This window comes from Ruegeria sp. AD11(2025), assembly GCF_056542405.1.
This window is the reverse complement of the sequence record NZ_JBQFZU010000003.1, coordinates 54,286-109,398: the sequence shown is the minus strand read 5'-3', so window position 1 is coordinate 109,398 and position 55,113 is coordinate 54,286. Positions and strand designations below refer to the sequence as shown.

56 protein-coding genes, 1 other RNA gene and 1 pseudogene (2 of these 58 cut by a window edge) are annotated in these 55,113 nt (G+C 59.3%); 35 read left to right on the top strand and 23 right to left on the bottom strand.

Annotated elements, in window-relative coordinates; genetic code table 11:
- The 5 genes from ACR1XY_RS03975 to ACR1XY_RS03955 all read right to left on the bottom strand — a co-directional run.
- On the bottom strand, positions 1 to 837 hold the 5' portion of the coding sequence (locus ACR1XY_RS03975; protein WP_480590095.1) for an SPFH domain-containing protein. 312 nt of this gene lie to the left of the window's left edge; the window shows 837 of its 1,149 coding nt (coding positions 1–837); the start codon lies at positions 835 to 837; its stop codon lies beyond the left edge, outside the window.
- Between the two features lie 22 nt (positions 838 to 859).
- The gene (locus ACR1XY_RS03970) at positions 860 to 1,615 is read right to left on the bottom strand and encodes a DUF2927 domain-containing protein (protein WP_480590093.1); all 756 of its coding nucleotides are present in this window, start codon (positions 1,613 to 1,615) and stop codon (positions 860 to 862) included.
- Between the two features lie 214 nt (positions 1,616 to 1,829).
- Positions 1,830 to 3,020 (bottom strand): toxic anion resistance protein, encoded by a 1,191-nt coding sequence (locus ACR1XY_RS03965; RefSeq protein WP_480590091.1) that lies wholly within the window; start codon positions 3,018 to 3,020, stop codon positions 1,830 to 1,832.
- Between the two features lie 30 nt (positions 3,021 to 3,050).
- Complete coding sequence (locus tag ACR1XY_RS03960) at positions 3,051 to 3,965, bottom strand: 5-bromo-4-chloroindolyl phosphate hydrolysis family protein (protein ID WP_480590090.1); 915 nt, start codon at positions 3,963 to 3,965, stop codon at positions 3,051 to 3,053.
- Between the two features lie 174 nt (positions 3,966 to 4,139).
- A complete protein-coding gene (locus ACR1XY_RS03955; protein ID WP_480590088.1) occupies positions 4,140 to 4,949 on the bottom strand; it encodes a pseudouridine synthase in 810 nt (269 codons plus the stop codon).
- 61 nt (positions 4,950 to 5,010) lie between these two features.
- On the opposite strand from ACR1XY_RS03955, the gene ACR1XY_RS03950 reads away from it, so the two are divergent.
- The gene (locus ACR1XY_RS03950; RefSeq protein ID WP_480590087.1) at positions 5,011 to 5,472 is read left to right on the top strand and encodes a nucleoside deaminase; all 462 of its coding nucleotides are present in this window, start codon (positions 5,011 to 5,013) and stop codon (positions 5,470 to 5,472) included.
- On the opposite strand, the gene ACR1XY_RS03945 is transcribed toward ACR1XY_RS03950, so the two are convergent.
- The gene (locus ACR1XY_RS03945) at positions 5,462 to 6,154 is read right to left on the bottom strand and encodes a metal-dependent hydrolase (protein WP_480590085.1); all 693 of its coding nucleotides are present in this window, start codon (positions 6,152 to 6,154) and stop codon (positions 5,462 to 5,464) included. The genes ACR1XY_RS03950 and ACR1XY_RS03945 overlap by 11 nt on opposite strands.
- A gap of 60 nt (positions 6,155 to 6,214) precedes the next feature.
- On the opposite strand from ACR1XY_RS03945, the gene ACR1XY_RS03940 reads away from it, so the two are divergent.
- Positions 6,215 to 6,871: a ceramidase domain-containing protein gene (locus ACR1XY_RS03940; protein WP_480590083.1), complete on the top strand. Its 657-nt coding sequence runs from the start codon at positions 6,215 to 6,217 to the stop codon at positions 6,869 to 6,871.
- On the opposite strand, the gene ACR1XY_RS03935 is transcribed toward ACR1XY_RS03940, so the two are convergent.
- Positions 6,862 to 7,425, bottom strand: coding sequence for a DUF4202 domain-containing protein (locus ACR1XY_RS03935; protein ID WP_480590081.1), 564 nt, complete (start codon positions 7,423 to 7,425; stop codon positions 6,862 to 6,864). The two genes, ACR1XY_RS03940 and ACR1XY_RS03935, sit on opposite strands and share 10 nt — an antisense overlap.
- Positions 7,426 to 7,569: 144 nt before the next feature.
- Positions 7,570 to 7,728 (bottom strand): hypothetical protein, encoded by a 159-nt coding sequence (locus ACR1XY_RS03930; protein ID WP_480590079.1) that lies wholly within the window; start codon positions 7,726 to 7,728, stop codon positions 7,570 to 7,572.
- A 227-nt stretch (positions 7,729 to 7,955) separates the two neighbouring features.
- On the opposite strand from ACR1XY_RS03930, the gene gatC reads away from it, so the two are divergent.
- The 5 genes from gatC to rnpB all read left to right on the top strand — a co-directional run bounded on the left by gatC (position 7,956) and on the right by rnpB (position 11,633).
- A complete protein-coding gene (gene gatC / locus ACR1XY_RS03925; RefSeq protein ID WP_170325838.1) occupies positions 7,956 to 8,243 on the top strand; it encodes an Asp-tRNA(Asn)/Glu-tRNA(Gln) amidotransferase subunit GatC in 288 nt (95 codons plus the stop codon).
- A 3-nt stretch (positions 8,244 to 8,246) separates the two neighbouring features.
- Positions 8,247 to 9,734, top strand: a complete 1,488-nt coding sequence (gatA, locus tag ACR1XY_RS03920) for an Asp-tRNA(Asn)/Glu-tRNA(Gln) amidotransferase subunit GatA (protein ID WP_480590077.1) — start codon at positions 8,247 to 8,249, stop codon at positions 9,732 to 9,734.
- Between the two features lie 40 nt (positions 9,735 to 9,774).
- Complete coding sequence (locus tag ACR1XY_RS03915; RefSeq protein ID WP_480590075.1) at positions 9,775 to 10,482, top strand: hypothetical protein; 708 nt, start codon at positions 9,775 to 9,777, stop codon at positions 10,480 to 10,482.
- Complete coding sequence (locus ACR1XY_RS03910) at positions 10,466 to 11,137, top strand: N-acetylmuramoyl-L-alanine amidase (RefSeq protein ID WP_480590073.1); 672 nt, start codon at positions 10,466 to 10,468, stop codon at positions 11,135 to 11,137. The genes ACR1XY_RS03915 and ACR1XY_RS03910 overlap by 17 nt, the downstream gene beginning before the upstream one ends.
- Positions 11,138 to 11,217: 80 nt before the next feature.
- An RNA gene (gene rnpB, locus ACR1XY_RS03905) (RNase P RNA component class A) lies at positions 11,218 to 11,633 on the top strand.
- Positions 11,634 to 11,641: 8 nt separating this feature from the next.
- Here rnpB and ACR1XY_RS03900 read toward each other — a convergent pair.
- Positions 11,642 to 11,974: a GYD domain-containing protein gene (locus tag ACR1XY_RS03900; protein WP_480590071.1), complete on the bottom strand. Its 333-nt coding sequence runs from the start codon at positions 11,972 to 11,974 to the stop codon at positions 11,642 to 11,644.
- Between the two features lie 649 nt (positions 11,975 to 12,623).
- Here ACR1XY_RS03900 and rpmG point away from each other — a divergent pair.
- Together rpmG and ACR1XY_RS03890 are read left to right on the top strand one after the other, a co-directional pair.
- Positions 12,624 to 12,791: a 50S ribosomal protein L33 gene (gene rpmG, locus ACR1XY_RS03895; RefSeq protein ID WP_005630270.1), complete on the top strand. Its 168-nt coding sequence runs from the start codon at positions 12,624 to 12,626 to the stop codon at positions 12,789 to 12,791.
- Between the two features lie 206 nt (positions 12,792 to 12,997).
- Positions 12,998 to 13,504 (top strand): hypothetical protein, encoded by a 507-nt coding sequence (locus tag ACR1XY_RS03890; protein ID WP_480590070.1) that lies wholly within the window; start codon positions 12,998 to 13,000, stop codon positions 13,502 to 13,504.
- 169 nt (positions 13,505 to 13,673) lie between these two features.
- Here the strand turns inward: ACR1XY_RS03890 and ACR1XY_RS03885 are convergent, their stop codons facing one another.
- Together ACR1XY_RS03885 and ACR1XY_RS03880 are read right to left on the bottom strand one after the other, a co-directional pair.
- Positions 13,674 to 14,453, bottom strand: coding sequence for a Bax inhibitor-1/YccA family protein (locus tag ACR1XY_RS03885; protein WP_480590068.1), 780 nt, complete (start codon positions 14,451 to 14,453; stop codon positions 13,674 to 13,676).
- 183 nt (positions 14,454 to 14,636) lie between these two features.
- On the bottom strand, positions 14,637 to 14,846 hold the full coding sequence (locus ACR1XY_RS03880) for a DUF1127 domain-containing protein (protein WP_480590066.1): 210 nt from the start codon (positions 14,844 to 14,846) through the stop codon (positions 14,637 to 14,639).
- Positions 14,847 to 14,973: 127 nt separating this feature from the next.
- On the opposite strand from ACR1XY_RS03880, the gene ACR1XY_RS03875 reads away from it, so the two are divergent.
- Positions 14,974 to 15,855, top strand: coding sequence for a LysR family transcriptional regulator (locus tag ACR1XY_RS03875; RefSeq protein WP_480590064.1), 882 nt, complete (start codon positions 14,974 to 14,976; stop codon positions 15,853 to 15,855).
- On the opposite strand, the gene ACR1XY_RS03870 is transcribed toward ACR1XY_RS03875, so the two are convergent.
- Complete coding sequence (locus tag ACR1XY_RS03870) at positions 15,852 to 16,808, bottom strand: NADPH:quinone oxidoreductase family protein (protein WP_480590062.1); 957 nt, start codon at positions 16,806 to 16,808, stop codon at positions 15,852 to 15,854. The genes ACR1XY_RS03875 and ACR1XY_RS03870 overlap by 4 nt on opposite strands.
- A gap of 336 nt (positions 16,809 to 17,144) precedes the next feature.
- Between ACR1XY_RS03870 and ACR1XY_RS03865 the strand changes: the two genes are divergently transcribed.
- The 4 genes and pseudogenes from ACR1XY_RS03865 to ACR1XY_RS03850 all read left to right on the top strand — a co-directional run.
- A complete protein-coding gene (locus ACR1XY_RS03865) occupies positions 17,145 to 17,516 on the top strand; it encodes a helix-turn-helix domain-containing protein (protein WP_480590060.1) in 372 nt (123 codons plus the stop codon).
- 45 nt (positions 17,517 to 17,561) lie between these two features.
- A complete protein-coding gene (gene hisN / locus ACR1XY_RS03860) occupies positions 17,562 to 18,353 on the top strand; it encodes a histidinol-phosphatase (RefSeq protein ID WP_480590058.1) in 792 nt (263 codons plus the stop codon).
- 116 nt (positions 18,354 to 18,469) lie between these two features.
- Positions 18,470 to 19,804 carry an 8-oxoguanine deaminase gene (locus ACR1XY_RS03855; protein ID WP_480590057.1) on the top strand — a complete coding sequence of 445 codons (1,335 nt, stop codon included), beginning with the start codon at positions 18,470 to 18,472 and terminating at the stop codon, positions 19,802 to 19,804.
- Positions 19,805 to 20,039: 235 nt separating this feature from the next.
- A pseudogene (locus ACR1XY_RS03850) lies at positions 20,040 to 20,384 on the top strand (DUF995 domain-containing protein); the annotation flags it as partial.
- A gap of 126 nt (positions 20,385 to 20,510) precedes the next feature.
- On the opposite strand, the gene guaD reads toward ACR1XY_RS03850, so the two are convergent.
- Positions 20,511 to 21,800: a guanine deaminase gene (gene guaD, locus ACR1XY_RS03845; protein WP_480590055.1), complete on the bottom strand. Its 1,290-nt coding sequence runs from the start codon at positions 21,798 to 21,800 to the stop codon at positions 20,511 to 20,513.
- Positions 21,801 to 21,939: 139 nt separating this feature from the next.
- Between guaD and mgtE the strand changes: the two genes are divergently transcribed.
- Both mgtE and ACR1XY_RS03835 read left to right on the top strand, forming a co-directional pair.
- A complete protein-coding gene (gene mgtE, locus ACR1XY_RS03840; protein WP_480590053.1) occupies positions 21,940 to 23,334 on the top strand; it encodes a magnesium transporter in 1,395 nt (464 codons plus the stop codon).
- Entirely contained in the window at positions 23,331 to 23,894 is a 564-nt protein-coding gene (locus ACR1XY_RS03835; RefSeq protein ID WP_480590051.1) for a 5-formyltetrahydrofolate cyclo-ligase, read from the top strand. The genes mgtE and ACR1XY_RS03835 overlap by 4 nt, the downstream gene beginning before the upstream one ends.
- A 5-nt stretch (positions 23,895 to 23,899) precedes the next feature.
- Here the strand turns inward: ACR1XY_RS03835 and ACR1XY_RS03830 are convergent, their stop codons facing one another.
- On the bottom strand, positions 23,900 to 24,133 hold the full coding sequence (locus ACR1XY_RS03830) for a putative hemolysin (protein WP_480590049.1): 234 nt from the start codon (positions 24,131 to 24,133) through the stop codon (positions 23,900 to 23,902).
- An 87-nt stretch (positions 24,134 to 24,220) separates the two neighbouring features.
- Here ACR1XY_RS03830 and ACR1XY_RS03825 point away from each other — a divergent pair, with 87 nt between their 5' ends.
- The 3 genes from ACR1XY_RS03825 (at position 24,221) to ACR1XY_RS03815 (ending at position 27,429) form a co-directional block, all read left to right on the top strand.
- Positions 24,221 to 25,036: a TIGR00282 family metallophosphoesterase gene (locus tag ACR1XY_RS03825; protein ID WP_480590047.1), complete on the top strand. Its 816-nt coding sequence runs from the start codon at positions 24,221 to 24,223 to the stop codon at positions 25,034 to 25,036.
- Between the two features lie 80 nt (positions 25,037 to 25,116).
- Positions 25,117 to 26,895 carry an SLC13 family permease gene (locus tag ACR1XY_RS03820; RefSeq protein WP_480590045.1) on the top strand — a complete coding sequence of 593 codons (1,779 nt, stop codon included), beginning with the start codon at positions 25,117 to 25,119 and terminating at the stop codon, positions 26,893 to 26,895.
- Positions 26,896 to 26,994: 99 nt separating this feature from the next.
- Positions 26,995 to 27,429: an META domain-containing protein gene (locus ACR1XY_RS03815; RefSeq protein ID WP_480590043.1), complete on the top strand. Its 435-nt coding sequence runs from the start codon at positions 26,995 to 26,997 to the stop codon at positions 27,427 to 27,429.
- A gap of 10 nt (positions 27,430 to 27,439) precedes the next feature.
- Here the strand turns inward: ACR1XY_RS03815 and ACR1XY_RS03810 are convergent, their stop codons facing one another.
- The 4 genes from ACR1XY_RS03810 to ACR1XY_RS03795 all read right to left on the bottom strand — a co-directional run bounded on the left by ACR1XY_RS03810 (position 27,440) and on the right by ACR1XY_RS03795 (position 32,566).
- Positions 27,440 to 29,101 (bottom strand): FAD-binding dehydrogenase, encoded by a 1,662-nt coding sequence (locus tag ACR1XY_RS03810; protein WP_480590041.1) that lies wholly within the window; start codon positions 29,099 to 29,101, stop codon positions 27,440 to 27,442.
- An 11-nt stretch (positions 29,102 to 29,112) separates the two neighbouring features.
- Positions 29,113 to 29,970 carry a bile acid:sodium symporter family protein gene (locus ACR1XY_RS03805; protein ID WP_480590039.1) on the bottom strand — a complete coding sequence of 286 codons (858 nt, stop codon included), beginning with the start codon at positions 29,968 to 29,970 and terminating at the stop codon, positions 29,113 to 29,115.
- Between the two features lie 72 nt (positions 29,971 to 30,042).
- Positions 30,043 to 30,777 carry a glutamine amidotransferase gene (locus ACR1XY_RS03800; protein ID WP_480590038.1) on the bottom strand — a complete coding sequence of 245 codons (735 nt, stop codon included), beginning with the start codon at positions 30,775 to 30,777 and terminating at the stop codon, positions 30,043 to 30,045.
- A gap of 16 nt (positions 30,778 to 30,793) precedes the next feature.
- Positions 30,794 to 32,566 carry an SLC13 family permease gene (locus ACR1XY_RS03795; protein ID WP_480590036.1) on the bottom strand — a complete coding sequence of 591 codons (1,773 nt, stop codon included), beginning with the start codon at positions 32,564 to 32,566 and terminating at the stop codon, positions 30,794 to 30,796.
- A 110-nt stretch (positions 32,567 to 32,676) separates the two neighbouring features.
- Here ACR1XY_RS03795 and ACR1XY_RS03790 point away from each other — a divergent pair, with 110 nt between their 5' ends.
- Together ACR1XY_RS03790 and ACR1XY_RS03785 are read left to right on the top strand one after the other, a co-directional pair.
- Positions 32,677 to 33,417 (top strand): YebC/PmpR family DNA-binding transcriptional regulator, encoded by a 741-nt coding sequence (locus tag ACR1XY_RS03790; protein ID WP_480590034.1) that lies wholly within the window; start codon positions 32,677 to 32,679, stop codon positions 33,415 to 33,417.
- Between the two features lie 146 nt (positions 33,418 to 33,563).
- A complete protein-coding gene (locus ACR1XY_RS03785; protein ID WP_480590032.1) occupies positions 33,564 to 34,829 on the top strand; it encodes a permease in 1,266 nt (421 codons plus the stop codon).
- A 9-nt stretch (positions 34,830 to 34,838) separates the two neighbouring features.
- On the opposite strand, the gene ACR1XY_RS03780 is transcribed toward ACR1XY_RS03785, so the two are convergent.
- Entirely contained in the window at positions 34,839 to 35,729 is an 891-nt protein-coding gene (locus tag ACR1XY_RS03780) for a LysR family transcriptional regulator ArgP (RefSeq protein WP_480590030.1), read from the bottom strand.
- Positions 35,730 to 35,816: 87 nt separating this feature from the next.
- Here ACR1XY_RS03780 and ACR1XY_RS03775 point away from each other — a divergent pair, with 87 nt between their 5' ends.
- The 6 genes from ACR1XY_RS03775 to ACR1XY_RS03750 all read left to right on the top strand — a co-directional run bounded on the left by ACR1XY_RS03775 (position 35,817) and on the right by ACR1XY_RS03750 (position 41,582).
- Positions 35,817 to 36,416, top strand: a complete 600-nt coding sequence (locus ACR1XY_RS03775; RefSeq protein WP_480590028.1) for a LysE/ArgO family amino acid transporter — start codon at positions 35,817 to 35,819, stop codon at positions 36,414 to 36,416.
- A 40-nt stretch (positions 36,417 to 36,456) separates the two neighbouring features.
- Positions 36,457 to 37,365 carry a DMT family transporter gene (locus ACR1XY_RS03770; protein WP_480590026.1) on the top strand — a complete coding sequence of 303 codons (909 nt, stop codon included), beginning with the start codon at positions 36,457 to 36,459 and terminating at the stop codon, positions 37,363 to 37,365.
- 90 nt (positions 37,366 to 37,455) lie between these two features.
- The gene (gene betI / locus ACR1XY_RS03765; protein WP_480590024.1) at positions 37,456 to 38,028 is read left to right on the top strand and encodes a choline-binding transcriptional repressor BetI; all 573 of its coding nucleotides are present in this window, start codon (positions 37,456 to 37,458) and stop codon (positions 38,026 to 38,028) included.
- Positions 38,025 to 39,533: a choline-sulfatase gene (gene betC / locus ACR1XY_RS03760; protein ID WP_480590022.1), complete on the top strand. Its 1,509-nt coding sequence runs from the start codon at positions 38,025 to 38,027 to the stop codon at positions 39,531 to 39,533. Before betI ends, betC begins: the two co-directional genes overlap by 4 nt.
- 72 nt (positions 39,534 to 39,605) lie before the next feature.
- Complete coding sequence (gene betA / locus ACR1XY_RS03755) at positions 39,606 to 41,264, top strand: choline dehydrogenase (protein ID WP_480590020.1); 1,659 nt, start codon at positions 39,606 to 39,608, stop codon at positions 41,262 to 41,264.
- Between the two features lie 78 nt (positions 41,265 to 41,342).
- On the top strand, positions 41,343 to 41,582 hold the full coding sequence (locus ACR1XY_RS03750; protein ID WP_480590018.1) for an HP1242/YdcH family protein: 240 nt from the start codon (positions 41,343 to 41,345) through the stop codon (positions 41,580 to 41,582).
- A 74-nt stretch (positions 41,583 to 41,656) separates the two neighbouring features.
- On the opposite strand, the gene ACR1XY_RS03745 is transcribed toward ACR1XY_RS03750, so the two are convergent.
- Positions 41,657 to 43,054, bottom strand: a complete 1,398-nt coding sequence (locus ACR1XY_RS03745) for a helix-turn-helix domain-containing protein (protein WP_480590016.1) — start codon at positions 43,052 to 43,054, stop codon at positions 41,657 to 41,659.
- Positions 43,055 to 43,119: 65 nt separating this feature from the next.
- On the bottom strand, positions 43,120 to 44,325 hold the full coding sequence (locus tag ACR1XY_RS03740) for a multidrug effflux MFS transporter (protein WP_480590014.1): 1,206 nt from the start codon (positions 44,323 to 44,325) through the stop codon (positions 43,120 to 43,122).
- 183 nt (positions 44,326 to 44,508) lie between these two features.
- On the opposite strand from ACR1XY_RS03740, the gene ACR1XY_RS03735 reads away from it, so the two are divergent.
- The 3 genes from ACR1XY_RS03735 (at position 44,509) to ACR1XY_RS03725 (ending at position 47,111) form a co-directional block, all read left to right on the top strand.
- Positions 44,509 to 46,041: an acyl-CoA carboxylase subunit beta gene (locus ACR1XY_RS03735; protein ID WP_480590012.1), complete on the top strand. Its 1,533-nt coding sequence runs from the start codon at positions 44,509 to 44,511 to the stop codon at positions 46,039 to 46,041.
- A gap of 97 nt (positions 46,042 to 46,138) precedes the next feature.
- Positions 46,139 to 46,624 carry a DUF6497 family protein gene (locus tag ACR1XY_RS03730; protein ID WP_480590010.1) on the top strand — a complete coding sequence of 162 codons (486 nt, stop codon included), beginning with the start codon at positions 46,139 to 46,141 and terminating at the stop codon, positions 46,622 to 46,624.
- 133 nt (positions 46,625 to 46,757) lie between these two features.
- Entirely contained in the window at positions 46,758 to 47,111 is a 354-nt protein-coding gene (locus ACR1XY_RS03725) for a hypothetical protein (protein WP_480590008.1), read from the top strand.
- A gap of 87 nt (positions 47,112 to 47,198) precedes the next feature.
- On the opposite strand, the gene ACR1XY_RS03720 is transcribed toward ACR1XY_RS03725, so the two are convergent.
- Positions 47,199 to 48,350 carry a DcaP family trimeric outer membrane transporter gene (locus ACR1XY_RS03720; RefSeq protein ID WP_480590006.1) on the bottom strand — a complete coding sequence of 384 codons (1,152 nt, stop codon included), beginning with the start codon at positions 48,348 to 48,350 and terminating at the stop codon, positions 47,199 to 47,201.
- A gap of 650 nt (positions 48,351 to 49,000) precedes the next feature.
- Between ACR1XY_RS03720 and ACR1XY_RS03715 the strand changes: the two genes are divergently transcribed.
- Positions 49,001 to 49,204, top strand: coding sequence for a hypothetical protein (locus ACR1XY_RS03715; RefSeq protein ID WP_480590004.1), 204 nt, complete (start codon positions 49,001 to 49,003; stop codon positions 49,202 to 49,204).
- A gap of 114 nt (positions 49,205 to 49,318) precedes the next feature.
- Positions 49,319 to 51,364 carry an acetyl-CoA carboxylase biotin carboxylase subunit gene (locus ACR1XY_RS03710; RefSeq protein ID WP_480590002.1) on the top strand — a complete coding sequence of 682 codons (2,046 nt, stop codon included), beginning with the start codon at positions 49,319 to 49,321 and terminating at the stop codon, positions 51,362 to 51,364.
- Between the two features lie 76 nt (positions 51,365 to 51,440).
- Here ACR1XY_RS03710 and ACR1XY_RS03705 read toward each other — a convergent pair whose 3' ends face one another.
- Entirely contained in the window at positions 51,441 to 51,887 is a 447-nt protein-coding gene (locus tag ACR1XY_RS03705) for a DUF4174 domain-containing protein (protein WP_480590000.1), read from the bottom strand.
- Between the two features lie 168 nt (positions 51,888 to 52,055).
- Here ACR1XY_RS03705 and scpA point away from each other — a divergent pair, with 168 nt between their 5' ends.
- The 3 genes from scpA to ACR1XY_RS03690 all read left to right on the top strand — a co-directional run.
- On the top strand, positions 52,056 to 54,182 hold the full coding sequence (scpA, locus tag ACR1XY_RS03700) for a methylmalonyl-CoA mutase (protein WP_480589998.1): 2,127 nt from the start codon (positions 52,056 to 52,058) through the stop codon (positions 54,180 to 54,182).
- A gap of 106 nt (positions 54,183 to 54,288) precedes the next feature.
- A complete protein-coding gene (locus tag ACR1XY_RS03695) occupies positions 54,289 to 54,891 on the top strand; it encodes a VOC family protein (RefSeq protein WP_480589996.1) in 603 nt (200 codons plus the stop codon).
- A protein-coding gene (locus tag ACR1XY_RS03690) for an N-acetyltransferase family protein (RefSeq protein WP_480589994.1) crosses the window boundary here: on the top strand, positions 54,888 to 55,113 show its 5' portion. Its footprint extends 266 nt past the window's final position; the window shows 226 of its 492 coding nt (coding positions 1–226); its start codon is at positions 54,888 to 54,890; the stop codon falls past the right edge of the window. Before ACR1XY_RS03695 ends, ACR1XY_RS03690 begins: the two co-directional genes overlap by 4 nt.

The following is a 55,113-nucleotide window of genomic DNA, read 5'->3' as shown; positions in this document are numbered from 1 at the left end:
GTTGGCCATCGCCATTCCCATCCCCATACCAAGTCCGGCACCCATGCCGCCGCCTTGGCCGGGATTACTGGCGGCCGCCGTCATCGCCTCGGCTGCTGAATACTGGGTGAACTTGCCCAGATCACCCGCCAACCCCATCGAGGTCCGCTTGTCCAGCGCTGCCTCAACCGCGGGCGGCAACGAAATGTTTTCGATGTAGAATTCAGGCATCTCCAACCCATAGCCGTCCAGAACGGGTGAGACCTCGGCCGCGATCAACTTGCCCAGATCGGCGGTGTTGGCGGCCATGTCCAGAACCGGGATACCCGACCCGGCGATCACCCGGCTGAATTCCTGCACGATGATGTTGCGGATCTGAAAGCTGATCTCATCCATCGTGAATTCACCATCGGTGCCCACGATCTCAGTCAGGAATTTCGCCGCATCCTTTACACGCACGGTATAGGTGCCGAAGGCCCGAATACGCGTGGGCCCGAACTCGGGATCGCGCAGCATAATCGGGTTCTTGGTGCCCCATTTCAGGTCATTGAACCGGGTCGTATTGACGAAATAGATCTCGGACTTGAAGGGCGACTGAAAGCCGTGATCCCAGTGCTGCAAGGTCGTCATGATCGGCATATTGTTGGTCTCAAGCATATAGAGACCCGGCGTGAACACATCCGCCAACTGCCCTTCATGCACGAACACAGCGGCCTGACCTTCGCGCACCGTCAGCTTAGCGCCGTACTTGATTTCATGGCCCTCACGCTCGAACCGCCAGACCATCGTGTCTCGGGTGTCGTCGGCCCAGTGAATGACGTCGATAAATTCTCCGGTCAGAAAATCGAAAATACCCATTTGGGGTCTCCTTTCCTTGGGCTCAGAGCTGCTGGCCCATCAATTCGCGTGCTATGATCCGCACCACGGGGCGGGCGTCATCCGCCGTCACTCCGGGCTGTAGACGCGGATCGTAAAGCATGGTCAGTAGTTTTTCGTCATGGCTGGTCAGCAGCGCAAACTCATCATCATCGTTGAAAATCGACGGTCGGGCTGAGGGGCTATCATTTGGAAGGCCGAAACCCTGTGCAATTTCCTCATGGATGCAACTCAAACGCAGCAGGTTGGGCAGTTCTGCACGTATGTAAGCTACGGCACGGATTACGGTATTGGTGTCCTCTTGGCCGGAAAACGTAAAGACAAAACAATAAAACGGCCTGTCCAGCGTTCTCAGCAGGTCCAGCCTGTCGTCCGGGATACCCGGAACAAGTGATTTCAGCCTGTTCTGAGCATAGGCCACATCATCCTGACCTGCTACGAAAACAAGAAAGTTCCCGTCACCATTTACACTTCTAACGCTGTGCCCGGTCGCTTTCTGTAGCCGCTTGGCATAGTTTTGAATGGTTTGCCGATCAGCTTCACGGCTTTCCATAGAAACGCTCGGACCAAACTCAGTCCTGATGCGGATCGGGCTCTTCCAGCGATTTAACTTAATCTCGCTTGGGCCGCTAACAAATGCGGCGGATTTGCCGGAGTGTTCGTTGATGAAAGCAATTTTCCCAAAATTGCGGGCTAAATCATCAGCGTCATACGGTGTATCGGGGCCTCCTCCGTCCGTCCGCAACAACCCGCGGGTCAACAGGTCACGTTCGACCCGCTGATAGAACCGGGCCAAATCCTGACTGGCTGCAGACGGTGGCACATAGGCGTTGGGTGCAGGTGCGGGCGCCGCGGGACGCGGTTGCGGGACAACCGAAGACGTCAGAGTTTCATCGCAGTTGGCCAAAGCCAACAGAACGACAAAACCCAAAAGGGGCTTCAGATATCCCGATACCTTCACGCGCAGCCCGCCGTCAGCCCGGAACTGCCGTTCCGGCGTTGTCGCCGATACCGTCCCGGCGCGCCTTGGCCGAGGCCAGCGTGTCACGCAATTCGGCCTCCATCTTCTTCAATTCCTGCTCGGCGGCGGCGCGCTTGGCTTTGCCTTCGTCCGCGATCGCAAGACTTTCGTTGATAGTGCCGATCAGGTCGGCGTTGGCTTGTTTGACAGCTTCGATATCGAATACACCGCGTTCCATTTCCTCGCGGATCATCTTGTTCGACTGACGCAGGTTCGCCGCGTTCGAGGTCAGCAGCTCGTTCGTCAGGTCATTCGCATCGCGCACGGCCGAGGCCGCCTCGGCGCTGCGCTGGATGGTGACGGCCTGCGCCAATTGCGTCTCCCATAGGGGTACGGTGTTGACGAGGGTCGAATTGATCTTGGTCACCAGCGACTTGTCATTTTCCTGCACCAACCGGATTGAGGGCAGGGATTGCATGGTTACTTGACGGGTCAGCTTCAGGTCGTGCACGCGCCGTTCAAGATCGTCCCGCGCAGCGCGCAAGTCACGCAGCTCTTGCGCCTTCATCACTTGTTGGTCTTCGGGCGCGGCCTGAACTTCGGCTTCTTTTTCGGGGATGTTCTGGCTGTCCAGCTCGGTCAGCTTTTCTTCACCTGCTGCGATGTACAGCGCGAGTTCGTCATAAAATCCCAGCGTTTTTTCATACAGCAAGTCCAGCGACTTGATGTCTTTAAGCAGCGTGTGTTCATGGCCCAGCAAGTCGTCTGTAATCCTGTCGATCTGTCCCTGAACGTCTTCGAATTGCGCAGTGAATTTGGCGAATGGCGCGGCCTTACCAATCAGCTTTTCCCACCAGCTGCGTTCGCGGCGTACATCCAGTTCACTGACGGAAAAGCCGCGGATCGTGGTCACGATGTTGCGCAGACTGTCCCCGGCGGGACCCACATCCTTGTTACGGACATCCGCCAGCATGGCCTGGCTGATCTCTTGCAGTTCGGCCTGTGCGGAAGATCCGAAGGAGACGATCGAGTTGGTGTTTTCCATGTCGATTTCGTCCATCCGCTTGCGGATCTCGGCGCTGACGGGTTCGTCTGCTTCCTCAAGCGAGATGACCTCGGCGGTGGGGTCGGGTAGGGCAACGGCCGTGACCTCCTGCACCAGCGTTTCAGCTTCGACCGCCTTGTTCTTGATCGCATCAGACATGGGGTAATCCTTTCTCAAATAACTGTCCGGTCAGTCCAACCGGACGCCTTCGCGTTGCAGGCGTTCGCGCAACACGTCAATTTCAACCGTCAGATCGCTGCGGTCATCCAATAGCATCTTGCGAGTACGGGCCGCGAAATTCTGTTCCAGATCGTCTAGCAAGGCGGTGTAATCGGCCAGCGCCTGTGCATCGCGGGTGCGGGCAAAGACATCGGCAAACTTCACCGTCGCATCACGCGCGCCCTGCAGGTAGACGGTCAGGTATTTGCGGGCACCGGCCAGATCGCGCGGGTCTTCCTCGACCGTGCGGAACAGATCGCGGGCGGTGTCCTGAAAGCGTTCGACGCGCGCCTCGACCCGACGGTCCCCGGCGCGCTTGATGGCGTCGGTCATTTCAGACAGGTGGGTTTCGGCATCCTCGACCACCCGGGCCACACGGTCCTGCTGAAAGGTGTCGACGCCTTCCATGCCTTTATCCTTCATCGGGTCCAGCCCGAAAGACACGGAATGCAGCACCGTGGCCACCGCTCCAAACAGGATCGGAGCCAGCAAGCTCGCCTGCGCGGCGGCCTCGGCGTCCAGATACTCGGATCGATACGCGGCCAGAGCGGCACCCAGCCCAGTCAAAACGCTTGCGAAAATCTTGCGGGGAAAAGCTGGACGGCGCGCAGAGCGGCGCGCGTTATAGGCGGCTTCGGCGCGCAAACCCTCGCGCAGCAGAAAGGCGGCGCCGGTTAGCAGGCCCGCTGCGATCAGCCCGATCGTCATTCCGATTGCGCCGTCGTTCAGAGACAGAAAAACCAACGGAAAAGCGGGCAGAAACAGGATATTCACCCGCGCGCCTGCCGGTTCGACCCGCGCGCCGTGGAATTGCCCGCGCGGCTGTTGGTCGTCGTCAGACCCACCGCCTTGTGGGCTAAATTTTCCGCCATATCGCTGTGACATGCGTTACAAGCCCCCCAGCACGCCGGTGCAGACACCGAACAACAGCACCAGAAGGGCCGCGTAGGCCAGTTTTTGCACTCCGGTCCCTGACATGGCGCCCCCCAATGGCTTTCCTTTCGGAAAATTTAGGCGATACGAGGGCTTGGCGCTAGGGGGAAGGTTGCCAAACCCGCATCACTTGCGAGTTTTCTTGCCGACGGGTGCCCGTTTTCGTTGCGGTCGCGCGGGGCGTTTCGGCCGGGCTTCGGGTTCTGCGTCCAGTCCCAGCTGATCGCGCATCACGCGGCGGCGGATTTCCTCGACCTCGCCGGGCTTGAGGCTGCCCAGTTGAAACGGACCGTAGGATACACGCAACAGACGGTTCACGGCAAAACCGATGTCCTCCATCGCACGCCGAATCTCGCGGTTTTTGCCTTCGCGCAGGCCGATGGTCAGCCAGGCGTTCGCACCCTGCTGGCGATCCAGCGAGACCTCCATCGGCAGAAACCGCTCGCCGTCGATCACTAAACCCTTGCGTAGCGGCGCAAAATCTTCGTCCTTGGGGCGGCCATTCACACGCACACGGTATTTGCGCAGCCATCCTGTAGAAGGTAATTCCAGCTTGCGCTTGATGCCGCCATCGTTGGTCAGCAGCAGCAAGCCTTCCGAGTTCAGGTCCAACCGACCAACGCTCATGACGCGGGGCATGTCTTCGGGCAGGTTGTCGAATATGGTCGCGCGGCCTTTTTCGTCGCGTGTCGTCGTCACCAGACCGGGAGGCTTGTGATACAGCCACAGGCGCGAGGGTTCGGGCTCAGACACCGGTTTGCCGTCCACAGTGATCCTGTCTTTGCCGGTGACGTTCAGGGCAGGGCTGTCGATGGTCTTGCCGTTCACGGCCACGCGACCCGCTTCGATCATGCGTTCAGCTTCACGGCGCGAGGCGACACCCGCGCGAGCAAGCACTTTGGCGATCCGGTCGCCGGGAGGAGGGGTTTTAGTCATCCGCTGGCCATAGCGCATCCCGCCCGCTTGCGAAAGACAGGTTTCTGATGCAGTCAGAGGCATGGAGTTCAGATCGCATATGGATGGGGCGCTGGTTGAGGCGCGCGCTGCCGCGGATCGCGGAGAGGTTCCGGTGGGCGCGGTCATCGTCGCGCCGGATGGTCGCGTTGTGGCCGCAGCCGGAAACCGGACGCGAGAGTTGAACGATCCCACTGCTCATGCCGAGATTCTGGCCCTTCGCGCCGCCTGCGTCGAGGCCGGGTCCGAACGGCTGCCGGATCATGATCTTTATGTCACGCTGGAACCCTGTGCGATGTGCGCGGCGGCATTGGCCGCGGCGCGCATCCGGCGCATTTACTATGGCGCCGCCGATCCTAAATCCGGCGGAGTGGCCCATGGTGCGCGGGTGTTTACACACAAACAGGCGCACCATGTCCCTGAGATATACGACGGCATCGCAGGGCAGGAGGCCGCCGATCTGCTGAAGGAATTCTTCGCTGCGCGACGCGATCCTAGAGAGTGATGGGTTTCATCAGTTCGGGTTCGACTACGTCGACCCCCGGCAACCCATCGATCAGCGCATGGGCGGATTGTTCCAGAATCGGAAAGGTCTTGTAGTGGCAGGGAATCACGGTCTTGAAGTTGAAATACCTCTTGGCCGCATAGGCCGTCGCTTTCATGTCCATGGTGAAATGGCCGCCTGCCGACAGGATGCCGATATCGGGTTTGTAGTAATCCCCCATCCAGTCCATATCGGCCATGATATCTGTGTCGCCGGAGACGTAGAGCATATGCCCCTCGGACGCGATCATAAAACCTACCTCGCTGCCACCGGTGCGCAGACCGTCTGGCGTCGAGAAGGTCGAGCTGTGAGACGCCGGAACCATCGACACCATGACCCCGTTCAGGTTCACCGTGCCGCCCTTGTTGAAACCGATGGTCTCCAGCTCTTCGGCCTCGCTCCAATACCCCATCAGGTCATACTGGCCCACCACCGGCACCTTCAGGTGCTTGGCCAGTGACACAACGTCGGCCACATGATCGAAATGCGTGTGCGTCAAAAGGATATGCGTCGCACCGTCCACGGCGGCATCGTGCTGGTCTTCGGACAGCACCGGATTGCCGGTCAGCCAAGGGTCGATCAGCAGAACCTGCCCTTCGGTTTCAATACGGAAACTGCCGTGCCCCAGCCAGATGATATTCATGAAAACGTCCTCCCAAAACAAACTCTTGGCATCAACCTAGCATCGGATATGTAAAAGTTCATGGACTGGTTTCAGGAAATTGACGGATATTGCGAGCGCCTGTCGCCCGCCTATTGGGCCGAGCCGATCAACGCGGTGACAAACGCAGCATTTCTGATCGCGGCGTTCATCATGTGGCGGCGCGTGCGCGGGCAGGGGGTGCCTCTGGTGATGGGGCTGGTGGTCATCCTCGCGGTGATCGGGGTGGGTAGCTATCTGTTCCACACCCATGCGCAGGTCTGGGCCGCAATGGCCGATGTCGCGCCGATCCTGCTGTACATTCTGGTCTATATTTTTGCGATCAATCGGGATGTCTGGCACATGCGGCCAGTCTATGCCCTGATCGTCACCGTCCTGTTTGTGCCTTATGCCGCAGCCACGGTCCCTTTGTTCCAGTTCATTCCGGGGCTGGGTGGATCGTCGGCATATGCTCCGGTGCCGCTGCTGATTCTGATCTACGCATTTTTGCTGCGCAATCGCGTCCCCGAAACAGCGCGTGGCCTTGCGATCGGGGCGGGCATCCTGATCGCCTCTATCACCTTCCGGGCACTGGACGAACCCCTTTGCGCCCAGCTTCCACTGGGAACACATTTCATGTGGCACATCCTGAACGCCACAATGCTGGGCTGGATGATCGAGGTCTATCGCAGGCACATGGCCCGCGCGTCTCAGTCTTGAAACGCAGCTACCAAATGCTCCGGCAGTTCGAATTCAGACAAGACCCGCGCCCGGCCCTCGGTCGACATCTTGCGGGCGGTCTTTTCGACGATCCTCTGGATTTTTTCGGCTGAGTGTTTCTCGGCAAAGGGCGCAAAATACCATTTGAGGAAGACGAAACAGATGACGTCTTCCAGTGCCTGAACATCGTCATCTCGCTTGATGCCCTGTTTGCGCAGCATGCGCCCGGCGGCTTCGACCTCATCGTTGCTGTAACCTGCCTGTTCCATCATCGCCATAACGACCTCGGCGTGATGGACAGCTTGCGCCTTGCGCCAGGCGAGGTACCCGGCCCGGCCTTCGGGGTATTCGCTGCGTGCCAACTTCCAGCGTTCGACGTGCTGGCCCCGGGCAGCTATCTGCAACACATCTGAAGCATCTGGGAAAAGTCGGTCCAATTCGGTGCTCATGCGCTGGCCGTACAGCAACTCGACCGGTTGGCCGTCTTCAAGGTTGGGATCTTGGGTATTGGCCGCATCAATTGCGTCCAGAACTGCTTGTTTGCGCACGCTCATCTACTGCTCCGTTGGCTTGCCGAACCTGATTTTTGTTCGACGGATCACTTTGATCACCCTAGCGGTTGGACGCAATATGCGCAGCAGTCAATTGCAGCTTTCCGGGCCGGACGTCGAATGCCCGACCCGGAACGAGGGGGTATATCATTTACTCAGCTTGGTCTGATCCTGGGTGACGGGCTGCGAGACAGTCTCGGGGAAAGTCAGGTCGCGCGTCAGGGTGTTCATGGTGGGGCCAAAGGCCTGCGCCTGGGCAACAAGAACAGTGGTGGACAATACTAATGCAGTCATGAACGTTTTCATTGTCTTTCTCCGTTTGAGGCTGTGCCGTACCTCATGAAATGAACCGTTCAGTATACATTTTCAATGGCAAAAATGAACTAAACGGTTTACTTTTGCGCATAGGGGGTATGCAAAATTGAATGGCAGCTGCGGTGATCTGCACGAACGAGGCCATATCCTCCCTTCCATGCCCTTGCGACCTGAGCATCGGACAGGTAAATGCCCCTTAACGCATATGAGGTTTTCCGATGTCGATTGACCAAAGCACCGCCGCCAAGGTGGCCAAACTGGCCCGGATCAAGGTCGAGGATGACGCGCTGCCCGCGCTGGCTTCCGAGTTCAACACCATCCTCGGGTTCATCGAACAGCTGAACGAAGTGGACGTCGAAGGCGTCGAACCGATGGTCTCGGTCGAGCCGATGCGACTGAAGCGTCGTGAGGACGTGGTCACCGACGGAAACCAGCAGGACAAGGTTCTGGCCAACGCCCCCGACGCGCGCGAGGGCTTTTTCGCAGTCCCCAAAGTGGTGGAGTAAGACATGAGCGATCTGAACAAACTGGGCCTGGCCGAGGCCCGCGACGCGCTGCGCAAGGGTGACGTGACCTCGGTTGAGCTGACGGAATCCTGCCTGAAGGCCATCGACGAAGCCGACGCACTGAACGCTTTTGTCCACAAGACCCCCGAGATCGCGCTGGAACGGGCCAAGGCCGCGGATGAGCGGATCAAGGGTGGTGACGCACCTTCGATGTGTGGTTTGCCGATTGGCATCAAGGATCTGTTCTGCACAAAAGGCGTGCCCTCGCAGGCGGCCTCGAAGATTCTGGAAGGCTTCAAGCCGGAATACGAATCCACCGTGTCACAGCAGCTGGCCGACGCTGGGGCCGTGATGCTGGGCAAGCTGAACATGGACGAATTCGCCATGGGCTCGTCCAATGAAACCTCTGTTTACGGCAATGCGGTCAGCCCGTGGCGCCGTGGCAATGACGATGCACAGCTGACACCGGGCGGTTCGTCCGGCGGGTCAGCCTCGGCTGTCGCCGCCGACCTGTGTCTGGCCGCAACCGGCACTGATACCGGCGGATCGATTCGTCAGCCTGCAGCGTTCACCGGCATCACCGGCATCAAGCCGACCTATGGTCGTTGCTCGCGTTGGGGCATCGTAGCGTTTGCGTCCTCGCTGGATCAGGCCGGACCGATGACCAAGAATGTGCGTGACGCGGCGATCATGCTGGAAACGATGTGCGGTCACGACCCCAAGGACTCGACCAGCGCTGAACTGGCCGTGCCGAACTTCGAGGCGATGCTGACTGGCGACATCAAGGGCAAGAAGATCGGTATACCGAAAGAATACCGTATGGATGGTATGCCCGCCGAGATCGAAAAGCTCTGGGCTGACGGTGCCGAGATGCTGAAAGCTGCGGGTGCCGAGATCGTCGATATCTCGCTGCCGCACACCAAATACGCTCTGCCTGCGTATTACGTGATTGCCCCGGCCGAGGCGTCCTCGAACCTCGCGCGCTATGACGGTGTCCGCTATGGCCGCCGCGCGCAGCTGGCGCAGGGCGACGGCATCACCGAGATGTACGAGAAAACCCGCGCCGAGGGCTTCGGCCACGAGGTGCAGCGCCGCGTCATGATCGGCACCTATGTGCTGTCCGCAGGTTTCTACGATGCCTATTACAACCGCGCGCGTCGTGTCCGTACCCTGATCAAGAAAGACTTCGAGGATGTCTTCGCCGCAGGCGTCGACGCGATTTTGACCCCGGCCACGCCGTCCGCCGCTTTTGGTTTGGGCGAAATGACCGAAGCCGATCCGGTTCAGATGTACCTCAACGACGTCTTCACCGTGACAGTGAATCTGGCCGGTTTGCCGGGTGTATCGGTGCCTGCCGGATTGGATAAGCAAGGTCTGCCGCTTGGTCTGCAACTGATCGGGCGCCCGTGGGAAGAGGGTGATCTGCTGAACACGGCCTACGCGCTGGAGAACGCAGCCGGGTTTGTGGCCAAGCCGGGCAAATGGTGGTAAGCCTCGGGTCAGGCAAGACAACGCAAGACGGAGCAGCTGGATGCGCTTTACGCTTCTGATTCCCACAATCGGATTGGTGGCCGCCTGTGATACGGTGGCGCCGGTGGGTGGCCCGGATTTCAACACGCCGACCTATCAGGCGCAGCGTGAGGCGCAGTTGGCGGGGCAGGGATATACCGGAAACCCGCTGCTTGGCCCAGTTGAGGTGTCCGAGCAGCAGCTTGGCGCGCCCGGGGCTGGTGCTCCGTTGCCAGCCGGCGAGAATGCTGACCTTGCCTCGGCAACGGCAGCAGCTTTGGCCAGCACGTCAGGGCAAAGCACCTACGAACCGTCACCCGTTGAGGACCCCATCAACAACACCATTTCGGACGAACAGGATTTCGAGGCGGTCTCTGGCCGTCGCACCATCGAATCTGACGCAGCGCTGATCGAACAGAATCGCCAGACCTATGAGGTTGTTGCGCCGACCGCCGTTCCGGCACGGGGTTCGGATGGTCAGCCCAACATCGTGCAATACGCGCTGAACACGTCGAACCCGGTCGGAACACAACTCTATAGCCGTGCCGGGTTCAACCTGCAGGCCAAGGCGCAGCGCAATTGCGCGCGCTTCCCGTCGGCCGACCAGGCCCAGATTGAGTTCCTTGCAAATGGCGGCCCCCAGCGTGACCGCAAAGGCCTCGATCCGGATGGTGACGGTTACGCTTGCGGCTGGAACCCCAGCCCGTTCCGCAGTGCCGTTAACAACTAAGCCGCTGACGCCGATCTGGTACCCGTCCCCCAATTTCGGTGAGCGCAGAGATGGGCTTACGCCCAACTTGATCGTTCTACACTACACAGCAATGGACAGCGCCAGTGCTGCTCTGGATCGATTGTGCGATCCTGCTCATGAAGTCTCGGCACATTATCTGATCGGCTCTGACGGCACGCTCTGGCAGATGGTTCGCGAGGAAGACCGCGCCTGGCACGCAGGCGCGGGCGAATGGAACGGCCAAAGCGACATCAACTCCCGCTCAATCGGTATCGAACTAGACAATACCGGGGCACATCCGTTTTCAGAGCCTCAATTGGCAGCGCTTGAAACCCTGTTGCACCAGATACAGAAGCGGTGGTCGATCAGCCCGGATCATGTGATCGGCCATTCCGATATGGCTCCGGGTCGAAAATGCGACCCTGGCCCCCGATTCCCGTGGCAACGAATGGAGCGTTTGAATCTAGCAGGCCGCCGCGGTGAAGGTAAGGCGCCGCAAAACGCAACGATCCAATCGTTCCGGGCTTCGGCCCGCGCCGCAGGGTATTCCTCTGAGGTGGACGATGACACGCTGTTGGCTGCAGTACGGCTCAGGTATCGTCCCTGGGCCACCGGCGGTCTTCACCCCGCCGATTTCGCACCACTTGTTACGTAAGTCCTGATCCGCCTTCATCTGGTCCCTTATTGACCTAACCTCTTGACGCCACCCAGACCACAGCATACCCACCGCACTGCGCGGAGGGCCGGATGGCCGCTGGGGTGTACGCCCGAGAGGAAAGTCCGGACTCCACAAGACAACGGTGCCGGGTAATGCCCGGGCGGGGCAACCCGACGGAAAGCGCCACAGAAAACAGACCGCCGCACCTTTGTTGAGGTTCGCCTCCGGCAAAGCGCGGTAAGGGTGAAACGGTGGGGTAAGAGCCCACCGCGCCGCTGGCAACAGCGGCGGCACGGCAAGCCCCACCGGGAGCAATGCCAAATAGGGTCCCCGCGCGGGCCGGTCGGCGTCCGCCGATACCGCCGCTAAGCGCGTCTTGGCCGAGAGGGACCGGGTTGGCAGCTTGAGCCGCGCAGCAATGCACGGCCTAGAGGAATGGTCATCGAAGGGGGCAACCCCGGAACAAGATCCGGCTTACAGGCCCTCCGCGCGTCTTTCCGATCACTTGCCCGGTGGCTTATAGGCGCCGGTCAGTTTTGCGGCTTTCTTGGTCACGGTGACAAAGTCCTTCGCCCTCCAGGCGCGTACCGTTTGGACTTTCGACACCGCGCCTGATGCGGCAACGGCCATCCCAACAGCCACAGCATCCGTACCGTCCGGGGCTTCGCTGATGACCACCACGTCATTTTCACCCGTCGTCATATAGAAACCCAAAAGCTTGCCGCCGACCTTTTTCAGCAAAGCCCTGACAGGGGCCGTACGGTCCACAGGCTTTTTCAGCATCCCCTTGACGCCATCCTGCGAATAGGACGCGTATGTAATGAAAATTGGCATGTCTACCTCCTGTAAAAAGTTGATCCAGGACCTTTAATCAGGCTGGTCCTATAGCCCTCTTGCGATTGTCAGCCTGTCGCAGTCTGTTGGGTCCGCGATCAGTCAAACGTCCACAGCGTTAAATGCGGCTCCGGTGCCAGGTGCACGCCATGCTGCCCCGGTAGATTGAGGGCAGGCTGATAGCTCTGTCCGCCCGTTTCCACGCGATGGCATTCAAGCCTGTTTGGCAGGAGAAAAGGTGTCCGGTGGGGCACCACGGAGGCGATAATCTGGACCGGGCACGCCCTGTATGTTCTTCCCGGTTCCAATTCCGGCCGATCGGGGCAATCCACGACATGCCACGGCGCCATCTCGTCGGTGTCTTCACCTGTCATGCCCCCCAAGTGATCATTAAAACTCTGCTGGCAGAGCGTCTCGCCTGGACGTGGCGCCTCGGGGTGCGAGCCTGTTATCGGCTTCTTTACTGGGGTTTAATCGCGCGACCATATCACAGAACCGTGAGCCAGCCAAACAGGGGCAAACCTCAAGCGCATGATTTGTGCGCTTTACGGGCGGAATTCGGTTGACTCAGCCGCGCGACCGGGTAAAAGCGCACGCTCATAGGAATTCAACCGAAAGGCCCCTGCCTTTTCGGACGCAGGAGATAACCATGGCGAAGCCGACGACAATCAAGATCCGTCTGAACTCGACCGCGGGCACGGGCCACTTCTACGTGACCAAGAAAAACGCACGCACCATGACCGAGAAAATGACCGTTCGTAAATACGATCCGGTCGCTCGGAAGCATGTCGAGTACAAGGAAGGCAAGATTAAGTAATCTGCCGTCCAGCTTGGACGTTTTCAAAGGGTTCTGCCTTGGCAGGACCCTTTTTCATTTCGGTTCATTTTGTGGACGGTTCTTCATGGCGTCGCGCGCCGTTGCAACGAAGCATCAGCGGGCAGGGCAATCGGTTTTGCGGTGGGTTGCTTTTTGCAGGGGCTTACCCCTACGCTTCAACAAACCGTTCCAAAATGTTGGCCGTCATGAAAAAAATCTTGTTATCCACAATAACCGTTCTGGCCCTAGCGGCTTGCGAGGACCCCTATAACCGCGAAGGCGTCGGGTTTACGGGGATCGATGGTGAACCCCGCTCCATCTCGGATGTGCCGGGTGCGGCGGCCTTCCTGCCGCCTGCGACGAACGTACCGGCTGAACTGGCCGTGCTGCCTGCAGTTCCCGTGGTGACCGACCAGACCGATGCCGAGAAAGTTGCCCGTGTCGCAATCGACAACGGCGGACGCAGCGACACCGACGCGGTGGTACTGACCGGGTCTGACACCAACCTGTTCCTGAGCACGGTCAACGTGAACGGTACTCTGTTCGGCGTCCTGCGCACAGCGAACAACAGCACCCGCGTGGACAACAAGGTCGGCGCAACGTTTGGCCGCGATGCCGAGCAGTTTACCGGCTGCCTGCCGGCGGGTGACGTATACCGCAAGGGATCTTCCGAGCGCAGTTCGGGTTTTGCAGTGGCGCTGAACTGCAGCTAAGCGACTGACAAATGTTGGGTTGAGGTCCCGTTTGGACGGGGCCTTTTTTGTGCAGGCGCCTTAGCTACAGAACTCGGCGCGTTTCAGGCGGACGGATGGATGTTCGACAAAAAGAAAGGGGCGGGCCGTTGCGGGCCCGCCCCATTTGATTCTGTACTGGCGGCCAGCTTTATTCTTGCTGCCCCATGAACATCAGCAGGAACTGGAACATGTTCAGGAACGAGATGTACAGGCTCAGCGCGCCGTCAATAGCCGCTTTGTCCAGCCATTCCTGATCACCGTGGGTTGCGTGTGCAACGTAGGTGTTCTTGATGTCCTGCGTGTAGAACGCGGTCAGCCCAGCAAAGATCAGAAGGCCAATCGCCGAGATTGCCAGCATCATCGGTCCCGACTGCAGGAATAGGTTGATGACCATAGCAACCAGCAAGCCGATCACACCCATGATCAAGAAAGTACCCATGCCGCTCAGGTCACGCTTGGTGGTGTAGCCAAACAGGCTTAGGCCCGCAAATGCGATAGCCGTAACAAGAAAGGTCTGCGTGATCGAGTAGGGGGTGAAGATCATGAAGATCGAGCTCATCGACACGCCCATCACTGCGGCGAAGACGAAGAAACCCAGTTGAACCGCAGCGGCGGAGCCACGCCGCATCAGGGCGCCCCAGCCAAACAGCAAGAAACCAAGCGGCGCGAACATCACGACCCATTTGAGCGGGGTCAGAAACAGAGTCTGTCCCAAGCCGGTCAGGTAACGATCCGTGCCGATTTGAATACCGGTGGCGGTCGGGTCTGCGGTCACTGCAAGCCCGGCAATCGCCCAAGCGGCGAGTGCCGTGATCAGCATGCCCACGGACATCGTGCCGTAAACTTTGTTCATATGGGCGCGCAGGCCCTCATGGATCTGGGCAGCGCGCGCGCCGGCCGCCGTCCGGATCGTGTCAAATTGTGCCATAAAAGGGTCTCCCTTCACATCATTCTTGTCGCGGTTCGAAATTCGAACCCCGTTCCACGCAAATATCGGCAACTGCGGGTCACGTTTCAAGGGTTTAGCGCCGGAATCCAGCTAAAACACGAAACAAAAATGGCGACCTGCGGGTGCGGGTCGCCATTCATGGGGAAAAGATGAATGTCAGAGTCATTTTTGCCAGAATTCCGGCGCATTCCAAATGGGGCGGGCCGCTTCTGCTTCGGCCTGTTCGCGGGTGATTCCGATATCTTCTAGCGCCCGGGCGTCCAGCCTTGCCAGGGTGCGTCTCTGACGGCGCAGGGAAAACGCATCTCGTAGCAGGGTCAGGCCAAATCGGCGGCGGGGCGGGCAGTGTCTGTCAATTGCGATTTGGGTCATAATGTTTGTCCTTTCATCGATCCTCGATGAGTTTTCGCTGTCTCATCAAGTTCCTTGATTTATATGGCGCGTTATGACACATTTTGAAAATGAATATTTATGAAGTGATACATAAGGATTCGTGAAGATGCGAAATCTGGACATTACGACTTTACGCTCGTTCGTGGCGGTGGCGGATCAGGGCGGTGTGACGCGTGCTGCAGGTTTCCTGCACCTGACGCAATCCGCTGTTTCGATGCAGTTGAAGCGGCTTGAGGAGCTGCTGGGGCTTGAACTGTTGGATCGCAGCGGCCGGACCATCGCGTTGACCGCGTCAGGTGAGCAGCTGCTGGCCTATGCCCGCCGCATGATCGCGCTGAATGATGAGGTGATCTCAAAACTCACCGATCAGGCGTTTGAAGGTGAGGTGGTTCTGGGCGTGCCGCATGACATCGTTTACCCGGCGATTCCCCGGGTGTTGCAGCGATTCAACGCGGACTTCCCGCGAGTGCGGGTGCAGTTGGTGTCTTCGTACTCAATGCAACTGAAGGATATGCTCAAGCGCGGCGAGTGCGACTTGATTCTGACGACCGAAGCAAACAGGGGAGATGGCGCTGAAACTGTCGCGGAATTGCCGCTGCGCTGGATTGGTGCGCCCGGCGGTTCGGCCTGGCGTAAACGGCCGATCCCCATTGCGGTGGGTCGTCGCTGCATGTTCCGGCCGCAGATGATCGCGGCACTGGATGAGGCCGGCCTTCCGTGGGAGCTGTCGGTGGAAACTGAAAACGACCGCACCATCGAGGCTACCGTGTCTGCCGACCTGGCGATTCACGCCATGCTGGACGGAACAGAAGCCGCGCATCTGGTGCAAATCGACGACGGCGGCGTGCTGCCCACCCTGCCTGCGCATATGATCAACCTGTACGGAGGTGAACCCGGACGTGGCCCTGTGGTTGAGGCGCTGGCCGACCTCGTCCGGCAGAATTTCCGCATGCTAGGCAGTAGTCCTCTGAAGGCGGTTGTCGGCTAGGGCGTAATCACAACCTTGCCGGTTGCCGTGCGGTCGCGCAGCAGTTTCAGGCCTTTTTCGGCGTCCGACAGGGGCAGCACGTGGCTGATATACGGCGTGATTTTCCCCTCGACGTGCCAGCGGAACAGCGTTTCAAAGCTGTTCTGCACGATCTGAGGCCGGAAGGTCAGGTATCCACCGATATAGAAGCCAATCACCGTCAGGTTTTTGACCAGTAGGTGGTTGGCGGGAATCTGCGGAACCTCTCCGCCTGCAAAGCCGATCGGCAGCAGGCGCCCTTCGGGGTTGGTGGCGCGGAAGGCGGCTTTGAAAACATCCCCACCGATCGCATCGTATACAACGTCCGCGCCGCCAAGTTCCTTGACGCGCGTGCGCAAATCTTCGGACGCGTCGATCAGGTGATCTGCGCCGGCTGCATGCGCCACGGCCAGCTTGTCCGCGCCCCGGGCCTGAGCGATCACGGTTGCGCCCATCAGCTTGCCGATCTCGACCGCTGTCAGGCCGACACCACCCGCGGCGCCCGTAACCAGCAGGGTCTCGCCGGGTTGCAGGTGGGCGCGGTGATCCAGTGCAATGTGGCTGGTGCCATAGGCGATCTGCATGGCCGCAGCGTCCTCGAAGCTCATCGAATCGGGCAGGGGAATCGCACGCTCTGCGTCGAACACTCCGAATTCCGCCAGACCGCCCTGACCGGAATAGACAGCGATCCGGTCACCTGGTTTCAAGTGCGACACGCCGGGGCCGGTTGTATCGACCACGCCAGCGATTTCCATTCCCTGCGTAAATGGGGCGGGGGGTGTATCCTGATATGTACCTTTCTGCATCAGCAGATCGGCAAAGTTCAGTCCGCAGGCTTTGATCGCCACACGCACCTGGCCTTCCAGGGGTTGCGGGATGTCAATATCACAAAGCTGTGCGACCGCACCTTGGGACGGAATTCTGTAGGCCAGCATGAAAGCACTCCTGTGGTTTGGCGCATAGGTTCGTTCCGCTCGGGGATTGTCAATCTCTTACCCGGTAAGCCCCGCAAGAGGGTGTGGCGGCCATGTCAGGCTTTCCCAATGGCAAGGACGTGTGCCAGACAGATTTGGCACAACCTTAAATCTCTGTTCGTGGAAACAGATTCAACCTTCTTGAAAAAATACTGAAAAAGCGCAATATTGTCTGGGGTGCTGATTTGGGGGCATGTTCCTGATTAGGGAGTGGTTAAGGGCGGCTTGCTAGTGTTGCGGTAGTAAAGGCATGTCGCGCACCCGAATTGGTTGTGTGTGTATTAGAGGAGTTTACCAATGACCCATCACGTCGATGTCCATGTGGGCAAGCGCGTCCGGCATCGCCGCTGGCTGATTGGCATGACCCAGCAGCAGTTGGCGCAGCAAGTTGGTATTAAGTTTCAACAGATTCAGAAATATGAGACGGGTGCCAACCGTGTCAGCGCATCCCGTCTGTGGGACATTGCCGAGGCATTGGACGTACCTGTCAGCTTTTTCTTTGAAGGTCTTGAAGAGGCTGAAAAAGAACCAACCGGCAAGAAATCGGTTCCGGCCGATCTGATGGGGGACAAGGAAGCTCTGGATTTGGTGCGTTCCTACTATGCAATCCCTGAAAATCAACGCCGCCGCCTGTTCGAACTTGCCCGAGTGCTGAGCGACGTCGCCTGAGCAAACGGGGTTGACTCTGGCACGCGCGAACCGCACGGGTAGCGCATGCGAGAGACGACATTGAGCGATCTGGATGTTGCCGAAGAAATGGCCGACGCTGCGCGCGAGGCCATTCTTCCATTTTTCAGACAATCCAATCTTGAAACCGACAACAAACTGGCAAAGGGTTTTGACCCGGTAACGGTTGCAGACCGGAACGCCGAACAGGCCATGCGTGCGGTTCTGGCCAAACACCGACCCAATGACGGTATCTTTGGGGAAGAGTTCGGCCAGGTTCCGGGCAGCAGTGGACGGACATGGGTTCTGGATCCGATTGATGGCACCCGCGGTTTCATCAGCGGCACACCCACATGGGGCGTATTGATTGCGCTGAGCAAACAGGACGGTCCGATCATGGGCGTCATCGACCAGCCCTATATCGGAGAGCGTTTCGTGGGGGCTGCCGATATCGCGCAAGTGACCGGCCCAACCGGCACGGCACAGCTGAAAACGCGTCCGACATCCAGTCTGGATCAGGCGATCCTGTTCACTACGTTTCCCGAGGTCGGCACCCCCGAGGACCGTGCCGGGTTCGAGGCTGTGGCGCAACACGTGCGCCTGACGCGTTTTGGTATGGATTGCTATGCCTATGCCCTGCTTGCTGCGGGGCAGGTTGATCTGGTGATAGAGGCGGGGTTGAACGCCTATGACATCCAGGCGCCGATTGCGGTGATCGAAGCTGCAGGTGGTGTTGTCACCGACTGGCAGGGCGGTCCGGCGCATGAAGGCGGGCGCGTGCTGGCGGCAGCGAATACCGTGTTGCACGCGGCGGCGTTGGAGGTTTTGCGCAAGCACTGAAAGTTATTGCCGGGTCTGAACCTGTCGGGTAGGGTTTGTCGGGCTGGTTCTTGTGCCCGTTTTCCGCCAGCAAATGCTCTTCTTGCACGAAACGGGTGTATCGCAAGGGGGGCGGAATGACCGAAATCCTGATCAAGAATGCAGGCACCATCCTGACGATGGACGATTCGCGCAGTGAGCTTTCTGGCGCGGATATCCTGATCCGCGGCGGACAGATCGAACAGATCGGCCACGGCCTGCAGACCGCCGGCGACGTTCACGATGCAGCCGGGTGCGTCGTGACGCCGGGCTTGGTGAACACCCATCACCACCTTTACCAAACCTTGACGCGCGCGGTGCCCGGCGGACAGGATGCGCTTTTGTTTGGCTGGCTGAAAACGCTCTATCCCATCTGGTCCCGCTTTGGGCCGGAGGAGATGTACGTCTCGGCCCAGATCGGCCTGGCCGATCTGGCTTTATCTGGATGCACGCTCAGTTCCGACCACCTGTACCTGTACCCGAACGGAACGCGGCTGGACGACACGATTGCCGCCGCCGCCGAGATTGGCCTGCGCTTTCACCCCACACGCGGTGCCATGAGCATTGGCGAAAGCGATGGCGGCTTGCCGCCGGACTCGTTGGTCGAAGGCGAGGCTGCGATCCTCGACGACATGATCCGAGTTGTTGATGCGTTTCACGATCCCTCCGAGGGTGCGATGTGCCGGGTAGGGCTGGCACCGTGTTCCCCGTTCTCGGTCAGTCGTGATCTGATGCGTGATACGGCGATCCTGGCGCGCGACAAGGGGGTGATGCTACACACCCATCTGGCGGAGAATGACGAGGACATCGCCTATTCGCAGGCGCAGTTCGGCTGTCGCCCGGGGCAGTATGCCGAGGATCTGGGCTGGACCGGCGCGGATGTCTGGCACGCCCATTGCGTCAAGCTGGACGGGACCGAGATTGACCTGTTCGCCAGAACCCGTACTGGCGTTGCCCATTGCCCTTGTTCCAATTGTCGACTGGGATCAGGTATCGCACCAGTCCGCGCCATGCGCGACCGCGGTGTTCCGGTCGGTCTTGGCGTGGATGGGTCGGCCAGCAACGACATCGGCAACCTGATCCTCGAGGCGCGACAGGCCATGTTACTGCAACGGGTCGCGAACGGTGCGGATGCGATGTCGTCCCGCGAAGCGCTGGAGATCGCGACACGCGGCGGCGCCGACGTTTTGAATCGCCCCGATTGCGGACGGTTGGAACCCGGCAAACGCGCCGACATTGCAGTCTGGGACACCCGCGGCATCGAAAGCGCAGGCAGTTGGGACACCGCGGCTCTGTTGTTGGCGGGTCCTGCGAAAGTGAAGCACCTGTTCGTAGAGGGACGTCAGATTGTGCGTGATTGTCAGATCACGACGATAGACCTGCCACGGGTCATCGAACGTCAAAACCATCGTGCAATGGCGTTGCAGCGGTAAGCTGGCATTCCTTGACTTTACCGCGCTCGGTTCGGCGAAGGATTTTTAGAGGACCGCACATTTGTGGTATCTCTCCGCCCTTTTGAAGGAGTGGGTAGATGAGTTTTCAAGCAATTTCTGTTGGCGCTGCCGTTCTGACCTTTCTGAATTCGGCAATAGCTTGGGCGGACCCGAAACCGCAGGGCGCGAAACCTGCTGATCCAAACACGGTTGCCCAGCTTTACGCGGGAAAACTCAAATTTGGAAAGGATGCGAGGGTGGCATGTACTTTGGCTCAGGCTGGCAGGCGAGTGCCTGGTGCAAAAAGCACAGCGACAACGTAGCCCTTGGTACATGGAAAGTTGATCGAAAGGCGCGTGTTTGCCGTGAATTGGTCTGGTACTGGCCAAAGGGTGATTCTACGGGGTCTAAACCGGATGACCTCGAATGCATCGAGCATGTTGTTGCCCCAGATGGCGCAATTTGGCGCAGTTGGCCGAATGAAAACGAGTGGTGGTCTATGACCGATGACAGCAGCCTCGTGAAAGGTGACAAATTCAAATCCAAGATAAGGAAAAATATGAAGAAACTGGGTCTGTAGGGCTTACCCGTCTGGCTGGACAATTTAACCGTCCGGGCAGCGTTCGCAAACTGCCTGCACGATCAAGCCGAGTACTAAGTGGAGCCTTAATCCAAGAATGTGCACCGAATTGGGTGAGGCCATTCTTTATTGAACGACGGGCTCGCCTCCAATCCAAACGGCAGAGATCGCTCGGTCATCGCCCATCATGATGGTAGGGAAGATGGCCTCCCACAGATCGTCGGCGCTGGCTTCGCGCTGGGCGATGGCGGGGGTCGAGGCGAGGTCAAGGACGATCAGATCAGCCTCCAATCCCGGTGCGACGTTGCCGACGCAATCATCCATCCGCAATGCGCGCGCCGACCCGACGGTTCCCAACCACAACAGCTGTGCGGCGTGCAAAGGTGCGCCCCGTAACTGTCCGATCTCGTAGGCCGCAGCCATCGTACGCAGCATTGAAAAACTCGACCCGCCGCCGGTATCCGTGGCCAGTCCAATCCGGTGGCCATCGCGCATCAGCCCTGTCATGTCGAACAGGCCCGAGCCGATGAAGGTGTTCGAAGTCGGGCAATGGACCAGCGCTGCATCAACCTCGCGCAGCCGGTCGCGTTCGCGCGATTCGAGATGGATGACGTGGCCGTAGACGCCATGCGCGCCCAGCAGGCCGAATTTCTCATATGTATCCAGATAGTCCCGCGCTTCGGGGAACAGCTCGCGAACCCAGGCGATCTCGTCGGTCTGCTCGCTCAGATGGGTTTGCATTAGGCAATGCGGGTGCTCGGCCCAGAGCGCGCCCATCGCCTCAAGCTGTTCGGGTGTGGAGGTGGGGGAAAAGCGCGGAGTGATGGCGTAAGATAACCGGTCGACCCCGTGCCATTTCCTAAGCAGCGCTTCGGACTGGTCATAAGCTGTCTGCGCCGTGTCCCGCAGCCCCTCGGGCGCATTGCGGTCCATGCAGGTTTTACCGGCGACCACACGTTGATTGCGCTGTTGCGCGGCGGCGAGGAAGGCATCGACGCTTTCGGGATGAATGGTGCAGAAACTGCACATGGTCGTCGTGCCGTGTGCCGCCGTCAGGTCCAGATACCGGTTGGCGATCTCGGACGCATAGGCGGGATCGTCGAACTTCATCTCTTCGGGGAAGGTATAGGTGTTAAGCCAGTCGATCAGGCGCTTGCCCCAACTGGCAATCATGGCGGTCTGTGGATAGTGGACATGGGCGTCTACAAAACCCGCCATGATGACGCGCTGGCCGTAGTCGGTTACGCTGGCGTGCGGATGGGCTGCACGCAGGCCGTCGGCATCCGCCACGGCCGATATACGGCCATTTTCGACCAGAACCGCTTCGCTGATTTTGACGGCTTCGGTCGGCTCATCGTCGAACGGCGAACCAGTGAAGCTCAGAACACGTCCTTTCAGCAGCGTTTTTTGCGCCATTATCCTTCATCTCCACCTGTATGGGACTGCGAAACAGCATAGGCGCGCGAAACTTGTCGGTAAATCGCCGCATTGTCATTGTTTTCCGGTAGCAGCTTCTTCTAATTAGGGGCCAATGACCGAAGAAACGGGGGCAGACATGACGACAGGCTTTGATGAACCCGTAACCGAGGCGACCAGCGATGAGGACGTCTATGCGCTGGATCGCAAGACCGTAGCGGCCATTCTGTATGCAGTCGATGTAGATGACCGCAATAAACTGATCGAGTTGATGGAGCCGCTGCACCCGGCCGACATCGCCGACCTTCTGGAGCAGATCAACCCCTATGACCGCGCGCGTCTGATCCGTCTGTATGATAAGGAGTTCGACGGCGATATCCTCTCGGAACTCGATGAGGCGGTGCGCGAAGAGATTATCGGCATCCTGAATCCCGACGTTCTGGCTGACGCCGTGCGCGAAATGGAAAGCGACGACGTTGTCGACCTGCTGGAAGACCTCGAAGAGCCACAGCAGGAAGCCATCCTTGGCGCACTGGAGGCTTCCGAACGGATCGCAGCGCAACAGGCGCTGGCCTACCCCGAGAACTCGGCTGGTCGTCTCATGCAGCGCGAGGTGGTCATGGCGCCCGAGCATTGGACGGTGGGGCAGGCCATCGATTTCATGCGCGCCAATGACGATCTGCCGGAACAATTCTATCACGTGGTTTTGGTCGATCCGCGGTTGAAGCCCGTGGCGCAGGTCACGCTGGGCAAGTTGATGGCCACCCGGCGCGATGTGTCGCTGCATGACATTGCCGAAGAGGAATTCCACTCTATCCCCGTTGATCAGGACGAAGAGGATGTGGCCTATGCTTTCAACCAGTATCACCTGATCTCGGCCCCCGTGGTGGATGCGGACGGGCGGCTGGTCGGTGTGATCACCATCGATGACGCCATGGTGGTTCTGGATGAAGAGCATGAAGAAGACATCCTGCGTCTTGCGGGTGTGAGTGACGAAAGCTCGATTTCGGACAGTGTGGCGGCAACCAGTCGGCGGCGTCTGCCGTGGCTGGCGGTGAACCTGTGTACGGCGATCTGTGCCTCGCTGGTGATTTCGCAATTTGAGGCAGCGATTGATCAGTTAGTGGCGCTGGCGATTCTAATGCCGATCGTGGCGTCGATGGGAGGTAATGCGGGAACACAGTCATTGACGGTTGCAGTGCGGGCGCTGGCAACGCGTGACCTGACCAATGCAAACGTCATGCGCGTAATCCGGCGGGAATTGCTTGTGGGGATGCTGAACGGGCTGTGTTTTGCCATCGTGCTGGGAACGGTGGGCATGATGTGGTTTGATTCTCCGATGCTGGGTGTCGTGATCGGGTCGGCCTTGGTCGTGAATATGATCATCGCGGGCTTTGCAGGTACGGTAGTACCGGTGGTGCTGGACCGCATGGGTGTTGACCCCGCGCTGGCGTCGGGAACCTTCGTGACGACCACAACGGACGTCATGGGGTTCTTCATCTTTCTTGGGCTTGCCAGCGTGGTGCTATTGTGACCGACCTGACTGAAATCAAAGCTGCCGCACGCAAGGCGGCTTTCGCTCGCCGTAAGGCTGCGTTTGACACCCGTTTGCCCGGAGCCGCCGGGCGATTGTCCGAAGTGCTGGCCGGGCATCGGGGTGTGCCCCTGTCGGGTTATATGCCGATCCGCACCGAGATTGACCCTGTGGCAGCGATGGCCGAAGCTTCGGCCTATGGCCCGGTCGGCGTACCGGTGATCCAGGCCGCCGGTCAGCCACTGAAGTTTTCCCGCTGGACACCCGAAGGCGCGCTGAAAGATGGCCCTTTCGGAGCCAAAGTGCCCGAGGTCGATGACTATTTTGACCCCGAGATTCTGATCGTACCTCTTGTCGCCTTCGATGCGCAGGGCGGGCGGCTGGGCTATGGCGGCGGGTTCTATGACCGCACGCTGGAAGGGTTGCGCGCCAAGCGCCCGACGCTGGCCATCGGGTTTGCCTTTGACGCGCAAGAGGCCGAAGGGCTGCCGCTGGAGCCCACCGATCAGCCGCTGGACATGGTGATCACCGAAAGCAGGGTGCTGACCTTTTCGAGCTGATTACCTCAGGTCGGGCTGTTTTCGCGAAAGAACTCCCAGGCATCGACTTCGCGCCCGTCGGATAGAATGCAGACGCCCGATTGCCCGTTGTCACCATCCCTGATTTCGTATTTCGCACCGCTTTCCACACAGAACGTCGCCGCGGGGTTTGCCAGTTGCGGTGCGGACTCAGGCGGCGTTACTGGCTGACAGGCGGACAAAATCGCAAGACCGGCGGCGGTCAGTACAAATCGGTGCATCAAATTCTCCGTTCGCAATCGCGTAGATGGATTTCAGTGCAGCTTAACCGCTTGTGCTTGAGCATTACCACACTTAGGACAGGTTGAATGAGGATACTTTTTCTGGGTGACGTCATGGGCCGCGCGGGACGCACGGCCATTCAGCAACATCTGCCGCGTTTGCGCGACGAATGGCGGCTGGACTTCGTTGTTGTCAATGGCGAGAACGCCTCGAACGGGATGGGCCTGACCGGAGATCACGCCAAGCTGCTTCTGGACGCCGGTGCGGATTGTCTGACGCTGGGCGATCACGCTTTCGACCAGAAAGACATGTTGCAGTTCATCGAGAAAGAGTCGCGTATCATACGCCCGGTGAACTTTGCCAAAGGCGCGCCGGGGCGGGGGCATCGCCTGTTCAACGCACCCGGAGGCCGCAAGGTGCTGGTCGTGCAGGTGCTGGGGCAGGTGTTCATGAAACGGCCCTTCGATGATCCGTTCTCGGCCATTGAACCGATCCTCAAATCCCATCCGCGCGGGGGGCAGGCGCAGGCGATCATCGTTGATATGCATTGCGAGGCGACGTCCGAGAAGATGGCGATGGGCCACTATTGCGACAAGCGCGCCAGCCTTGTGGTGGGGACGCATACCCACGTGCCAACGGCAGACGCGCAGATCCTGCCTGGCGGTACGGCCTATCTGACCGATGCAGGGATGTGCGGGGACTATGACTCGGTGATCGGCATGGACAAAATTGAACCGATGCGCCGTTTCATCACCGGAATGCCCAAGGCTCGGTTCACTCCGGCCAATGGCGAGGCAACGCTGAGCGGTGTGTTTGTCGAGACCGATGACCGCGACGGGCAGGCAAAATCTGTGCAGATGGTGCGCGTTGGCGGACGACTGCAGCAGACCGGGCCGCAGTAAGGCTTGCTCTGCCGCGCGCAATGCGGGAAACTGCCCGACGGGCGCGCAAGCCAGGTCAAGGTTCGGACACAAAACCAAGAATGCAATTCCTTCAACTGACAGAAACGGGCAGCGCGATCGTGGCGCTGATGGTCGTTGCAGGCATGTTCGTCATGTTCTTGCGCGAAGTGTACCCGACCGAGGTTGTCGCCATCGGTGGCGTTGCCATCATGCTGGTGACTGGCATCCTGCCCTATCAGAGTGCGCTGGCCGTACTGTCTAACCCCGCGCCCTGGACCATTGCGGCGATGTTCATCATCATGGGCGCCATGGTGCGGACCGGGGCGTTGGATGCGTTTACCTCGACCGCGCAAAAGCAGGCGCAGGTGAATCCGCGCTTTGCCATCGGTCTGTTGATGGCGTTTGTCGTGTTGGCCTCGGCCGTGGTGTCGAATACGCCGGTTGTGGTGGTTATGATCCCGGTCTTTGTGCAGATCGCGCGCACGTTGAACGTTCCAGCCTCGAAACTGCTGATCCCGCTGAGCTACGCGGCGATTCTGGGCGGTACGCTGACTCTGATCGGGACCTCGACCAACCTGCTGGTGGATGGTGTGGCTCGGGCGCAGGGGATGAAAGCGTTCTCGATTCTTGAGGTCACGCCGCTGGGGATTGCGCTGGTGATCTATGGCATGTTCTACCTGCGTTTCATCGCGCCGCGCCTGTTGCCGGACCGCGACAGCATGGCCTCGCTGCTGTCCGACCGGTCCAAGATGAAATTCTTTACCGAGGCCGTCATACCCCCGGAAAGCAACCTGATCGGGCGCGAGGTGACAGGGGTTCAGTTGTTCAAACGCCCTGGCGTGCGCCTGATCGACGTGATCCGGGGCGACGAATCGCTGCGACGAAACCTGAAAGGGGTTGAGCTGAAGGTCGGTGACCGTGTGGTTTTGCGTACCCAAATGACAGAACTGCTGAGCCTGCAAAGCAACAAGGAACTCAAGCGCGTCGATCAGGTTTCGGCGGTTGAGACCAAAACAGTTGAGGTGCTGATCACACCGGGCTGCCGAATGGTGGGTCGGACGCTTGGCGCGCTGCGTCTTCGTCGCCGGTATGGTGTCTATGTGTTGGCGGTGCACCGGCGGAACCAGAATATCGGGCGTCAACTGGATGATCTGGTCGTTCGCGTCGGCGATACGCTGCTGCTGGAAGGGTCTCCGGCAGATATCCAAAAACTGGCGTCTGACATGGATATGGTCGATGTCACCCAACCCTCGGCCCGTGCATTCCGGCGTAGTCATGCTCCGATTGCCATAGGCGCGCTGGTAGGGATCGTCGTGCTGGCCGCGCTGGGTGTGGCGCCGATCCTGCTGCTGTCGGTTCTGGCTGTGGCCGTGGTGCTGCTGACCCGCTGCATCGACGCGGATGAAGCGTTTTCCTTTGTCGAAGGCCGCTTGTTGGCACTGATCTTTTCCATGTTGGCCATCGGCGCGGCGCTGGACAAATCAGGAGCCGTTTCGCTGATCGTCGAGGCGATTGCTCCGGGCCTGAGCGTGCTGCCACCCTTCCTGATCATTTGGGCCGTCTACCTGCTGACCTCGGTGCTGACCGAACTGGTGTCGAACAATGCGGTGGCCGTGGTGGTGACGCCGATTGCAATCGGTCTGGCGCAGGCGGTCGGGATTGACCCGCGCCCGCTGGTGGTGGCGGTGATGGTGGCGGCCTCGGCCTCGTTCGCGACGCCGATCGGATATCAGACCAACATGATGGTTTACGGGCCCGGCGGCTACAGGTTTACTGATTTTCTCAAAGTCGGTGTGCCGTTAAACCTGACGGTCGGCTTGCTGGCGTCCTTACTGATCCCCTTTATCTGGCCCCTTTAAGGTCGGCGCGGAACCGCCGGTTTTTAGGGGCTTAGCTTGTAATCTCTGATCCCGCCCCAATGTTTCTCTTCAAAGCCCTTGAAGAGAAAGGACAGGATCATGCCTTTTCCAAAGATCGGTCAGGCCATCGTGGCCAGTGCAGTTGTATTGGGGTTGTTGGGCGGTCACAGCACGGCCCAAACCACAAACGAACCAGTGAGTCTTGAGAATACCAAATGGTCCGCCATCGGGTTGAATGGAGGTGTTCTGGATATGGAAAAACGCCCCGAGATCGCGTTTGAGTCCGGCGGAGCTTTTGGTGGCAGCGGAGGTTGCAACCGCTTTAAAGGGCAGGCAGAGATGTCGGGTGGGCAGATCGACTTTCCAGACAATATCGCGGCAACCCTGATGGCCTGCCCGCCCGAAATGGAACAGGTCGAGCGTCAGTTTTTAGACGCGCTGCAGAATGTTGTGTCCTACGCGGTCGCCGGAGACAGTTTGGTCATGCTGGACAGCGCCGGTGAGCCGGTGCTGAAATTCGTGAGAATGCAATAAAGCCGGGCGGTCAGGCCACTGCCCGCGACCGCCCCGCATTGCGGCCGGAGAAGATACAGCCGCCAAGGAACGAGCCTTCTAGCGCGTTGTAACCGTGATAGCCGCCGCCGCCGAACCCGGCGACCTCTCCGGCCGCGAACAGGCCGGGAACGACCTGACCATCCGCGCCGATCATCTGGCTGTCGAGATTGGTTTGCAGCCCGCCCAGCGTCTTGCGTGTCAGCACGTGCAGCTTCACCGCGATCAGCGGGCCATTGGCCGGATCAAGGAATTTGTGCGGCTTGGCGGTGCGGATCAGCTTATCCCCCCGATAATTGCGCGCGGCCAGAATGGCCGCCATCTGCGCGTCCTTGGTGAAGGGGTTGTCGACCTGACTATCCCGCGCCTCGATCTGGGCGCGCAGGTGAGATTCGTCGATCAGACCGCCGCCCAACTGGTTCATGCCACTGACCAGCTCGGTCAGGGTATTGGCGACGATGAAATCCTCACCGTGTTCCTTGAAGGCCTCAACCGGTGCGGTGGCTTTTGAACCCGTCAGGACGCGCTGGAACAGCACCTCGCGCCAGCCGCCATCGGTCATGTCGGGGTTCTGTTCCGAGCCGGACAGGGCGAATTCCTTCTTGATCACCTTCTGGGTCAGCACAAACCAGCTGTATTCATGACCGGTTTTCAGGATTTCTCTCAAGGTGCCCAGCGTGTCGAATCCCGGCATACAGGGCGGTTTCAGCCGATTGCCTTGTGCGTCGAACCACATTGAGCTGGGGCCGGGCAGAATGCGGATACCATGCGAGGGCCAGATCGGGTTCCAGTTGCGCACACCTTCAGTGTAGTGCCACATCCGGTCGCCGTTGATCACGTGGCCACCAGCCTTTTCGCTGATGCCGATCATACGACCATCGACATGAAAGGGTACGCCCGCCACCATATCCTTGGGCGGCTGGCCCAGCCGGTCGCGGGGCCAGTTCTTGCGCACCATTTTGAAATTGCCACCGATCCCGCCCGAGGTGACGATGACCGAGGGCGCATAGACCTCGAACTCACCCACCTCATCGCGGTTGGTCTTTGCTCCGTGAGCGGCAGTGTCATCGGCCAGAATCTCGCCCGACACACCCTTGGCGCCGCCGTTCTGCATGATGATATGGCTGACCTGGTGGCGGAATTTCAGTTCAATAAGCCCGGCGCTGACATGGTTCTGCACACGGCGGATGAAGTGTTTCAGAACGCCCGGTCCGGTGCCCCATGTGATGTGAAACCGTGGCACCGAGTTGCCGTGACCATCCGCATAGGACCCGCCGCGTTCCGCCCAGCCTACGATGGGGAACCAGCGCAGACCCATCTCGTGCAACCAAGGACGCATTTCACCGGCTGCGAACTCAACATAAGCTTCGGCCCATTTGCGCGGCCAGGCGTCTTCGGCGCGGTCGAACTGCGCGCTGCCCATCCAGTCGCGGAGCGCCAGATCGTGACTGTCTTTGATGCCCATCCGCCGCTGTTCCGGGGTGTCGACCATGAACAACCCGCCAAGGCTCCAGAACGCCTGTCCGCCCAGAAAATGCTCGGGTTCCTGATCCAGCACGATCACCTTCTTGCCGCGATCCCCCAGTTCAGCCGCAGCGGCCAGCCCAGCCAGCCCGGCGCCCACAACGATAGCATCAGCAGTATTGTTGGTCATGTTTTGTCCTTTCAGCGGCTGCGAAGCCAGGCGATATACGGCAGGGCCACGACATACATCATGATACCGTAGACGGCCGAGGGCAGGGCCAGCGGGCTGAATCCGCTGTCGGTTCCCGTGATAAGCGCCGCCAGAGTGATCCCCAACGTCGAGTTCTGGATGCCAGTTTCGATTGAGACTGTCTTACTTTCATTCCACGACAGTTTCGCGGCACGCGCCAGCCCCAACCCGATTGCAAGCAGAGCGATGTTCAAAGTGACCAGCCCAGCACCCATGATCCCAAGGTTGTCGATGAACAACCGCCAGTTCCCGGCCAGCGCCGCGAGGACAATCAGGACAAAAAGGACAGTCGAAACTTTGGATAGCGGTGCGTCGATCCCTTCTGCGAACGTTGGCGCGAAATGGCGAATACTGACGCCGATGGCCACGGGCAGGGTGGTGATCAGGAACATGGCGATCGCCAGACCTGCGATCGAGACCTCGGGTGCGTCTTCCCCCATGAAGTGATTGATCGACCAGGCGGCCAAGACAGGTACGGTCACCATCGACAGCAGGCTGATCACGGCGGTCAGACTAACCGACAGCGCAACATCTCCCTTGGCCAATTTGGTCAGGATATTACTGGTCACACCGCCGGGGCAAAAGCTGAGCAGCATGAAGCCCACGGCAATCTCGGGCTGCAGGGCAAACAGCTTGACGGTGAAGAAAGCTGCAATCGGCAGCAGTACCACCTGACTCAGCGCGCCGATGGCGAAAGGGTAACCCCGAGTCAGAACTCGGCGAAAATCGGCAATATGCAGCCCGATACCCAGAGACAGCATGATAATGGCCAGCGACAGCGGCAGGCCGACATTGATAAGCAGATCCAAGAACAACTCCTCCCAAAGCCGTTCGGACCAGCCTATGCGAGGGGTGAAGTTTGAGGCAACCGCGCCGTTGGGTCACGCATAGCGCTGAGCAAAACGGCGCAGAATTTCGCCGGGCTGGGTAACGTCGGCCGCGTGGCAGATATCGATCAGGCGCTGCGCGTCGTCAGGCGGAAAATAGCCGTGGTGTTTGTAGATATTGATGCGTTCTTCGAAATCCTGCGCGTTGGCCTCGGGGTGGAACTGCGTGGCATAGACGTTCTGGCCCCAGCGGATCATCTGAAACGGGCAAGGGTCCGAGGCCACAAGGTGAACGCACCCGGCAGGCAGGGTCTGCACGGCCTCTTTGTGGCCAACGAAAGCGTCGAAGGTCTGGTCCAGCCCGGCGGTCAACGGGTCGCGGGCGCCGTCCTCGGTCAGGTGGCAGGTCGAGGGGCCGACGGGTTCTCCGAACTGGTCCTTGCTGACGTCTCCGTTCAGGTGTGCTGCCAGAATACCCAGGCCATAGCAACAGCCCATGAACGGGTGATCCTTTGCGGTGATCTGCGGCATCAGGCCCATGATGGCGGCTTCGATGCGGGCATCCATCGCAGACTTTCTAGCCGGATCGTCACTGACGCAACCGGGGCCGCCACCGACGATCACTCCGGCATAGGCGGTGACGTCTAGCCCTGCGGGCAGGTCCTCGCGATCCAGACGGATGCGGTGGGTCTGGTCCGGCAACAAGCCGGTCTTGTCCAGGATCGAGGCGTATTCGGCATCCGACGCCTCGGTCTCAGGGCGCAGTTGCAGGATCAGAAATCGTTTCATGCAGTGCCTTTACCCGTCAAAGCGGCCAAAAGACAAGAATAGCGGGGATGGAAACCGCGACGATGAGGATTTCCAGCGGCAGCCCCATGCGCCAATAGTCGCCAAAGCGATAGCCGCCGGGACCAAGCACCAGCGTATTGTTCTTGTGTCCGATGGGGGTGAGGAACGCGGCTGAGGCCGCCACGGCGACCGTCATCAGGAACGGATCCGGTGAGACCTCAAGCGTGCGCGCCATCTGAATGCCGACCGGGGCGGCGACGATGGCGGTGGCGGTGTTGTTCAGAACATCCGACAGGGTCATTGTGACGATCATCAGCACTGTCAGAATGGCCCAGGCGGGCAAGCCGTCGGTCAGTTGCACCAGCGCATTGGCGATCAGTTCGGTACCGCCCGAGGTTTCTAACGCGCTGCCCAATGGGATCATTGAACCCAGCAGCACAACGACCGGCCATTCAATATGGTTATAGAGATCGGCGATTGGCATGATTTTGGTCAGGACATAGGCCACCACGACCAACCCCAATGCAATTGGCAGGTAGATCAGCCCGACGCTGGCTGCCAGAACGGCGGCGGCGAACAGACCGATGGCCAGCCACGCCTTGTCATTGGCGGTGACGTTCAGCCCGCGCTCGGCCAGTGGCAGGCAGCCCAACCATTCGGTCACATCGGCGCTGCGGTCGCGCGGGCATAGAAGAAGAAGTATATCGCCGGCCTCAACCTCGGTCTTGCGGACCTGTTCGGTGATGCGACGGCCCTGGCGTGAGATACCCATCAGCACAGTGCTTTGACGCCATGCCAGACCCAGCCCCTGCGCAGTGCGCCCGGTAATACGGGCGCTTTCGGGGGCGACGACCTCAATCACCTCCAGCCCATCGCCCTCGGCGGTCAGCAATTCCTGACGGCGTGTGTCCGAAAAGTCGAGGTTTAGCGCGGCGCGGAATTCATCCAGTGCCTCGGGCCGGGCTTCCAACACCAGCGCGTCGCCCTGTTTCAGCGTCGCATGGGCGGATCGGCCATAACGCCGCTTGCCATCGCGGATCAGGCCGATGATGGCGACGTCGGATTTTTCGGCGGCCTCATAAAGCTCGCTGACCCGCTTGCCGATATGGGCCGACTCCGGCGGGATGGTCAGTTCGGCAATATACTCGGCCAGCGCCTCCGAAGTCTCCTTCTGCGGCCCGCGGTTCGGGATCAATCGCCATCCGATTAGCGACACAAAGGCCAGCCCGGCTATTGCCGCCAATCCACCGACGGGGGCGAAGTCGAACATCCTGAACGGCTCGCCCAGTGTTTCCTGCCGAATTGAAGCGATAATGATGTTCGGCGGCGTACCGATCAACGTCGCCATGCCGCCCAGAATGGTGGCAAAGCTAAGCGGCATCAGGGTCAAGCCCACTGACCGCCCAGCCTTGCGCGCGGTCTGGATATCGACTGGCATTAGCAGGGCCAATGCGGCCACATTGTTCATGAAGGCCGACAAGACTGCGCCAATCCCACCCATCAGCGCGATATGCGCACCGAGGCCCCGCGAGGCATCGACCAATGTGCGGGTGATCAGGAACACGGCGCCGGAACGGACCAACCCGGCCGAGACCACTAGGACCAAGGCTACGATTATGGTCGCTGGATGGCCAAACCCGGCAAAGGCGTTATCGACGGGTACAACCCCAAGTACGACACCAATCAACAGCGCGGAAAAGGCTACGAGATCATAACGGAAGCGCCCCCAAAGAAGCATTCCAAATACAGTTGCGAAAAGGGCAAAAAGAATAATCTGGTCTGTCGTCATGCCGCCACCATACCCACAAGGCGGTCTTGAACAAGCCGCTCTCTTGATCCTATGCCCTTCAAACGTCTATATGAGCGCCGAATACGCAATCACTATTACGAGGACGCAACATGGCAGGCCATTCCAAATGGGCCAACATCCAGCACCGCAAGGGGCGTCAGGACGCCGCGCGGTCCAAGCTGTTTTCCAAACTGTCGAAAGAGATCACCGTCGCTGCCAAAATGGGCGACCCCGATCCCGACAAGAACCCGCGCCTGCGTCTGGCTGTCAAAGAGGCCAAGTCGAATTCGGTCCCCAAGGACGTCATCGACCGCGCGATCAAAAAATCTGTTGCAGGTGAAGGCGACGAATACGAAGAAATCCGATACGAGGGCTATGGCCCCAATGGCGTCGCTGTCATCGTCGAGACGATGACCGACAATCGCAACCGGACTGCCTCGACCGTGCGTTCGACCTTTTCCAAGAACGGCGGCAATCTGGGCGAGACCGGCTCGGTCGGGTTCATGTTCGAACGCAAGGGTGAGGTAGTATACCCTGCATCCGTGGGTGATGCCGACACCGTGTTCGAAGCAGCCATCGAGGCGGGAGCCGAAGACGTCGAAAGCTCGGAGGAAGGTCACATCATCTGGTGCGCCGATACCGACCTGAATGACGTTTCGAACGCGTTGGAAGCAGCGCTGGGCGAGACCGAGTCGACCAAGTTGGTTTGGAAACCTACCACCACGACCGAGTTGGGTCTGGACGACATGCAAAAGCTGATGAAGCTGGTCGATGCGTTGGAAGACGACGATGACGTGCAGCGCGTTACTACCAACTTCGAAGCCACGGACGAGGTCATGGCGCAGCTCTGACTCGCGCCAGATAGCAGTCTTTGAAAACCCGGCCGTTGGCCGGGTTTTTCTTTTGCGACTCATGTGGTTCTTGGCCGGTGGCCCGTATCCCTATAGGCTTGCAGCCAGGCAGTTCTCTTCGCAGCGTAGATGACCCAAATGAGCGCATGACGGACACCGCACCCAAACGAAATATTCCGGTTCTGGCCGGGCAAAGTATCCTGTCTCAGGTTGCGTGGACACTAGGCAGCCCCTCCGTGGTTCTTCCGTTTCTGGCCGTTTCGCTGGAACTGCCAATGTTCATTGCCGGGGGACTGGTGTCGGTCCGAATGGTCGGCAGCATGATCTCGGACGTGTTCCTGGCGCAGCCAATTGCGGCGCGGGATCGGAAGAAACGCGGGATTGCCCTGACTGAAATTGCCATCGGTGCCTGCCTTGTCATGGCGGTGGTGGTCGCGTCGACCGGGGTGGTTCCAGCCATCGGAATGGCTTTCGTCGCGGCGTTTTTTCTGATTGGTCTGATCGAAGAGATTCAGTCGTTGATGTATACCGACCTGCTCGGCGACCACGTACATTCCAAGTCGCGGATGGTCTTGCACTACTTGCAGCTTGGCATTGGTGGGTTGGGGGCCATCGGATTGGTGTTGCTGGTGCATGAGATCACCAAGGAAAACCCGCCCTTTTCACGCCATTCTGCGGTGATTGCCGTTTCGGTCACGTTCTTCGTTCTGTCGGGCCTGTGCATTCTGGCCATGTCCGAGATCGACAAGGACGCACCAACTAACGCCGGCGCGCCGTCAGCGCGGAAACGGAAATTCTTTGAAAACTTCACCGATATTTTGGCCATGTTCGATCAAGCTTGGTTCCGCCACTACATGGTCATGCGCATACCATTGGTGGTGGTGTCCCTTTCGGTGCCGTTCTTTGCCCTGATCGCGGCCGAGGCGCATCACGCGTCAGCCAAAGGTTTGACAGCCATGATCATCTCATCCGCGTCAGGGTATCTGGTCTCAGCTCCGTTGTGGCAGTTGGTGAACATGAAGTCGCACCGGGCCGTGATGGTGGTGGGCAACCTGATGGTGGCCGTTACCGGAGGCGCATTGTTGGTGGTGCATTTTCTGGGGGTCGATCACGCGGTGCATCTTCATGCGGTGGCGTTGTTCATCGTGACGGTGGCCGTGACGGGCATCAGCGGGGCGAGAAAGCTGTACTTTTTGGACGTGGCCCCCAAGGACCAGCGCGTCAAAGGGGCCGCTGCGATCAAAAGCATCTGTCGGATCACGGCGGTCATCCTGTCGGCCGCATTGGCTGCCATCGCTCATATGCACGAAGTTGCTTGGGCCATTTTCTTCATTGTTCTCGTCAGCTTGTTTGCCGCTATTACCTGTTACCGGGTGGTTTTACCCAACGTGAAAATGTCTGAGCCAACCTGACACGCCCAGTCAGGGCTGAGTGGGCAGGAGTGCCTTCGTTGCAACCCGTCTGACTGCATCACTCAGCGGGGCCAGCGCAGCGGAAAGAATGCGGCCCACTTGCCATGTCAGAGGCACGTCAAGGGGCGCATTGTGTAGCAGGGGAACCAACCTTCCGTCATCTAGCGCCTGCTGTGCCAGCCCGATCGGGTTCATGCCCCAACCCATCCCGGCCATCGCTGCGCCCACGAAGCCCTGTGGTGAGGGCAGGAAATGCGAGGGCGGTTTAATGCTTTGGCCGGTCTGTTCGGTGATCCATGATTTCTGCAGGCTGTCCTTGCGGTTGAAGGTCAGGCAAGGTGCCCGGGCCAGCGTGCGCGCGTTCACCCCATCGGCGAACCACTTGCGCATATAACCTGGGCTTGCGGTTGCGATGTAACGCAGTGCCCCCAAATCAGAGGAATCGCAGCCTGCAACCAGTTGACTGCCCACCGTGATGGCAGCGCTGACCTCTCCGCGCCGCAACCATTCTGCGGAATGGTCCTGATCGTCGACCACCAGATCGAACAGTATTCCGTTAACCTGTGCCATTGCATCGATGAACCACGTCGCCAATACGTCAGCGGGAACCGCCACACGGACTCGTGCAGGACCAGTCGCTTGATCCAAGGTCAGTTCCCGGGCCAGCTTTGCCTCAAGAAGCCCGATATCCTCTGCATGTTGTGCGATACGCAACCCCGCCGGAGTGCCTGTGCACGGCGTGCCACGATGGATCAGGGCGGCACCCACGCGATCCTCCAATGCCTTGATCCGTTGCGAAATGGCCGAGGGCGTCACGGCCAGCTCGGCAGCGGCTGCCTCAAAGCTGCCATGGCGCAGGATGGAAGACAGTGCCGAAAGGTGATTGGGATCGAGCAACATTAGCCAAACTTAACTGAGGTCAACATCTTTAATTTGATAGAGAGCGGCAATACCCGTAGTCAATACCTCGGAACCACAGGAGGTCACATGTCTACATCCTTGATCGCAGGCTTTGCTTTGGGCTTCAGCCTTATTCTAGCCATAGGTGCGCAGAACGCCTTTGTGCTGCGTCAGGGGTTGCGGCGCGAACATGTGTTGCCCCTGTGCCTGACCTGTGCGGTGTCGGACGCCATTCTGATCGCAGCAGGTGTCGCGGGGTTCGGCGCGCTGGCGGCGGCAGCGCCCTGGTTTGAAACGGTGATGCGATACGGCGGGGCAATTTTCCTGACGTGGTACGGCCTGCGCAGCCTGCAATCAGCATGGCGTGGGGGAGCGGTGATGGATGTGGCCGAGGGGCAGCGCGCCAGCCTGAGGTCCGTCCTGCTGACGGTTCTGGCCTTCACCTGGCTGAACCCGCACGTCTATCTGGACACGGTCGTGCTGATCGGATCGATCTCGGCTCAGTATGATGATCGGCTGGCCTTTGCGCTGGGCGCAATGCTGTCTAGCTTCGTGTTCTTCTTTTCCCTCGGCTACGGGGCAGGCATCCTGTCCCCGGTCTTTGCCAAGCCGCGAGCCTGGCAGGTTCTGGACGCGGTGATCGGCGTGGTCATGCTGGGGATTGCTCTCAAACTCGTGGCTATGTGATGGGTTGCCCCGGTCGGGGTTTCGGTGTTCAACCGTTAACATGACAACTCATGCGCCCGCATATCGCCCCCTGGTGGGCATGTTCTGGATGTTTGCTGCCGGGGTGTCCTTTGTTGTTATGACCGCGCTGGTCAAGTCGCTGGGTTCGACGATGGACCCGATTCAGGCGGCGTTTCTTCGGTTCGTCTTTGGTCTGATCTTTCTGCTTCCAGCCCTGAAGCTTGTTCTGACAACGCACCTGACACGCCGACATTTGACCCTGTTCGGTGTGCGCGGGATCGTGCATGCCGTGGCTGTGATGCTGTGGTTTTTCTCGATGACGCAGATCCCCTTGGCCGAGGTCACGGCGATGAACTACATGACGCCCGTCTATGTGACTTTGGGCGCGGCGTTGTTTTTAGGAGAGAAACTGGCTTTTCGCCGGATAGCTGCGATCTGTGTTGCAGTTGTCGGCGTCCTCATCATCCTGCGCCCCGGATTCCGCGAAGTTTCGGCAGGTCACCTGGCCATGCTGGGCACGTCTCTGGCGCTCGGTGGCTCGTATCTGATTGCAAAGGCGCTTGTACGGGATATTCCACCTTCAGTTGTTGTCGCACATATGTCGTTCTGGGTGACGATTGCCCTGATCCCGTTTGCGGTGGCCGTCTGGACACCGCCCAGCCTGCGCGACCTGGGCGTACTGTTTCTGGTCGCCAGCTTTGCCACGGCGGGCCACTATTTCATGACGATTGCGCTGAAAGCGGCACCGGTGGCGGTTACGCAGCCGGTAACCTTCCTGCAACTGATCTGGGCCACGTTGCTGGGTGCACTGGTCTTTCATGAAAGCATCGACATCTGGGTTGTCGCGGGCGGTTCGCTGATCCTGTCGGCCGTCAGCTTCATCGCCTGGCGCGAGGCGATTTTGAACCGCAGCTACCTGACCACCCCCAGTATTGCGCCCAAACTATAGCGACATTCAGCGCGTCAAAGTGGTTATTAATTGACGAGTCAATAAAAACCCCGTAGCGTTTTCCCCACTTAACGTTGGGAGAGGACAGCTATGCCGAAACTCGGAATGGAGCCAATCCGTCGCGACGCTATCGTTCGCGCGACAATTGCCGAGCTTGGGTCGAAGAAGTCCCTTGACGTAACCGTCAGCCAAATCGCCAAGCGGGCCGGAATGTCCAGCGCCCTGGCGCATCACTATTTTGGCGGCAAGGATCAGATTTTTCTGGCCGCGATGCGACGCATCCTGTCTGATTTTGGTGCCGAGACCCGGGGCGAGCTAAAAACTGCTGCGCCGAAGGAGCGGGCGCAGGCCATCATCCGCGCCTCCTTTGCACCATCCTGTTTTACGCCTGATGTTATCGCCGCGTGGATGACGTTTTACGTTCTGGCTCAGACAAACGACGAAGCCCTGCGTCTATGGCAGATTTATCAGTCGCGTATCCGGTCCAATCTGATTGACGCCCTGCGCCCATTGATGAAGGACCCGGTCGAAGCGGCCGAGAATATGATCGCTCTGATCGACGGGTTGTATATTCGCGCCGCGCTCAGCGCGCCTGAAGACCCCCAACTGGCCGTGCAACACGCGATGCGTGTTCTCAACACTCTGCTCGAGGCTGAAAAATGACAAAACCTAACATTCTGATCCTGATGGTGGATCAGCTCAACGGAACCCTCTTTCCCGACGGTCCCGCAGACTGGCTGCATGCTCCGAACCTGAAGAAACTGGCCGAGAGATCGACACGGTTTGCCAACACCTACACGGCCTCGCCGTTATGTGCGCCCGGGCGGGCCAGCTTCATGTCCGGCCAGTTGCCCTCGCGCACCGGCGTTTATGACAACGCTGCTGAGTTCAACAGTGACATCCCCACCTATGCGCACCACCTGCGTCGCGCGGGCTATTACACCTGCCTGTCGGGTAAGATGCATTTCGTCGGCCCTGATCAGCTACACGGGTTCGAAGACCGCCTGACCACCGACATCTACCCCGCCGACTTCGGCTGGACTCCCGATTACCGCAAGCCGGGTGAGCGGATCGACTGGTGGTATCACAACATGGGTTCGGTGACTGGCGCGGGTGTGGCAGAAATCTCGAACCAGATGGAGTACGATGACGAGGTTGCCTATCACGCCAAGGCCAAGCTCTATGATCTGGCGCGTGGCAATGATGACCGCCCGTGGTGTGTGACTGTCAGCTTTACCCATCCGCACGACCCCTACGTTGCGCGCCGGAAATACTGGGACCTCTATGAGGATTGCGAACACTTGCTGCCCGAGGTCGCAGACCTGGGTTATGACAACCAGGACCCGCATTCCAAACGCATCTTCGACGCCAACGACTGGCGCAGTTTCGACATCACTGAGGAAGATATCCGCAAGTCCCGCCGCGCGTATTTCGCCAACATCTCGTATCTGGACGACAAGATCGGCGAGATTCTCGAGGTGTTGGAAACCACGCGGCAGGAAGCGATCATCCTCTTCGTTTCGGATCACGGCGATATGCTGGGCGAGCGCGGCCTGTGGTTCAAGATGACCTTCTTCGAAGGCTCGTCGCGCGTGCCGCTGATGATCTCGGCACCGGGTATGCCTGCAGGGCGTATCGACACGCCGGTTTCGACGATTGACGTGACACCTACTTTGGGCGCGCTGGCGGGCGTGGACATGGCCGAGATAGCGCCGTGGACTGATGGTGAAGACCTAGTGCCTTTGGCGCAAGGTGGTGGGCGGACCACGCCGGTGGCGATGGAATACGCAGCCGAGGCGTCCTACGCCCCGCTGGTTTCGCTGCGCTATGACAAGTGGAAGTACAACCGTTGTGCGCTGGACCCCGATCAGTTGTTTGATCTTGAGGCCGACCCGCTGGAACAGGTGAACCTCGCCGAAGACCCCGCGCATGCCGGAACGCTGGAATCGCTGCGTGCGAAATCCGAGGCCCGCTGGGATTTGGATCAGTTCGACGCAGAAATAAGGGCCAGCCAGGCCCGTCGCTGGGTCGTGTACGAGGCGTTGCGGCAGGGTGGTTACTACCCGTGGGACTACCAGCCGCTGCAGAAAGCGTCCGAACGCTACATGCGCAATCATATGGATCTGAACACTGTCGAGGAAAGCCAGCGCTTCCCGCGCGGCGAATAACCTCTTCGTTTTTGAGAATTACTCCTGCCGAACAGTTCCAAACGTGGTTCGGCGGGCTATGGAGACCTGAATATGGAAGCAGATTTCGTCATCGTTGGCGCAGGGTCCGCAGGCTGCGCGATGGCTTACCGCCTGAGCGAGGCCGGGGCCTCAGTTCTGGTGATCGAACATGGCGGCACCGACGCTGGACCGTTCATCCAGATGCCCGCTGCGCTGAGCTATCCGATGAACATGGCGCGGTATGACTGGGGTTATGAGTCTGAGCCCGAACCGCATCTGAACAACCGCCGTCTGGCTTGCCCACGCGGCAAGGTGATCGGTGGGTCGTCCTCGATCAACGGTATGGTCTATGTGCGCGGCCACGCGCGCGACTTTGATACCTGGTCTGAAATGGGCGCGGATGGCTGGTCTTACGCCGATGTTCTTCCGTACTACAAGCGCATGGAGACCTGGCATGATGGCGGCCATGGCGGAGATCCCGAATGGCGCGGTAAAGACGGCCCGCTGCACGTATCACGCGGCCCGCGTGAGAACCCTCTGTTTAAGGCGTTTGTCGATGCGGGCCAGCAGGCGGGGTATGAGGTCACCGGCGACTATAACGGTGAAAAGCAAGAAGGCTTTGGCCCGATGGAGCAGACCGTCTGGAAAGGGCGGCGCTGGTCGGCGGCAAATGCTTATCTAAAGCCCGCCCTCAAGCGTGACAATTGCGAAGTCGTGCGCGGCTTGGCGTCTCGGGTCGTGATGGAGGGTGGCCGTGCGACAGGCGTTGAGTTGATCCGTGGCGGCAAAAAGGAAGTCATCCGTGCCCGGCGCGAGGTGGTTCTGGCCGCGTCCTCGATCAACTCACCCAAGTTGCTAATGCTGTCGGGGATCGGTCCGGCAGCGCATCTGGCCGACCACGGGATCGAAGTTGTCGCGGATCGTCCCGGTGTGGGCGCGAACCTGCAGGACCATCTGGAGCTTTACATCCAGCAGGCCTCGCTGCAGCCGATCACGCTGTATAAGCATTGGAACTTGGTCAGCAAAGGTCTGATCGGGGCGCAGTGGCTGTTCACCAAGACCGGCCTTGGTGCGTCGAACCAGTTCGAAAGCGCGGCCTTCATCCGTTCGAACCCGGGTGTCGAGTATCCGGATATCCAGTATCACTTCCTGCCCATAGCTGTGCGTTACGACGGCCAGGCCGCGGCGGAAGGGCACGGGTTCCAGGCGCATGTGGGGCCGATGCGCTCGCCATCGCGCGGGGCGGTTACGCTGCGTTCGGACAACCCTGAGGACGCACCGGAGATCCGGTTCAACTACATGAGCCACGAGCAAGATTGGGAGGATTTCCGCAAGTGTATCCGTCTGACCCGCGAGATTTTCGGGCAGGATGCGTTCAAACCCTATGCTGGAAAGGAAATCCAACCGGGAACGGACGTGCAGAGCGATGAAGAACTGAACGGGTTCATCGCCGAACATGCCGAAAGCGCCTATCACCCCTGCGGCACCTGTCGTATGGGGCGGGCCGATGACAAAAACGCGGTTGTTGATGCAGAGGGTCGGGTGATTGGTGTAGACGGGCTGCGGGTCGCCGATAGCTCGATCTTTCCGCAAATCACCAACGGCAACCTCAACGCGCCGTCGATCATGGTGGGCGAGAAGATGTCGGATCACCTGCTGGGTAAAGAAGCCTTGCCAAAGGCCAATGATCGCCCGTGGATTCACCCGGCATGGGCGACTGCCCAGCGGTGATTTGATCCGCGTCAAAGCGGGGTGTGGGAAACATGTCTAGACCTGAATCGCAACGACATATTTTAGGAGCGAACAGGAATGTCCCACACCCCGCATGAACTGGCCGAAGAGTTTCCGGAAAAAGTCGAACTGATGAGCCAGCTCAAGCAATCGGATGCACATTTTGCCCGCCTGGCGGATGAGTATCACGAAGTTAACCGCGTCGTACACCGCGCGGAAACCAACATCGAACCGATGGAAGATCTGGCCGAAGGCGAGCTGCGCAAGAAGCGCGCTGCACTTAAAGATGAGATCTGGTCGATCCTGTCCAAGGCTTAAGACCCAAGGGCGGGGGCTCTGCCCCCGTCGCGACGGACTGCGGCTTCCCCGGGGCATTTTCCGGCCGGATATAGTCAGGTGACTTCGTAGGGCAGGGTGCCGCGGGTATGGGCGTCAATGGACAGGCGGCGTTCCAGAGGCGGAACCGAGCGTTGGTGGCAGTTTTGCCGCTCGCAGATACGGCAGGAAATGCCAATGGGTTCATAAGCGCTTGCGTTGGTGATATCGAGGTTATCAGCGTAGACCAGCGCCTCGGCGTGACGGACTTCGCACCCTAGGGCGATGGCATAACGGCGCACGGGCGCGCCGTAAGAACCACCCGATTTCGACACATCCCTTGCCAATGAGATATAGCGGACACCATCCGGTGTTTCCGCCAGTTGCCGCAGGAAGTGGCCGGGTGTTTCAAAAGCACGGTGGACGTTCCAAAGGGGGCAGGCGCCGCCGAACCGGGCAAATTGCAGGCGCGTGGCCGAGTGGCGCTTGGTGATGGTCCCGGCCTGATCGACGCGCACAAAAAAGAATGGGATGCCCTTGGCGCCGGGACGCTGCAGTGTCGAAAGCCGGTGCGCCACCTGTTCAATGGATGCTCCGAATCGATTGCTGAGAAGTTCGAGATCGTGGCGGTACTCCTGCGCGGCGGTCAGAAACGCATCATAGGGCATCAGCGAGGCCCCAGCGAAATAGTTGGCCAGGCCGATTTTGGCGATGGCCCGGGCCTCGTCGCTTTGGAACTTGGCGAAGTCCAGCGTCGCGTCGAGCAGCTTGTCCTGGCTGATCAGCGCCACCTGCAGCAGCAGTTGAAACACCTGTGTTTGCGGTGCTGTTCGGGATGAGAGCTGCAACGTTTTGCTGTCAGCATCGTATTTCCGGGTCTCGGAAATATGCACGAACTGTACCCGAATGCCGCGCTCACCGAGGCTGTTGATCGCTGCGGCGCGAATACCGCCGGCTTCTTCGGCGCGGGTTGAAAACCGCTCGGCGGCGCGATCGACAGCGTCGATATAGTTGTCGCAGTAATGGAAAAAATCGCGCACTTCCTCCCACGGGCTGGCCTGAATTTGCGCGTCTTCACGGCCCAGGGCCTCGTCCAGAGAGGCAAGCCGTTCGTGAGTTTGGCGATAGGTTCTGTGCAAGGCGATGAATGCACGGGCCAGAGCGGGGGCGTTTGAGGCAGTGAGGCGTAGATCGGCCAGCGGGGGCATGTCGTCGAACACCGGGTCAGCCAGCGCCTCTCGCATGTCCGAGACCAGACGCTCACTGTCGCCGGTGCTCAGTTCGGTCACATCCATGCCGAATTCCTGCGCCAGCGCCAGAACAACCGTGGTCGAGATCGGACGGTTGTTGTTTTCCATCTGGTTTAGGTAGGGCAGAGAAACGCCCAGTTTTGTGGCGAATTCTTTCTGCGTCAGGGTCAGGCGCGTGCGCATTTCGCGCAGTTTCGCGCCAGCATAAAGCTTTTGGGTGGCCATGGCTTGCCTTTGCAACTTTTCTGTTGTCGCAGGCTAACTTTGCAAACCGATCGGTGCAAGCCGTGTTACAGGCCCAATTTCCGTTCGCGGCGGATGACCGAAACGATGGCGCAGATTGCCAAAACGGATGTCGCCAGCATCAGCCAAAGCAGTGGCATCGCTCCGGTTTCGTGAGTCAGAAGGGTTCCAGCCAGGGCGCTGAGACCAGCACCGCCGCCCAGCATGATCGCGCCACTCAGTCCCGAAGCGGTGGCGGCAAGATGAGGGCGTACCGACAATGCGCCTGAAGTGGCGTTGGGAATTGTCATGCCGTTTCCGATCCCCACAAAGGTCATGAAGCCAAAAAAGCTGAGTGCCGTTCCAAAGCCAGCCAGAAACAGGATGGCTGACAGAGCAACGCCGATTGCGTTCAGCAAACACCCCCAAAACACCATCCGGTTGACGCCAAAGCGGGTCGAATAGCGCCCGCTGACGAAATTGCCGAAGAAATACCCAATCGCTGGCGCGCCGAAATAGATGCCGACCAGCGCGGCGCTGAGGCCAAAGAGTTCGGTGCCGATAAAGGGGGCCCCGCCCAGATAGGCAAAGAATGCGCCAGAGGAGAGGGCGGACGACAGCGAATAGCCCCAGAACCGGGGGGAGCGCAGCAATTCCGGGTATTCGCGGAACTGCTGTATCAGCGTTTTGCCGCTTTTGGCCGAGGTTTCGCCAAAGTCGACATAGGTCAGCGCCAGTGTCATTACACCTAATGCAAAGGGAAGCCAGAAATTGGCCTTCCAACCAAAGCTCTCTTCCAGCAGACCACCAATCGCCGGACCAATCATGGGCACAACCGCCATGCCCATCGTGACATAGCCTATCATTGAGGCTGCTTGATCCTGATCGTACAGGTCGCGCACCGCCGCCCGGCTGAGCACCATGCCGACTACCACGATGGCCTGGCACATCCGGAAGGCCAGAAAAACTTCGATGCTCGGGGCGAAGATGCAGCCCAGAGTTGCGATCAGAAACAATGCCAGCCCCCACAGCATGACGGGCCGGCGCCCGGCCTTATCCGCGATCGGGCCGATCAGGATCTGCAATATCGCATTGACCAGAAGGTACAGCGCAATCGACAACTGCATCACCTTGTAGTCGGCCTGAAAATGTATCGCCATGTTCGGCAGGCTGGGCAGGAACAGGTTCAGGCTGAGCGCGGACAGCCCAGAAAGCAAAACCAGCGTTGAGATCGTGGGGGGCGAGCGGTGCGCCCGGGAAGAACTAAACTGCATGGTTCACATGTATAGTGACCGTTTCAGGGAATGCTATCCAAGACTGCGTCTCACTGTGAAACTTAGCAAATTTACAGTTTTCCATAAGTTTGTTGCGGTAACTTTGCAAATTTGCCGAAAGATGCTTTGGACCTGAAGCGTATGCGTATAGTGTCGCGCGAAATCTCACAGGGAATGAGCGCCATGAAAGATATCCTTACCGAGCTTGAAGACCGCCGCAACGATGCCCGGCTGGGCGGCGGACAAAAGCGTATCGACGCGCAGCATGGGCGTGGCAAGCTGACCGCGCGCGAGCGGATCGAACTGCTGCTGGACGAAGGCAGCTTTGAAGAGTTCGACATGTTCGTCAGCCACCGCTGTACCGATTTCGGTATGGAAAAACAAAAGACTGCGGGCGATGGCGTGGTCACCGGATGGGGCACGATCAATGGCCGAATGGTCTATGTATTCAGTCAGGACTTCACGGTGTTTGGTGGTTCGCTGTCGGAAACCCACGCGCAGAAGATCTGCAAGATCATGGATATGGCGATCCAGAACGGTGCGCCGGTGATTGGAATCAACGACTCGGGCGGTGCGCGAATCCAGGAGGGCGTGGCCTCGCTGGCGGGCTATGCCGAAGTGTTCCAGCGCAACATCATGGCCTCGGGCGTGGTGCCGCAGATCAGTGTAATCATGGGCCCCTGTGCCGGTGGCGCGGTATACAGCCCGGCGATGACCGACTTTATCTTCATGGTCAAAGACACCTCCTACATGTTCGTGACCGGCCCTGACGTTGTGAAAACTGTCACCAACGAGGTCGTCACCGCCGAGGAATTGGGCGGTGCTTCGACCCACACCAAGAAGTCTTCGGTTGCTGATGGTGCGTTTGAAAACGACGTCGAGGCGATGGCCGAAGTGCGCCGCCTGGTCGACTTCCTGCCGCTCAACAACCGCGAGAAACCTCCGGTGCGCCCGTTCTTTGACAGCCCGGAGCGGATCGAGACCTCGCTGGACACGCTGATACCCGACAATCCGAACACACCCTATGATATGAAAGAACTCATCACCAAAGTGGCGGATGAGGGCGACTTCTACGAAATCCAGGAGGATTTCGCCAAGAACATCATCACCGGTTTTATCCGTCTGGAAGGGCAGACCGTAGGTGTCGTAGCCAATCAGCCGATGATTCTGGCTGGCTGTCTGGACATCGACAGCTCGCGCAAGGCGGCACGGTTCGTGCGCTTCTGCGACTGTTTCGAGATTCCGATCCTGACGCTGGTAGACGTGCCGGGCTTCCTGCCGGGCACCTCGCAGGAATATGGCGGTGTGATCAAGCACGGTGCCAAGCTGCTGTTCGCCTATGGTGAAGCGACCGTACCGAAAGTCACTGTGATCACTCGCAAAGCCTATGGTGGTGCCTATGACGTTATGGCCTCCAAGCATCTGCGTGGTGATTTCAACTATGCCTGGCCCACGGCCGAGATCGCGGTGATGGGCGCCAAGGGCGCGACCGAGATTATTCATCGCGCCGATCTGGGCGATGCTGAGAAGATCGCGCAGCACACGCAGGATTACGAGAACCGGTTTGCCAACCCCTTTGTCGCCGCCGAACGTGGCTTCATCGACGAGGTGATCATGCCGCAATCCACCCGCCGCCGCGTGTCCCGTGCGTTTGCCAGCCTGCGCAACAAGCAGCTGAAAAACCCGTGGAAAAAGCACGACAATATCCCGTTGTAAGGGGTGTCCAAACGAACCACCTGCCGGGGGCCACTCCGTCGGCGGATCATGGCGTAACTGTCGAGCGGAAGTTTGACTTTGAGACCAATGCTGATAGATGACTGACCTTATCAGACATAGAAAAGCGCGGGCCACAAGCCATGCGCGCGCGACCCCGGAGAGAGGAGCCCGCGTCAATCGGGGCTGGGGTCGCGCCTTTATTCTGATGTGTCTCGGATGGTCATCTACCGCTGTTGCGCAGCCCGAAAGCCTGTTGCCGGTTCCGTCGGGTCAACCCGTGCATCTGAGCGATGTTCTGCTGGACAACACCCCGGGCGAGCTGTGGGTCAGGTTCCGTTTTGTGGCGCCCAAGATCGGCTACACCGCTGGGCGAATTGGCTATGACGTCGCTTCGAACGACATGGAACACTTGTGCCAAACCCTAGCGGTTGCCTATTTGGCGCACCATGAGCTTGATCCGGCGCGTGTCGTGATTTCGTTGTCTGACCGGCCTGTCGAATTCGGGCGATCCGCGCCTGACGCCACGCAGTTTTTTGAAGCCTATCGGTTGGAGCAATCCCAATGTATCTGGGAGGCGCTCTGACCATGAAATCCCGTTTTCTTCACCTCAGAGCGTTTCTGAATACCAATGCGGCTTTGGAGGTGCGCGATATGATCCCGTCTGCATTTAAGGGCGATTCTGTTTCCCTACTCTCAGTGAATAGCGAGGTGTCGGTATGCTGAAGCACCGCGGTTTTCCCGGGCGCCTTCCGGGGACGGATTTTCAATTCACCATTCGCCGCGCGAACCCCAAAGGGGTCACGCCGATTACGCGACGCGAGCGGTTCCGTGATCGCAAACCGGCAGACCGTCGTGCGGATGCCGCCTTCATGGAAGCGCTGTGGCAGAACTTCGGGGATCAGCCTTTCGAGCGTGGCAATCTGGACGCCGGCCGCCTGAGCTGGCTGTTCGAGCGCGAAGTGATCCCGGCCGAAGACCCGTTTGATCCGGCCAACTATGACGCCTTGCTGATCATTGATGTGGACGCGGCGCGGATGTCGTTCCCCGATGTCTTCGACGGGGTGCGCTGAACCGTGCAGGCCACTGTCGCGCATATCCATCCGGGGGCACCTTCGGAAAAAACCCTGCCCGGTTGCAGGCAGGGCGGTTCAGTGCGTTCAGAAATTCAGCTGCGCGGCGACCTGAATACGGTTGCCGTCAAAGGTCCGGCCCGTGGGTTCGTCGTTCCGCTCACCATAGATGTACTCGGCGCTCAGCGTCAGGTTCTCGGTGGCCTGATAGAAAGCGTTGACGTGGATCGTCTCCAACTCGGTGAAGGACAAAGTGCCGGTAGAGGTCGGCAGGTCATAGTCTTCCTTGCCGTAAGCGATGCCGACATTCCACTTTTCTCCCAGGTCCTGACGGAACTCGATGGTGTAGCCGTCCACGTCGTTGGCCTGACCGCTAACAACAGCATCACCAAGGCCGATCAGATAGGGGCCAAGGGCCTCTCCGTTGACATAGTTGACCTGAAACAGCCCGCCCTGCCACGGACGCACCGATCCGGACAGGGTAAAGCCGGTCTGGTCCACCTCGACGCCTCCGCCTTCGGCCTTGCCATAAAGGGCCGACGCGCGGGCGATATAGGTGCCGTCATTGTATTCCGCCGAGGCGGTCAGCACCGGATCATCCGAGTTCGACCCGCTGACGTTTTCTTCGACCGAAACGGCAAAAGACGTGTTGGTCCCGAAACTGTTGGTGTAGCGGACCTGTGGAACACGGGCGAAAGCGATGCCAACGGGTCCGTTGAATTCGACCGAGGTCGGATAGGTGTCCAGTGGCTGGAAGTTGGTCCAGTACTGGCCGATCAGCCAATTGTCCCCGATTCGGATATTGGCATGGCGCAATCGAAATTCGGCGGTACCGTTCGAGGCGAAAAGGTCAACCTCCAGTTGGCCGCCGATGTCGCCAATGGCGCTGGGCGTGGTGGTAAGCAAACCGATCCGCGATTGGCGTACAGTGGCGCCGAAGGTGCCGTCGGTGGCTGCCGAAGGCTCACCGATGACGTTCACGAAGGCGGTGTCGCCCTGGTCGAACTCGAAGTCATAGAAGAAGTCGGCTTTTACATAGCCATAGACGTCCAAAGTGGTGTTGCCGATCCTGAATTCTCCGGGGGTGGTGCCCGGTCCTGTAGATTCCAGCGCTTCGATCCGGGCACGCAACGCATCCAGTTCAGCCTGAGTTTCAGCATCTTGGGCAAAGACCTGCGTACTGGTCACGCTAAGAACATAGGCAGCGAGCAGGAATGCCTTTTTTCTCTTTATAATCATGTGGGTGTTCCCTTGTGTGCAGAAGTGCAAGGGCAAGGTTTCACGCAAATGTCAGCGTGGGAAATCACGAGAACGGGATGGGAATCGCGTGATTTCTCAAGAAGAATTGTGCGAGGGCTCAGTAGTTTTCACAGCCGGGTGAACAGATCGGTTAACCCTACGGCTGTGAACGGAGATTTGAAGCGGTGGCCGGTGCCAGGCCGTGATGCTGCACGTGCAGAAACGGGTGTCGATGGTGAGCTTTGTAACGCCAATGTGACTGTACGGGCCACCGGTTTCGCGCACCCGATGGTGCAGCGTGTCGGCGCAAATTTGCGCGGGAATTCACCGTATGGGCGAATTCCAGCCGGAATCTCTCTTGGAAACAATACTTTGTTTGCGGCCTTGATTGTGCCGTGCAATGTGAATGAGCCGTGCGGCTCTACTTTGCCTGCGCCGCACAAGCACCTACTATTCCGTACCCCTTCCTTCCGCGGGCAGGTTTGTGAAACTCACAATACCTCGCCCGCGTTTTTCTTTGAGCGCTCTTTGCGCTTAAAGCGGCATAATTCTGCGCAAAATGCAGATTTGGGGGACCTGTTATTGAATAACAGCCCCCACTTACGCCATCAGCGCCCCGACGCATCAAGAAACCAAAAGGGGCAGAGCGTATGCGAATCTCAAAAATCATCCTTGCCGTGGCGACCTGTGCTGGGCTTGCGGCCTGTGGCGACTCGTTCGGCGAGCAGGCCTTGCTTGGCGGCGGCGCAGGGGCGCTGGGTTCGGCGGTCCTGGGTGCCGATCCGTTCGTCGGAGCGGCAGTCGGTGCCGCGGGCAACGTGCTTTACTGCAAGACGCAAAAGAACTGCTACTAACTTAAACTACGGGGCGCCCGTCGCCCCGACCGTCATCGCGCAACACGCCGTCGTGGGGTTCAAGCCCCGTGGCGGCGTTTTGCGTTTCCAGAACACCAAGACAAAGGACGTTCCATGTTCAATAAGATCCTGATCGCCAACAGGGGCGAGATCGCTTGCCGAGTCATCAAGACCGCTCGTAAAATGGGCATTGGCACTGTTGCCATTTACTCGGACGCGGACAGAAACGCGTTGCACGTGTCGATGGCGGATGAGGCCGTTCACATTGGGCCCCCACCCGCGAACCAGTCCTATATCGTGATCGACAAGGTGATGGACGCTATCCGCCAAAGCGGCGCGCAGGCCGTACACCCCGGCTATGGTTTCCTGTCTGAAAACTCGAAATTCGCCGAGGCGCTGGAAGCCGAAGGTGTGGCGTTCGTCGGTCCTCCGGTCGGGGCTATCGAAAGCATGGGCGACAAGATCACCTCGAAGAAAATCGCACAGGATGCGGGGGTTTCGACGGTGCCTGGATATATGGGCCTGATCGAAGACGCTGATGAGGCCGTGAAAATCTCAAACGAAATAGGCTATCCGGTGATGATTAAGGCCAGCGCCGGTGGCGGTGGCAAAGGCATGCGGATCGCGTGGAACGATGACGAGGCGCGAGAGGGTTTCCAATCCTCCAAAAACGAGGCTGCGAACTCGTTCGGCGACGACCGGATCTTTATCGAGAAATTCGTGACCCAGCCGCGACACATCGAAATTCAGGTCCTGTGCGACAGCCATGGCAACGGCATCTATCTGGGCGAACGCGAATGCTCGATCCAGCGCCGTAATCAGAAAGTGGTGGAAGAGGCCCCGTCGCCTTTCCTCGACCCCGAAACCCGCAAGGCGATGGGGGAACAGGCTGTGGCTCTGGCCAAGGCCGTGAACTATGCCAGCGCCGGCACGGTTGAGTTCATCGTCGATGGCGACAAGAACTTCTACTTTCTCGAAATGAACACCCGCCTGCAGGTGGAACACCCGGTGACCGAGTTGATCACTGGCGTCGATCTGGTCGAACAGATGATCCGCGTGGCCGCCGGTGAGAAGCTGACGATCACTCAGGATGACGTGACTCTGACCGGTTGGGCGATTGAAAACCGTCTGTATGCCGAAGACCCGTATCGCGGCTTCCTGCCGTCGATTGGACGACTGACCCGCTATCGTCCGCCGCAGGAAACGGCTGCTGGTCCGATGTTGGTGAACGGAAAATGGCAGGGCGACGCGCCTGAAGGTGAGGCTGCGGTGCGTAACGATACCGGCGTCTATGAAGGCGGCGAGATCAGCATGTATTATGACCCGATGATCGCCAAGCTGTGCACTTGGGCCCCGACCCGCGAACAGGCGATCGAGGCGATGCGCGTGGCGCTGGACAGTTTCGAGGTCGAAGGTATCGGCCACAACCTGCCGTTCCTGTCTGCCGTGATGGACCACCCGAAATTCGTCAGCGGTGACATGACCACCGCGTTTATTGCAGAGGAATACCCTGACGGTTTTGAAGGCGTTCAACTGTCTGCAGTTGATCTGCGCCGGATCGCGGCGTCCTGCGCGGCGATGTATCGTGTGGCCGAGATCCGCCGCACGCGTGTTTCGGGCCGCATGGACAACCACGAACGCAAGGTCGGCAAGCGCTGGAACGTGGCGCTGCAGGGGCAGGAGTTCGATGTCAAAGTCAAGGCCGACAAAGAGGGCGCGACCGTCAAGTTTGCCGACGGAGAAAGCTTGCGCGTTGTATCGGATTGGACCCCGGGGGATCAACTGGCCGTCGTGGATGTGGACGGCAGCCCGCTGGTCATGAAGGTCGGCAAAATCTCGGGCGGGTTCCGCATTCGCAACCGGGGCGCGGATCTGAAGGTGCATGTGCGCCGTCCGCATCAGGCCGCTCTGGCCAGGCTGATGCCCGAGAAACTGCCGCCCGATACCTCGAAAATGCTGCTCTGCCCGATGCCCGGCCTGATCGTAAAGATCGACGTCGAAGTGGGGCAGGAAGTGCAGGAAGGTCAGGCGTTGTGCACCGTTGAGGCGATGAAAATGGAGAACATCCTGCGCGCCGAGAAAAAGGGTACCGTCGCCAAGATCAACGCAGGCCCCGGCGACAGCCTCGCCGTGGACGATGTGATCATCGAGTTCGAATGATCATGACCGCGTTTTTGCCATATCGCACCGGGTCTCCGGCGTTTCGCGCCGGGGGCTTGGGGCGTGGCGAAGGCGCTCAGCCTCCCTCGCGCCGTTCGCGGATCTCGCGTTCACGCAGGGGTGTCTTGTCAATTGACCGGCCGATCTCGCGCACGCTCCATGGGGACGGTTTACGCAGTTTGACGACGCCGTCCTTGTCGACAAACACCATCTGGAACCCGCGTGGCCGCAATTGCGACCGGATCGGTGATCGCGCTGAAGGGTCGGTGTCGGTCAGTACGACCACGTCGCGGTCGCGCATGGCTGCTTCGCCCTCGACCAGCATGTCGATCTGTTGCTGGAACCGCGGGTCGGCGGGCGTGTCGGCGAATACCACGATGGGCCGATTAACCCAGAGGAACTCGCTGAGTTCGCTATCACCAGCAGAGCGGACGAATTCGTCCTCTGCCGGAGCAGACCCATCGGCAGCCATCGCGGCTAGCGGGAATAGTGCCGAGAAAACAAGGGCAAGCGTTCGTGTCATGGGGCCTCCTGTTGAAATGAATATAGCCCCTGTGCCCACGAATGCGACCGGTGAATTGCGCGAGGCGTTCAAAATCTTGCGTTTGAGCGCGGCCGGATTGGGCGCCCAGAGCATCACATCGCGAAGGGAATGCCCTGTCGCGACCCGAATTGAGAAAAGGATATCGCTATGACCGATACGAAAGACTGGCAGGTGTTGGCCGAGAAAGAGCTGCGCGGTCGCCCGCTGGAAGACCTGACCAGAGAGACACTGGAAGGCATCGACGTCAAACCGCTCTATACGCAGGACGATACCGCCGACCTGCCACATATGGGGTCGCTGCCCGGCTTCGGGCCGTTCACGCGCGGGGTGAAGGCGACGATGTATGCCGGGCGTCCCTGGACGATTCGTCAGTATGCGGGGTTTTCGACGGCCGAGGAATCGAACGCCTTCTACCGCCGAAACCTAGCTGCTGGTCAGCAGGGCGTTTCGGTGGCATTCGATCTGGCGACGCACCGTGGCTATGACAGTGACCACCCGCGCGTTGTTGGCGATGTCGGTAAGGCCGGTGTGGCCATCGACAGCGTCGAGGACATGAAGATCCTTTTTGACGGCATCCCGCTGGACAAGGTCTCGGTCTCGATGACGATGAACGGCGCGGTGATTCCGATCCTGGCGAGTTTCATCGTAGCGGGCGAAGAACAGGGGCATGACAAGTCGGTTCTGTCCGGCACTATTCAGAATGACATTCTGAAAGAGTTTATGGTCCGCAACACCTATATCTACCCGCCTGAGCCGTCGATGAAGATCATCTCGGACATCATCGAGTTCACCTCGAACGAGATGCCGAAATTCAACTCGATCTCGATCTCGGGCTATCACATGCAGGAGGCCGGGGCGAACCTGGTGCAGGAACTGGCCTATACGCTGGCTGATGGCCGCGAATATGTACGCGCCGCGACCGAGGCTGGAATGGACGTGGACAAGTTCGCAGGTCGTTTGTCCTTCTTTTTTGCCATCGGCATGAACTTTTTCATGGAGATCGCCAAGCTGCGTGCGGCCCGTACGTTGTGGCACCGGGTGATGACAGATTTCGGCGCGAAATCCGAGCGGTCCAAAATGCTGCGCACCCACTGCCAGACTTCGGGCGTGTCGCTGCAGGAACAAGACCCTTATAACAACGTGATCCGCACCGCCTATGAAGCAATGAGCGCGGTTCTGGGTGGTACTCAGTCGCTGCACACCAACGCTCTGGACGAGGCGATCGCGCTGCCAACTGATTTCTCGGCCCGCATCGCGCGGAACACGCAGTTGGTGCTGCAGGAAGAGACCGGCGTGACCGATGTGGTCGATCCGCTGGCAGGTTCTTACTATGTCGAAAGCCTGACCAGCGAACTGATCGAAAAGGCCTGGGCCCTGATGGAAGAGGTCGAGGAGATGGGTGGCATGACCAAGGCCGTCGCCTCGGGCATGCCCAAGCTGCGGATCGAGGAAAGCGCAGCGCGGCGTCAGGCCATGATCGATCGGGGCGACGAAGTGATCGTCGGCGTCAACAAGTACCGCAAGGAACAGGAAGACCCGATCGACATTCTGGACGTCGACAACGTAGCCGTGCGCGAAGCTCAGGTCGCGCGGTTGGAACGTATCCGCGCAACGCGGGACGAAGCAGCCTGCCAACAGGCATTGGACGCTCTGACCACCACTGCCCGCGAGGGTGGAAACCTGCTGGCCGCCGCCGTCGAGGCCGCCCGTGCCCGCGCATCCGTAGGAGAGATCAGCATGGCAATGGAAAAGGAATTCGGCCGTCACCGCGCCGAGGTGAAAACCCTGGCAGGAGTTTATGGTGCGGCCTACGAAGGCGACGAAGGTTTTGCCGCGATCCAGAAATCCATCGAAGATTTTGCCGAGGTGGAAGGTCGTCGCCCCCGCCTGTTGGTCGTCAAGATGGGGCAGGACGGCCACGATCGGGGCGCCAAAGTGATCGCCACCGCCTTTGCGGATATTGGCTTTGACGTGGACGTCGGACCTCTGTTCCAGACGCCAGCCGAAGCTGCGCAAGACGCCGTGGACAATGATGTGCACGTGGTCGGGATCTCTTCGCAGGCAGCGGGGCACAAGACGCTTGCGCCGCAGTTGGTCGAGGAACTCAAGAAGGCGGGTGCCGAGGATATCATCGTCATTTGCGGCGGTGTGATTCCGCAACAGGACTATCAGTTCCTCTATGACCACGGGGTCAAGGCGATCTTTGGGCCGGGCACTAATATCCCCGAAGCTGCGCAGGATATCCTGCGTCTGATTGCCGAAGCCAAGGGGTGAGCCCAACGAGGTTTTTCGACAAAAAATCTTGTGATCCGGCGTCTTTGACGGAAACATGCGACCAGGCCCTTCGTGGGTCTGGTCGCAATCTTTTGGGAGGATGCACGTGTTACTAGATCATCTGGCAGTGGCGGGTGAGACGCTGGAAGCTGCATCTGCACACATCGAAGACGCTTTGGGTGTGTCACTGCAAGACGGCGGCAAGCACGACGCCTTTGGGACTCACAACCGTCTGTTAGGGTTGCGGGATGGGCTGTATCTGGAGGCCATCGCAATCGACCCACAGGCGCCCAGGATGGAACGCACACGGTGGTTCGACCTTGACCGGTTTGCAGGCGCGCCGCGCCTGAGCAACTGGATTTGCCGGGTTTCGGATATTGAAGCTTCCGTGTCCATGTTTCCTGATGGTGTGGGGCAGCCGATTGATCTGGCCCGTGGCGCGTTGAGGTGGAAAATGGCGGTGCCCCCGAACGGAAGGCTGCCGTTCGACAATCTGTTTCCCGCCCTGATTCAATGGCACGGTGATCTGCACCCGGCGCAGATGCTGCAGGACAGCGGGTGCCGCCTTCGACGCCTTGTGGTCTTCCACCCCGATGCGCTGGATCTGGCCCGATTGCTGGGTGATTTGGAAAACGTGGTGTTTGACACCGGCCCCGCAGCGTTGCGGGCCGAGTTCGAAACGCCGCATGGCCCACGCGTGTTGGAATGATCATTAGAGCGGCGCAGGTTTCAGACGCCCCCTCAGTCGTTGCAATCACCAACGCGATCATTCGCGACACGCTGGTGACCTTCACCACCAACGAGCGCAGCGTGGATGCCATTGCCGCGGACATTAAAACCCGCGGTCCTGCCTATCTGGTGGCCGAATCGGATGGACAGGTTTTGGGCTTTGCCACTTACAGTTTGTTTCGTAACGGTCCGGGCTATGCGC

Bases quoted from the DNA above. Each gene is read 5' to 3' on its own strand.
- ACR1XY_RS03965 (WP_480590091.1), bottom strand. From the start codon at position 3,020: ATGTCTGATGCGATCAAGAACAAGGCGGTCGAAGCTGAAACGCTGGTG.
- ACR1XY_RS03960 (WP_480590090.1), bottom strand. From the start codon at position 3,965: ATGTCACAGCGATATGGCGGAAAATTTAGCCCACAAGGCGGTGGGTCT.
- ACR1XY_RS03955 (WP_480590088.1), bottom strand. From the start codon at position 4,949: ATGACTAAAACCCCTCCTCCCGGCGACCGGATCGCCAAAGTGCTTGCT.
- ACR1XY_RS03950 (WP_480590087.1), top strand. From the start codon at position 5,011: ATGGAGTTCAGATCGCATATGGATGGGGCGCTGGTTGAGGCGCGCGCT.
- ACR1XY_RS03945 (WP_480590085.1), bottom strand. From the start codon at position 6,154: ATGAATATCATCTGGCTGGGGCACGGCAGTTTCCGTATTGAAACCGAA.
- ACR1XY_RS03940 (WP_480590083.1), top strand. From the start codon at position 6,215: ATGGACTGGTTTCAGGAAATTGACGGATATTGCGAGCGCCTGTCGCCC.
- ACR1XY_RS03935 (WP_480590081.1), bottom strand. From the start codon at position 7,425: ATGAGCGTGCGCAAACAAGCAGTTCTGGACGCAATTGATGCGGCCAAT.
- ACR1XY_RS03930 (WP_480590079.1), bottom strand. From the start codon at position 7,728: ATGAAAACGTTCATGACTGCATTAGTATTGTCCACCACTGTTCTTGTT.
- gatC (WP_170325838.1), top strand. From the start codon at position 7,956: ATGTCGATTGACCAAAGCACCGCCGCCAAGGTGGCCAAACTGGCCCGG.
- gatA (WP_480590077.1), top strand. From the start codon at position 8,247: ATGAGCGATCTGAACAAACTGGGCCTGGCCGAGGCCCGCGACGCGCTG.
- ACR1XY_RS03915 (WP_480590075.1), top strand. From the start codon at position 9,775: ATGCGCTTTACGCTTCTGATTCCCACAATCGGATTGGTGGCCGCCTGT.
- ACR1XY_RS03900 (WP_480590071.1), bottom strand. From the start codon at position 11,974: ATGCCAATTTTCATTACATACGCGTCCTATTCGCAGGATGGCGTCAAG.
- rpmG (WP_005630270.1), top strand. From the start codon at position 12,624: ATGGCGAAGCCGACGACAATCAAGATCCGTCTGAACTCGACCGCGGGC.
- ACR1XY_RS03890 (WP_480590070.1), top strand. From the start codon at position 12,998: ATGAAAAAAATCTTGTTATCCACAATAACCGTTCTGGCCCTAGCGGCT.
- ACR1XY_RS03885 (WP_480590068.1), bottom strand. From the start codon at position 14,453: ATGGCACAATTTGACACGATCCGGACGGCGGCCGGCGCGCGCGCTGCC.
- ACR1XY_RS03880 (WP_480590066.1), bottom strand. From the start codon at position 14,846: ATGACCCAAATCGCAATTGACAGACACTGCCCGCCCCGCCGCCGATTT.
- ACR1XY_RS03875 (WP_480590064.1), top strand. From the start codon at position 14,974: ATGCGAAATCTGGACATTACGACTTTACGCTCGTTCGTGGCGGTGGCG.
- ACR1XY_RS03870 (WP_480590062.1), bottom strand. From the start codon at position 16,808: ATGCTGGCCTACAGAATTCCGTCCCAAGGTGCGGTCGCACAGCTTTGT.
- ACR1XY_RS03865 (WP_480590060.1), top strand. From the start codon at position 17,145: ATGACCCATCACGTCGATGTCCATGTGGGCAAGCGCGTCCGGCATCGC.
- hisN (WP_480590058.1), top strand. From the start codon at position 17,562: ATGCGAGAGACGACATTGAGCGATCTGGATGTTGCCGAAGAAATGGCC.
- ACR1XY_RS03855 (WP_480590057.1), top strand. From the start codon at position 18,470: ATGACCGAAATCCTGATCAAGAATGCAGGCACCATCCTGACGATGGAC.
- guaD (WP_480590055.1), bottom strand. From the start codon at position 21,800: ATGGCGCAAAAAACGCTGCTGAAAGGACGTGTTCTGAGCTTCACTGGT.
- mgtE (WP_480590053.1), top strand. From the start codon at position 21,940: ATGACGACAGGCTTTGATGAACCCGTAACCGAGGCGACCAGCGATGAG.
- ACR1XY_RS03830 (WP_480590049.1), bottom strand. From the start codon at position 24,133: ATGCACCGATTTGTACTGACCGCCGCCGGTCTTGCGATTTTGTCCGCC.
- ACR1XY_RS03825 (WP_480590047.1), top strand. From the start codon at position 24,221: ATGAGGATACTTTTTCTGGGTGACGTCATGGGCCGCGCGGGACGCACG.
- ACR1XY_RS03820 (WP_480590045.1), top strand. From the start codon at position 25,117: ATGCAATTCCTTCAACTGACAGAAACGGGCAGCGCGATCGTGGCGCTG.
- ACR1XY_RS03815 (WP_480590043.1), top strand. From the start codon at position 26,995: ATGCCTTTTCCAAAGATCGGTCAGGCCATCGTGGCCAGTGCAGTTGTA.
- ACR1XY_RS03810 (WP_480590041.1), bottom strand. From the start codon at position 29,101: ATGACCAACAATACTGCTGATGCTATCGTTGTGGGCGCCGGGCTGGCT.
- ACR1XY_RS03800 (WP_480590038.1), bottom strand. From the start codon at position 30,777: ATGAAACGATTTCTGATCCTGCAACTGCGCCCTGAGACCGAGGCGTCG.
- ACR1XY_RS03795 (WP_480590036.1), bottom strand. From the start codon at position 32,566: ATGACGACAGACCAGATTATTCTTTTTGCCCTTTTCGCAACTGTATTT.
- ACR1XY_RS03790 (WP_480590034.1), top strand. From the start codon at position 32,677: ATGGCAGGCCATTCCAAATGGGCCAACATCCAGCACCGCAAGGGGCGT.
- ACR1XY_RS03785 (WP_480590032.1), top strand. From the start codon at position 33,564: ATGACGGACACCGCACCCAAACGAAATATTCCGGTTCTGGCCGGGCAA.
- ACR1XY_RS03780 (WP_480590030.1), bottom strand. From the start codon at position 35,729: ATGTTGCTCGATCCCAATCACCTTTCGGCACTGTCTTCCATCCTGCGC.
- ACR1XY_RS03775 (WP_480590028.1), top strand. From the start codon at position 35,817: ATGTCTACATCCTTGATCGCAGGCTTTGCTTTGGGCTTCAGCCTTATT.
- ACR1XY_RS03770 (WP_480590026.1), top strand. From the start codon at position 36,457: ATGACAACTCATGCGCCCGCATATCGCCCCCTGGTGGGCATGTTCTGG.
- betI (WP_480590024.1), top strand. From the start codon at position 37,456: ATGCCGAAACTCGGAATGGAGCCAATCCGTCGCGACGCTATCGTTCGC.
- betC (WP_480590022.1), top strand. From the start codon at position 38,025: ATGACAAAACCTAACATTCTGATCCTGATGGTGGATCAGCTCAACGGA.
- betA (WP_480590020.1), top strand. From the start codon at position 39,606: ATGGAAGCAGATTTCGTCATCGTTGGCGCAGGGTCCGCAGGCTGCGCG.
- ACR1XY_RS03750 (WP_480590018.1), top strand. From the start codon at position 41,343: ATGTCCCACACCCCGCATGAACTGGCCGAAGAGTTTCCGGAAAAAGTC.
- ACR1XY_RS03745 (WP_480590016.1), bottom strand. From the start codon at position 43,054: ATGGCCACCCAAAAGCTTTATGCTGGCGCGAAACTGCGCGAAATGCGC.
- ACR1XY_RS03740 (WP_480590014.1), bottom strand. From the start codon at position 44,325: ATGCAGTTTAGTTCTTCCCGGGCGCACCGCTCGCCCCCCACGATCTCA.
- ACR1XY_RS03735 (WP_480590012.1), top strand. From the start codon at position 44,509: ATGAAAGATATCCTTACCGAGCTTGAAGACCGCCGCAACGATGCCCGG.
- ACR1XY_RS03730 (WP_480590010.1), top strand. From the start codon at position 46,139: ATGACTGACCTTATCAGACATAGAAAAGCGCGGGCCACAAGCCATGCG.
- ACR1XY_RS03725 (WP_480590008.1), top strand. From the start codon at position 46,758: ATGCTGAAGCACCGCGGTTTTCCCGGGCGCCTTCCGGGGACGGATTTT.
- ACR1XY_RS03720 (WP_480590006.1), bottom strand. From the start codon at position 48,350: ATGATTATAAAGAGAAAAAAGGCATTCCTGCTCGCTGCCTATGTTCTT.
- ACR1XY_RS03715 (WP_480590004.1), top strand. From the start codon at position 49,001: ATGCGAATCTCAAAAATCATCCTTGCCGTGGCGACCTGTGCTGGGCTT.
- ACR1XY_RS03710 (WP_480590002.1), top strand. From the start codon at position 49,319: ATGTTCAATAAGATCCTGATCGCCAACAGGGGCGAGATCGCTTGCCGA.
- ACR1XY_RS03705 (WP_480590000.1), bottom strand. From the start codon at position 51,887: ATGACACGAACGCTTGCCCTTGTTTTCTCGGCACTATTCCCGCTAGCC.
- scpA (WP_480589998.1), top strand. From the start codon at position 52,056: ATGACCGATACGAAAGACTGGCAGGTGTTGGCCGAGAAAGAGCTGCGC.